Source organism: Vibrio bathopelagicus (assembly GCF_014879975.1).
Lineage (GTDB): Bacteria > Pseudomonadota > Gammaproteobacteria > Enterobacterales > Vibrionaceae > Vibrio > Vibrio bathopelagicus.
Map to the genome: position 1 here is coordinate 1,268,773 of NZ_CP062500.1, position 57,671 is coordinate 1,326,443.

Annotated in this window: 43 protein-coding genes (2 of these 43 only partly in view); 25 read left to right on the forward strand and 18 right to left on the reverse strand. The window is 43.5% G+C overall.

Going from position 1 to position 57,671, the window contains the following annotated elements; all coding sequences use genetic code 11:
- Nucleotides 1–229 carry the start of a phage shock protein operon transcriptional activator gene (gene pspF / locus IHV80_RS05760; protein WP_192890371.1) on the reverse strand. 794 nt of this gene lie to the left of the window's left edge, so 229 of the gene's 1,023 nt are visible here — the first part of the coding sequence; its start codon is at nucleotides 227–229; the stop codon falls past the left edge of the window.
- Between the two features lie 299 nt (nucleotides 230–528).
- Between pspF and pspA the strand changes: the two genes are divergently transcribed.
- The 7 genes from pspA (at nucleotide 529) to IHV80_RS05795 (ending at nucleotide 7,853) form a co-directional block, all read left to right on the forward strand.
- On the forward strand, nucleotides 529–1,200 hold the full coding sequence (gene pspA / locus IHV80_RS05765) for a phage shock protein PspA (protein ID WP_004734604.1): 672 nt from the start codon (nucleotides 529–531) through the stop codon (nucleotides 1,198–1,200).
- A gap of 15 nt (nucleotides 1,201–1,215) precedes the next feature.
- Nucleotides 1,216–1,449, forward strand: coding sequence for an envelope stress response membrane protein PspB (pspB, locus tag IHV80_RS05770; RefSeq protein WP_192890372.1), 234 nt, complete (start codon nucleotides 1,216–1,218; stop codon nucleotides 1,447–1,449).
- Nucleotides 1,442–1,828: an envelope stress response membrane protein PspC gene (gene pspC, locus IHV80_RS05775; RefSeq protein WP_102435354.1), complete on the forward strand. Its 387-nt coding sequence runs from the start codon at nucleotides 1,442–1,444 to the stop codon at nucleotides 1,826–1,828. Before pspB ends, pspC begins: the two co-directional genes overlap by 8 nt.
- Before the next feature lie 156 nt (nucleotides 1,829–1,984).
- Nucleotides 1,985–3,019, forward strand: coding sequence for an efflux RND transporter periplasmic adaptor subunit (locus IHV80_RS05780; protein ID WP_192890373.1), 1,035 nt, complete (start codon nucleotides 1,985–1,987; stop codon nucleotides 3,017–3,019).
- Between the two features lies 1 nt (nucleotide 3,020).
- Entirely contained in the window at nucleotides 3,021–4,106 is a 1,086-nt protein-coding gene (locus tag IHV80_RS05785) for an efflux RND transporter periplasmic adaptor subunit (protein WP_192890374.1), read from the forward strand.
- Complete coding sequence (locus IHV80_RS05790) at nucleotides 4,099–7,209, forward strand: efflux RND transporter permease subunit (RefSeq protein ID WP_192890375.1); 3,111 nt, start codon at nucleotides 4,099–4,101, stop codon at nucleotides 7,207–7,209. The genes IHV80_RS05785 and IHV80_RS05790 overlap by 8 nt, the downstream gene beginning before the upstream one ends.
- Nucleotides 7,210–7,286: 77 nt before the next feature.
- The gene (locus tag IHV80_RS05795; protein WP_192890376.1) at nucleotides 7,287–7,853 is read left to right on the forward strand and encodes a DNA-3-methyladenine glycosylase I; all 567 of its coding nucleotides are present in this window, start codon (nucleotides 7,287–7,289) and stop codon (nucleotides 7,851–7,853) included.
- Nucleotides 7,854–8,028: 175 nt separating this feature from the next.
- Here IHV80_RS05795 and IHV80_RS05800 read toward each other — a convergent pair whose 3' ends face one another.
- Both IHV80_RS05800 and cls read right to left on the reverse strand, forming a co-directional pair.
- Nucleotides 8,029–9,213 (reverse strand): cystathionine beta-lyase, encoded by a 1,185-nt coding sequence (locus tag IHV80_RS05800; RefSeq protein WP_192890377.1) that lies wholly within the window; start codon nucleotides 9,211–9,213, stop codon nucleotides 8,029–8,031.
- 200 nt (nucleotides 9,214–9,413) lie between these two features.
- Nucleotides 9,414–10,868, reverse strand: a complete 1,455-nt coding sequence (cls, locus tag IHV80_RS05805; protein ID WP_192890378.1) for a cardiolipin synthase — start codon at nucleotides 10,866–10,868, stop codon at nucleotides 9,414–9,416.
- 367 nt (nucleotides 10,869–11,235) lie between these two features.
- Here cls and IHV80_RS05810 point away from each other — a divergent pair, with 367 nt between their 5' ends.
- The 4 genes from IHV80_RS05810 to IHV80_RS05825 all read left to right on the forward strand — a co-directional run bounded on the left by IHV80_RS05810 (nucleotide 11,236) and on the right by IHV80_RS05825 (nucleotide 16,311).
- Nucleotides 11,236–12,669: a sodium-dependent transporter gene (locus tag IHV80_RS05810; protein ID WP_012604350.1), complete on the forward strand. Its 1,434-nt coding sequence runs from the start codon at nucleotides 11,236–11,238 to the stop codon at nucleotides 12,667–12,669.
- A 192-nt stretch (nucleotides 12,670–12,861) separates the two neighbouring features.
- Nucleotides 12,862–14,478, forward strand: coding sequence for a methyl-accepting chemotaxis protein (locus IHV80_RS05815; protein ID WP_192890379.1), 1,617 nt, complete (start codon nucleotides 12,862–12,864; stop codon nucleotides 14,476–14,478).
- A gap of 172 nt (nucleotides 14,479–14,650) precedes the next feature.
- Nucleotides 14,651–15,349 (forward strand): TIGR01621 family pseudouridine synthase, encoded by a 699-nt coding sequence (locus IHV80_RS05820; protein ID WP_048664117.1) that lies wholly within the window; start codon nucleotides 14,651–14,653, stop codon nucleotides 15,347–15,349.
- A gap of 8 nt (nucleotides 15,350–15,357) precedes the next feature.
- Nucleotides 15,358–16,311, forward strand: coding sequence for a class I SAM-dependent methyltransferase (locus IHV80_RS05825; RefSeq protein WP_192890380.1), 954 nt, complete (start codon nucleotides 15,358–15,360; stop codon nucleotides 16,309–16,311).
- Nucleotides 16,312–16,416: 105 nt separating this feature from the next.
- On the opposite strand, the gene IHV80_RS05830 is transcribed toward IHV80_RS05825, so the two are convergent.
- The 5 genes from IHV80_RS05830 to IHV80_RS05850 form a co-directional block, all read right to left on the reverse strand.
- Nucleotides 16,417–17,034, reverse strand: coding sequence for a CDP-alcohol phosphatidyltransferase family protein (locus tag IHV80_RS05830; RefSeq protein WP_192890381.1), 618 nt, complete (start codon nucleotides 17,032–17,034; stop codon nucleotides 16,417–16,419).
- Nucleotides 17,024–17,674 (reverse strand): ATP-binding cassette domain-containing protein, encoded by a 651-nt coding sequence (locus tag IHV80_RS05835; RefSeq protein ID WP_192890382.1) that lies wholly within the window; start codon nucleotides 17,672–17,674, stop codon nucleotides 17,024–17,026. Before IHV80_RS05835 ends, IHV80_RS05830 begins: the two co-directional genes overlap by 11 nt.
- Nucleotides 17,640–19,340, reverse strand: coding sequence for an ABC transporter permease (locus IHV80_RS05840; RefSeq protein WP_192890383.1), 1,701 nt, complete (start codon nucleotides 19,338–19,340; stop codon nucleotides 17,640–17,642). The genes IHV80_RS05835 and IHV80_RS05840 overlap by 35 nt, the downstream gene beginning before the upstream one ends.
- A 5-nt stretch (nucleotides 19,341–19,345) precedes the next feature.
- On the reverse strand, nucleotides 19,346–20,512 hold the full coding sequence (locus IHV80_RS05845; RefSeq protein WP_192890384.1) for an ABC transporter substrate-binding protein: 1,167 nt from the start codon (nucleotides 20,510–20,512) through the stop codon (nucleotides 19,346–19,348).
- Nucleotides 20,513–20,815: 303 nt separating this feature from the next.
- Complete coding sequence (locus IHV80_RS05850) at nucleotides 20,816–21,262, reverse strand: META domain-containing protein (RefSeq protein WP_192890385.1); 447 nt, start codon at nucleotides 21,260–21,262, stop codon at nucleotides 20,816–20,818.
- 190 nt (nucleotides 21,263–21,452) lie between these two features.
- Here IHV80_RS05850 and IHV80_RS05855 point away from each other — a divergent pair, with 190 nt between their 5' ends.
- Nucleotides 21,453–21,713 (forward strand): DUF1289 domain-containing protein, encoded by a 261-nt coding sequence (locus tag IHV80_RS05855; protein ID WP_192890386.1) that lies wholly within the window; start codon nucleotides 21,453–21,455, stop codon nucleotides 21,711–21,713.
- Nucleotides 21,714–21,822: 109 nt separating this feature from the next.
- Nucleotides 21,823–21,990: a hypothetical protein gene (locus IHV80_RS05860; protein ID WP_192890387.1), complete on the forward strand. Its 168-nt coding sequence runs from the start codon at nucleotides 21,823–21,825 to the stop codon at nucleotides 21,988–21,990.
- Nucleotides 21,991–22,064: 74 nt separating this feature from the next.
- On the opposite strand, the gene IHV80_RS05865 is transcribed toward IHV80_RS05860, so the two are convergent.
- The 3 genes from IHV80_RS05865 to IHV80_RS05875 form a co-directional block, all read right to left on the reverse strand.
- Nucleotides 22,065–22,367 carry a thiamine-binding protein gene (locus IHV80_RS05865; protein WP_102339582.1) on the reverse strand — a complete coding sequence of 101 codons (303 nt, stop codon included), beginning with the start codon at nucleotides 22,365–22,367 and terminating at the stop codon, nucleotides 22,065–22,067.
- Between the two features lie 124 nt (nucleotides 22,368–22,491).
- A complete protein-coding gene (locus IHV80_RS05870) occupies nucleotides 22,492–22,713 on the reverse strand; it encodes a hypothetical protein (protein ID WP_192890388.1) in 222 nt (73 codons plus the stop codon).
- 234 nt (nucleotides 22,714–22,947) lie between these two features.
- Nucleotides 22,948–24,186, reverse strand: coding sequence for a DEAD/DEAH box helicase (locus IHV80_RS05875; protein ID WP_192890389.1), 1,239 nt, complete (start codon nucleotides 24,184–24,186; stop codon nucleotides 22,948–22,950).
- A gap of 245 nt (nucleotides 24,187–24,431) precedes the next feature.
- Here IHV80_RS05875 and IHV80_RS05880 point away from each other — a divergent pair, with 245 nt between their 5' ends.
- Both IHV80_RS05880 and IHV80_RS05885 read left to right on the forward strand, forming a co-directional pair.
- The gene (locus IHV80_RS05880; protein ID WP_192890390.1) at nucleotides 24,432–25,058 is read left to right on the forward strand and encodes a LysE family translocator; all 627 of its coding nucleotides are present in this window, start codon (nucleotides 24,432–24,434) and stop codon (nucleotides 25,056–25,058) included.
- A gap of 217 nt (nucleotides 25,059–25,275) precedes the next feature.
- A complete protein-coding gene (locus IHV80_RS05885) occupies nucleotides 25,276–25,632 on the forward strand; it encodes a hypothetical protein (RefSeq protein WP_017109877.1) in 357 nt (118 codons plus the stop codon).
- A gap of 155 nt (nucleotides 25,633–25,787) precedes the next feature.
- Here IHV80_RS05885 and IHV80_RS05890 read toward each other — a convergent pair whose 3' ends face one another.
- Both IHV80_RS05890 and IHV80_RS05895 read right to left on the reverse strand, forming a co-directional pair.
- Nucleotides 25,788–26,912 carry a M14 family metallopeptidase gene (locus tag IHV80_RS05890; protein ID WP_192890391.1) on the reverse strand — a complete coding sequence of 375 codons (1,125 nt, stop codon included), beginning with the start codon at nucleotides 26,910–26,912 and terminating at the stop codon, nucleotides 25,788–25,790.
- 150 nt (nucleotides 26,913–27,062) lie between these two features.
- Nucleotides 27,063–27,338, reverse strand: coding sequence for a nitrogenase-stabilizing/protective protein NifW (locus IHV80_RS05895; protein ID WP_192890392.1), 276 nt, complete (start codon nucleotides 27,336–27,338; stop codon nucleotides 27,063–27,065).
- Between the two features lie 176 nt (nucleotides 27,339–27,514).
- On the opposite strand from IHV80_RS05895, the gene IHV80_RS05900 reads away from it, so the two are divergent.
- A complete protein-coding gene (locus tag IHV80_RS05900) occupies nucleotides 27,515–27,682 on the forward strand; it encodes a TIGR02450 family Trp-rich protein (RefSeq protein WP_192890393.1) in 168 nt (55 codons plus the stop codon).
- A gap of 85 nt (nucleotides 27,683–27,767) precedes the next feature.
- Here the strand turns inward: IHV80_RS05900 and IHV80_RS05905 are convergent, their stop codons facing one another.
- Nucleotides 27,768–28,505, reverse strand: coding sequence for an HAD-IIB family hydrolase (locus tag IHV80_RS05905; RefSeq protein ID WP_192890394.1), 738 nt, complete (start codon nucleotides 28,503–28,505; stop codon nucleotides 27,768–27,770).
- 781 nt (nucleotides 28,506–29,286) lie between these two features.
- Here IHV80_RS05905 and proV point away from each other — a divergent pair.
- From proV to proX, 3 genes are read left to right on the forward strand one after another with little or no spacing between them, the layout of a single operon-like run.
- On the forward strand, nucleotides 29,287–30,474 hold the full coding sequence (gene proV, locus IHV80_RS05910; protein ID WP_192890395.1) for a glycine betaine/L-proline ABC transporter ATP-binding protein ProV: 1,188 nt from the start codon (nucleotides 29,287–29,289) through the stop codon (nucleotides 30,472–30,474).
- Between the two features lie 3 nt (nucleotides 30,475–30,477).
- On the forward strand, nucleotides 30,478–31,581 hold the full coding sequence (gene proW, locus IHV80_RS05915) for a glycine betaine/L-proline ABC transporter permease ProW (protein WP_192890396.1): 1,104 nt from the start codon (nucleotides 30,478–30,480) through the stop codon (nucleotides 31,579–31,581).
- Nucleotides 31,574–32,581: a glycine betaine/L-proline ABC transporter substrate-binding protein ProX gene (proX, locus tag IHV80_RS05920; RefSeq protein ID WP_192890397.1), complete on the forward strand. Its 1,008-nt coding sequence runs from the start codon at nucleotides 31,574–31,576 to the stop codon at nucleotides 32,579–32,581. Before proW ends, proX begins: the two co-directional genes overlap by 8 nt.
- A 219-nt stretch (nucleotides 32,582–32,800) precedes the next feature.
- Here proX and IHV80_RS05925 read toward each other — a convergent pair whose 3' ends face one another.
- Nucleotides 32,801–33,175: a YybH family protein gene (locus IHV80_RS05925; protein ID WP_192890398.1), complete on the reverse strand. Its 375-nt coding sequence runs from the start codon at nucleotides 33,173–33,175 to the stop codon at nucleotides 32,801–32,803.
- A 142-nt stretch (nucleotides 33,176–33,317) separates the two neighbouring features.
- Between IHV80_RS05925 and IHV80_RS05930 the strand changes: the two genes are divergently transcribed.
- The gene (locus IHV80_RS05930) at nucleotides 33,318–34,184 is read left to right on the forward strand and encodes a LysR family transcriptional regulator (protein ID WP_192890399.1); all 867 of its coding nucleotides are present in this window, start codon (nucleotides 33,318–33,320) and stop codon (nucleotides 34,182–34,184) included.
- 48 nt (nucleotides 34,185–34,232) lie between these two features.
- Here IHV80_RS05930 and IHV80_RS05935 read toward each other — a convergent pair whose 3' ends face one another.
- A complete protein-coding gene (locus tag IHV80_RS05935) occupies nucleotides 34,233–34,838 on the reverse strand; it encodes an HD-GYP domain-containing protein (protein ID WP_192890400.1) in 606 nt (201 codons plus the stop codon).
- Nucleotides 34,839–35,109: 271 nt separating this feature from the next.
- Here IHV80_RS05935 and IHV80_RS05940 point away from each other — a divergent pair, with 271 nt between their 5' ends.
- Nucleotides 35,110–37,452 carry a hypothetical protein gene (locus tag IHV80_RS05940; protein WP_192890401.1) on the forward strand — a complete coding sequence of 781 codons (2,343 nt, stop codon included), beginning with the start codon at nucleotides 35,110–35,112 and terminating at the stop codon, nucleotides 37,450–37,452.
- Between the two features lie 9 nt (nucleotides 37,453–37,461).
- The gene (locus IHV80_RS05945; RefSeq protein WP_192890402.1) at nucleotides 37,462–40,056 is read left to right on the forward strand and encodes a hypothetical protein; all 2,595 of its coding nucleotides are present in this window, start codon (nucleotides 37,462–37,464) and stop codon (nucleotides 40,054–40,056) included.
- Between the two features lie 367 nt (nucleotides 40,057–40,423).
- On the opposite strand, the gene IHV80_RS05950 is transcribed toward IHV80_RS05945, so the two are convergent.
- On the reverse strand, nucleotides 40,424–42,094 hold the full coding sequence (locus IHV80_RS05950; protein WP_226088511.1) for a helix-turn-helix domain-containing protein: 1,671 nt from the start codon (nucleotides 42,092–42,094) through the stop codon (nucleotides 40,424–40,426).
- Nucleotides 42,095–42,405: 311 nt separating this feature from the next.
- Between IHV80_RS05950 and IHV80_RS05955 the strand changes: the two genes are divergently transcribed.
- The 3 genes from IHV80_RS05955 to IHV80_RS05965 are packed head-to-tail and all read left to right on the forward strand — an operon-like array spanning nucleotide 42,406 to nucleotide 57,413.
- Complete coding sequence (locus IHV80_RS05955) at nucleotides 42,406–52,821, forward strand: DUF11 domain-containing protein (protein WP_192890403.1); 10,416 nt, start codon at nucleotides 42,406–42,408, stop codon at nucleotides 52,819–52,821.
- 27 nt (nucleotides 52,822–52,848) lie between these two features.
- Nucleotides 52,849–56,364: a hypothetical protein gene (locus IHV80_RS05960; RefSeq protein ID WP_192890404.1), complete on the forward strand. Its 3,516-nt coding sequence runs from the start codon at nucleotides 52,849–52,851 to the stop codon at nucleotides 56,362–56,364.
- A 56-nt stretch (nucleotides 56,365–56,420) separates the two neighbouring features.
- Nucleotides 56,421–57,413 (forward strand): OmpA family protein, encoded by a 993-nt coding sequence (locus tag IHV80_RS05965; protein WP_192890405.1) that lies wholly within the window; start codon nucleotides 56,421–56,423, stop codon nucleotides 57,411–57,413.
- A gap of 46 nt (nucleotides 57,414–57,459) precedes the next feature.
- Here the strand turns inward: IHV80_RS05965 and IHV80_RS05970 are convergent.
- Nucleotides 57,460–57,671 (reverse strand): IS3 family transposase gene (locus IHV80_RS05970; protein WP_192888858.1) (it continues 993 nt past the right edge of the window). Within the gene, nucleotides 57,460–57,671 belong to an annotated coding region that runs on past the window's edge; the region does not span the whole gene.

Consider the following 57,671-nt stretch of genomic DNA (forward strand, 5'->3'; position numbering starts at 1 on the left):
GACCAAACAACTCCGAGTCAATCAAACCTTCACTGAGTGTTGAGCAGTTCAGCGAGATCAAAGGTTGATCCCAGCGTCTTGAAAGGTAATGCAACCTTTGCGCGATCAGTTCTTTACCTGTACCACGCTCCCCGATGATCAGAATGGGTCTTTCGATTGGTGCTAATTGAGATACTTTATCTAAAACAGAGAGAAAGCTTGGGGATTCACCAATAAGATTCTGCTGCATAGCGGGTCCTTGTTAGGTTCGAGCGCCGGTGGATGTTATTAAAGTGCTTTGTCTAAATAGCCTAAATTAAGAGAGTAGTGGTGAAAAATACCAATACTTGGCTAAATTCATCATAGCATGTATCGAGTTAATCACCATTTTATTGTAAGTTATTGATAATACCTGGATTAAAAGTTGGCACGCTACTTGGATTACTTATGGTAGGTTTAACAACAAACGTAAATTTTTGAGCAAATGGACTGAGAAGTCGAACATCGCTTTAAAGCACGTTTGCCATCATTGTAATTAAGGAGTTCCTCATGGGTATTTTTTCTCGCTTTGCAGACATTGTAAATTCAAACATCAGTGCATTATTAGATAAGGCTGAAGATCCTGAAAAGATGATTCGCCTGATTATCCAAGAAATGGAAGACACGCTGGTTGAGGTTCGCACTAACTCAGCAAAAGCAATCGCAGATAAGAAAGAACTAGCGCGTAAAGTAGAAGCTATCGAAACTCAGATTCTAGATTGGCAAAATAAAGCAACACTTGCTCTAACTAAGCAACGTGAAGATTTGGCAAGAGCGGCTTTAATCGAAAAGCAAAAGCTAGAAGACATCATTAAGAGCCTTCACACAGAGCAAACTTTGGTTCATGAAACCATCGAAAAGCTGACAAGTGAGATTGGCAAGCTTGAAACTAAAATCGCAGAAACACGTGCAAAGCAGCAAGCATTAATGATTCGTAATAATGCGGCAAGCAATCGTCGTGATGTTCAAAAGCATCTGCATTCAAGCAAAACCCATGAAGCAATGGCGAAGTTTGAGCAATTCTCGCGTAAAGTGGATGAATTAGAAGCTGAAGCGGACGTTTACGCTAAAACAGGTAACGCAAAATCGTTAGACCAAGAGTTTGCAGATCTACAAGCTCAAGATGAAATTGAAAAAGAGCTAGCGAAACTGAAGCAACAAGTTGAAAACCGCGATAAATAATTTTAGGAGTTGTCTATGTCAACATTTCTAATTGCAGGTCCACTGATTGTCTTTTTAATCTTTGTGGCACCGCTATGGTTATTCTTACATTACCGTAGCAAGAAGAAATCCAGTAATGGTCTTTCAGAAACGGATCTTGATCGTCTTCATAAGCTTTCTGAGCAAGCTGAAACCATGCAAGATCGTGTGAAAACACTGGAAAAAATACTGGATGCGGAGTCACCAAGTTGGAGACGAAACTATGAGTAGAGAACTGTATCGCGACCCGATTAACGGTAAGTTATCCGGAGTGTGCGCAGGGCTAGCGAACTATTTTGGCCTGGAAGTTTGGTTGGTTCGTATCTTGGTTATCTCTGCGGCGCTGCTTGGTGGTAGCTTTCTCGTCCTATTAGCGTATTTAGCTTTAACGTTTATGCTTGAAAAACAACCACCTAAGTATGTCGATGAAATGAAAGCCAAGCAAGAGCACACTCTAAAGCAAAAACCTTGGGAAAAAGGGCAAACGGCTGAGTCGTTATTGAACACTTTAGAGGGTGATTTCCAGACGTTAGAGACCAGTGTACGCAACATGGAAGCTTATGTTACTTCTGACACCTTTAAAGTCGATCGTGCATTTAAGAACATGTAGTGTGTTACCCTAAAAATAATAGAGAACGGTTTAGGAAAATTTATCCCAAGCCGTTATTTTTTTTAATAATTTTGTCTAAATAAATATTGTCATAACTGGTAACTTACATGTGATTAATCTATGTTAATAAGATACTTATAGATATGGATGATCACCATGTACAAAGCCTCCCTAGTCCTGTTGGTAACCCTGTCCGGGTTATCTGGGTGTGGTAAGGAGCTGCCTCCTGTTCCAGAGCCCGAATCAAGACCTGCTAAACTTTTCACTGTCTCCGTTGGTAATAATGCCTTTGAACGAAATTTCCCCGCCACCACCGAAGCGGGCGATAAAGCTGTCTTGGCCTTTCGTGTTCCAGGTTTACTACAAACGCTCGATGTTACTGCTGGTCAACAGGTATCAAAAGGCGAAAAACTCGCGATGCTCAACCCTGACGAGTATCAGCTATTAGAGAAACAAGCCAGGGCTAACTTCAAACTTGCCGACGTGCAGTATCAGCGTGCGATTAAACTGCGTAAAGATAGAGTTGTCTCAGAGCAAGATTTTGATCAAGCGAAAGCCAACCACAACTCTGCTCGAGCTGTACTTAATCAAGCAAAAGCCAACTTACGCTATACCACATTAATTGCGCCTTATGATGGCACCATTTCTATTATTCCTGCTGAAAACCACGAGTATATTGCGGCAAAGCAAGGGGTAATGAATATTCAAACCAACCAAATCCTTAAAGTCGTCTTCCTATTACCTGACCAATTAATTACTCGCTTTTCTTCAGGTTTTGAAACAGACGCGACCATGGTATTCGATGCTTTTCCAGAACATTTTTACGAACTGACTTTTCAAGAGGTCGATACCGAAGCGGATCCAAAAACAGGTTCTTACAAAGTCACCATGATAATGGAGAGACCGACTGATATCGGGATCTTACCGGGCATGTCTGGCACGGTGAAGCTGGTGTCAGCACTGGCGGCGGCAACCAAGATTCCAACCTCTGCGATGATGACTGACGGGGATGATGTCTCTGTATGGCGCGTGAATAACGACGGTATTGTTGAACAAGTTGCAATCGTGATCGATGAAAAGCGTCATATTGTTTCAGGTTTAAATGATGGTGACCGCGTGGTGACTTCTGGTGTTAACGGACTTGAATCTGGCGTTAAGGTTCGTGAATGGATAAAGGAAAGGGGGCTGTAGTATGAAGACAATTCAAATGGCTCTCGGCCTATCCTGCTTAGCTTTGTTGACCGCTTGTAAAGACAAGGGTAACACTGAATCTGACAAGCTTCCTCTCGTCAAAGCGATTGAAATCTCGGTTCTCGACTTTAATGACAAACTCTATTTCCCTGCCGTCGCCAATGCTGCTGAAAAAGCCCACCTTAGCTTTCGAGTGGCTGGTGAGATATTTAAGCTGGATGTTAAAGAGGGCGAGCGCGTAAAAGAGGGCGACATTCTTGCTGAGCTTGACCCGACTGATTACCAATTAGATGTCGACAACGCTCAAGCGAGATACACCGTAATTGATAGCCAATACAGACGTTCTAGCCCTTTGGTTAAAAAAGGCTTATTGGCTAAGTCTCAGTTTGATGAAATTGCCGCTCAACGCCAAATTGCTTACGCCGAACTTGAATTGGCCAAATTGCGTTTGTCATTTACTAAACTCCGCGCTCCTGTGGATGGGATCATTTCACGTGTCAGTGTTGATCAGTATGAAAACATTCAAGTTGGCCAACAAATCGTGAATATTCACAGCGTTGAAGATGTCGAAGTTATTATACAACTTCCGGATCAAATCTACGTAAATCAACCCAGTGAGACGATCCTTTCTAACGTCGAAGCTTTAGTGAGGGTGCCAAGCGGCAATGAGTACTCGGCTGGAATAAAAGAGTTTACGACTGAGCCGGATCCAAGCACTGGAACCTTCACTGTAACGTTAGCATTGCCGATGCCGAAAGATGATCTGATTCTTGATGGTATGGCGGTTGAAGTGACTTCGCACGGTAGAGATATCGGCCTCGAGTTAAAAGCTGGCGTGCTTATCCCAATTGAAGCGGTGTTCAATGCCGATGGGGATGACCTGACTCGTACAAATTCTTACGTATGGGTTCTTAATGATGACGATACTGTCTCTAAGCAGCAAGTCGTGTTAGGTAAAGCAAATCAGAAAACATTGCAGATTATCAAAGGATTAGAAATGGGGCAGCATGTCGTTGTTGCGGGCGTATCTCGATTGCGTGATGGGATGACAGTGGAAGTATTGTCTCAGGAGACGAACAATGAGTGAAGTGAATAACAAGCCTCAAAATGACGCTCCACAAAGTGATGAACAGATCACAGGTGTTGCGTCTTACTTTATACGTAACAAAGTTATCAGTTGGATGCTATCGCTGATCTTTCTGATTGGCGGTGTTTCTGCGTTCTTTGGCTTAGGTCGTTTAGAAGACCCAGCTTTCACCATTAAAGACGCAATGGTTGTTACCTCATACCCTGGGGCTACGCCACAACAAGTGGAAGAGGAAGTGACATACCCACTAGAGAAGGCGATACAACAGCTGACTTATGTGGATGAGGTTAACTCTATTTCAAGTCGTGGCCTGTCACAGGTTACGGTCACCATGAAAAACAACTACGGCCCCGACGATCTTCCGCAAATTTGGGATGAACTGCGTCGTAAGGTGAACGATCTCAAGGTGGAATTACCACCTGGGGTGAATGATCCTCAGGTCATTGATGACTTCGGTGACGTTTACGGTATTTTGCTTGCCGTGACAGGGGATGGTTACAGTTATAAAGAGCTTCTCGATTATATTGATTACCTAAGGCGAGAGCTGGAATTGGTCGATGGGGTGAGTAAAGTCTCGGTTTCCGGTCAACAGCAAGAGCAGGTTTTCATTGAGATATCGATGAAACGGATAAGCTCACTTGGGATATCTCCAAGTACCGTCTTCAATCTACTCTCCACCCAAAATCTTGTCTCCAGTGCTGGCGCAGTGCGGATAGGCGATGAATATATACGTATCCATCCTACCGGTGAGTTCCAAAACGTTGAACAACTCGGCGATTTGATTCTGACTGAAGGCGGCGCTCAAGGGCTTATCTACTTAAAAGATGTTGCCGACGTGACGCGTGGTTATGTTGAAGTCCCCACCAATATCATTGGTTACAACGGAAAGCTGGCCCTTAACCTCGGGGTGTCCTTTGCTCAAGGCGTGAACGTGGTGGCGGTAGGTGAAGCCTTTGACCGACGTTTGGCGGAGCTTAAGTATCAACAGCCCGTTGGAATAGATATTTCTGAGGTTTATAACCAACCAAAAGAAGTGGATAAGTCGGTCAGTGGTTTTGTTGTCAGCCTCGGACAAGCGGTTGCCATCGTAATTATCGTACTACTGTTCTTCATGGGGCTTCGCTCCGGCTTGTTGATTGGTTTGATACTGCTGTTGACCGTTTTCGGTACCTTCATTTTCATGCAGTACTTCAAAATCGATCTACAGCGTATCTCACTAGGCGCATTGGTTATTGCCTTGGGGATGCTGGTGGATAACGCCATTGTGGTGGTGGAAGGGATATTGTTCGGCACGCAAAAGGGACGATCCCGAATGCAGGCCGCCACTGATATCGTCACTCAAACAAAATGGCCACTGCTTGGTGCTACCGTCATTGCGGTCACTGCGTTTGCTCCAATCGGTCTATCTGAAGACTCGACCGGCGAATACTGTGGCACCTTGTTTACAGTTCTACTTATCTCGTTAATGCTGAGTTGGTTTACTGCCATCTCGATTACCCCGTTCTTCGCGGATATTTTCTTCAAAGGTCAGAAGGTTGATCCTGAGAGCGAAGGCAAAGACCCATACAACGGGATGGTTTTCGTTATCTACAAAAACTTCCTAGAATTTTGTATGAAACGAGCTTGGCTAACCATGTTTGTTTTGGTTATCGGCTTGGGTGTGAGCGTTTACGGCTTTGGTTTTGTAAAACAAGCTTTCTTCCCATCTTCTACAACACCAATGTTCCAAGTCGATGTATGGATGCCGGAAGGTACGGATATCCGAGCGACCAACACGAAACTTAAAGTGCTGGAAAACTGGTTATCGGAGCAAGAGGAATCCGAGCACATTACAACCACTGCGGGTAAAGGTTTACAGCGTTTTATGTTGACCTATTCACCGGAGAAAAGTTATAGCGCGTACGGCGAAATAACGGTTCGTGTGAAGAGCTATGAAGTGCTTGAAGCGCTTATGCTTCGTTTCCGTGAACATGTTGACACGCAATTCCCTGAGATCGATTACAAACTCAAACAGATTGAATTGGGTCCAGGCGGCGGCGCGAAGATTGAAGCTCGTATTGTCGGTTCCGATCCAACGATTCTTCGTTCTATTGCCTCTCAAGTGATGGATGTGATGCGTGCGGATTCAGGTGCTTATAACGTTCGTCATGACTGGCGTGAAAGAACTAAGGTGTTAGAGCCTCAGTTCAATGAAAGCCAAGCTCGTCGTTACGGTATCACGAAGTCTGACGTTGATGATTTCCTAGCGATGTCATTCTCAGGTAAGTCGATTGGTGTGTACCGTGATGGTACGACGCTGATGCCTATCGTGGCACGATTGCCTGAAGATGAGCGTATTGATATCCGTAACATCGAAGGAATGAAGATTTGGAGCCCTGCATTAAGTGAGTACATTCCACTGCAACAAGTGACGTTAGGTTACGAGCTAGAGTGGGAAGACCCGTTGATCATTCGTAAGAACCGTAAGCGTATGCTAACAGTGATGGCGGACCCGGACTTGTTGGGTGAAGAAACAGCATCAACACTTCAAAAACGTTTACAGCCACAAATTGAAGCGATCGAAATGCCACCGGGTTATTCACTTGAGTGGGGTGGTGAATATGAATCGTCGGCAGATGCACAAGCGTCATTGTTTACGACCATGCCTTTGGGCTACTTGTTCATGTTCTTGATCACTGTGTTCTTGTTTAACTCAGTGAAAGAGCCGCTGATTGTTTGGCTAACGGTACCACTGGCCTTGATAGGGGTGACGACGGGTCTACTGGCCTTGAACACGCCTTTTGGCTTCATGGCGCTGTTAGGCTTCTTGAGTCTATCGGGAATGCTACTCAAGAACGGTATTGTATTGCTCGATCAGATTGGGATTGAGATGAAATCAGGTAAAGATCCGTATGTAGCGGTAGTGGATGCGGCATTGAGTCGTGTACGTCCGGTATGTATGGCGGCGATCACGACCATTCTTGGTATGATCCCACTACTGCCTGATATTTTCTTCAAACCAATGGCGGTAACCATTATGTTTGGTTTGGGCTTTGCAACAGTGCTAACACTAATTGTTGTTCCTGTGCTTTACCGTTTATTTCATAAAATTGAAGTAAGGTAATATCAGTTACCCTAAGAATGAATGCCCCTTAATGGGGCATTATTTTTATATACGATTACGAAGAAGAGACCGTGACAATGGAAGTGAATTCATCGGATAGAACCTGTGCATGGGCGCTTAAACACGAATTGGAAAGGGAGTACCATGACGCAGAGTGGGGTGTGCCTGTTTATGATGACCAAATTCTATTTGAGTTCATCACTTTGGAGGGCGCACAAGCGGGCCTTAGCTGGATTACGATACTTAAGAAGCGAGAAGGATATCGTGCTGCTTTCGATAATTACGATCTTAATAAGCTCTCGTCGATGAACGAAGACGATGTGCCAAATGTTATTGAGAATTTTGATGTGGTTAGGCACAAGGGCAAGATAGCCTCTGTCTATAACAATGCACGAGCAACACTTGAACTTCAAAAGGAGTTCGGTTCACTGTCTAACGCGTTATGGCAGTTTGTTGATAACAAGGTGGTCGAGAACCAATGGACGGAGATGTCTCAAGTTCCCGCTTCTACAGAGCAATCAAAAGAGATGAGCAAGTTTTTGAAAAAAAGAGGCTTTAAGTTTGTAGGAGAAACAATCTGTTATGCGTTTATGCAAGCAACCGGTATGGTGAACGATCACATCGTCGGTTGTCCTTATAAATAAAGCTGCTTCTATTCTTAGTTGAACATGCTGGTTGGTTATTGAGCAAGGAATGATAATTGATAGATGTTGGATTAATGTGATATCCAAAATTAGAAAAGGGCTGTCTAGGCTAAGTCCTAAGCCCAAAGGCAGGAATATCCTGCCTTTTGGGACTGAGTCTGCTTAACTTTTTAAATTAAACAAGCGCGTTGTAACGCTCTAAGCCAGCCTCTAGGTCTGCAATTAAGTCATCGACGTCTTCCAAGCCGATATGAACGCGTATCAGAGTTCCTTCGAAGTTTGGATTTGCTACTGTTCTCAGGCTGTTAAAGCTGCTTGGTTCATTAGCTAGAATCAAACTCTCAAATCCTCCCCATGAATAACCCATACTGAAGTGTGTCATACCATCAAGTAGAGCGGTCGTTGCTTGTGGGTTTGAATTTTTCAGAACGAACGAGAACAGGCCATTACCGCCAGTAAAGTCTCGCTTAAAGAATTCATGACCAGGGCAAGACTCAAGGGCAGGGTGACGAACATGATCGACTTCAGGACGAGTCTCTAACCACTTTGCGACTTTCAAGCTGCTTTCAGCGTGTTGGCGAAGTCGAACATCAAGAGTTCGAATACCGCGAAGACCAAGATAAGCGTCATCTGGAGATACGCACTGTCCCATCAAGTAACTCTGCTCTCGCAGTTGATCCCAGCACTTCTCGTTGGCAACAGCGGTACCTAGCATTACGTCTGAGTGCCCCACGATGTATTTGGTCGCTGCTTGAATCGAGATATCAACGTCGAAATCAAACGGTGAGAAGTTCACACCTGCCGCCCAAGTATTATCAAGCATAACGATGATGTCATGTTCATGAGCAATACGAGCCAGAGTCGGAACATCTTGAACTTCCATCGTTACTGAACCCGGAGACTCGGTAAATAATACCTTGGTATTTGGCTTGATAAGGTCTTGGATGCCTTCGCCAATCGTTGGTTCGTAGTAAGTTGTTTCTACGCCCATCTTTTTCATGATGGTGTCACAGAAATCACGCGTCGGCTCGTAACAGGTATCGACCATTAAGATGTGATCACCGGTTTCAACAAACGATAAGATTGCGTTTGAGATTGCTGCAGTACCACAAGGGTAGAGTGCACAGCCTGCGCCACCTTCAACTTCAACCATTGCATCTTGAAATGCGAAATGAGTCGTGGTGCCGCGGCGTCCGTAGAAAAGTGTCTTGTTAGCGCGATTAACGGTCGCTTTGCGTTTCTCTTCTACCGTATTGAAAACAACAGTTGAAGCGCGTTGCACGGGTGGGTTTACGACGCCATTGGTCCACTTCTTATCACGGCCTGCAGTGATGAGTTTGGTGGTTTTACTTTCGGACATGCTGTGAATTCCTTATCGAACGGTTATGTCCTATTTAAAACATGCGAAGAGGCATCAAAGCAAGAGGAGAGGCTGAGTTTTTACGGTTTTCTTTCGCTTTTTAACTTTTCAGTGAGTTTTTCAATGAAAGGCTAAAAAGCGATAGATATAAAAGTCGTGATAGATTTTAACGTCTTGATGTGTTCGCGGCTTTGTTTACGTTAGAGCAGAGGGTTAAATAAGTAGAAAAGCCTTTCAAAGAAACGGTTTCGCAGGTTCCTTTTTTCCCATTGTTCCAATTCAACAGGATGAGAAGAATCAATATAGGACTGCTGTAATTCAGATAGCTGCTGAGTGAAGTGCACATCATCAACGGCAAGGGTCACTTCAAAGTTAAGCCACAAGCTTCGCATGTCGATATTGACCGTTCCAATCAAGCAAAACTCTTCATCAATCACTACTGATTTGGTATGAAGAAGGCCACCGTAAAATTCATAGATCTTCACGCCAGCTTCAAGTAACTCGGTATAAAACGCGCGAGAAGCCCATTTGACCATCAATGAATCGTTGTTATGTGGAATGATCAGTTCTACTGTCACACCACGCTGCGCGGTCATTTTGAGTGTTTCTAACAAGTCGGCACTGGGTACGAAGTAGGGCGTAGTGATACGAACAGAGTGATTCGCCTGATTAATCGCAATGGTTAAAACTTGTAGGATCAAATATTCCGGCATACCCGGTCCAGATGGAACCACTTGCACTGGGTGGTGAGTTTTTATTTCTTCGACAGCACACTCAGGTAGATCCGGAAGAATGCGTACACCCGTTTCAACTTCCCAATCCCAACCGTGAATCGCAGACAATACGTTAACCGTTGGTCCAGTCACACGAACCATGACGTCAATCCACTGGCCGACACCTGAGTTCTGTTTGAAGTGAGCAGGGTCAACCATATTCATTGAACCTGTGTAGGCAATGGTTTCATCGATGACAATGATTTTACGGTGTTGTCTTAAATCTAAGCGGCGTAAAAAGATTCGCCATGGGCTAACTTCTAGAGCTTGTACGACGTGAACGCCAGCGTCTTTCATCATTGAATGCCAATGGCTTTTGAAAAAGCGAGGGCTACCTGCAGAATCGAGTAAAACTTTAACATCGACTCCTCGTTTCGCCGCTTGTATTAAAGCCGATGCGACTGAATCAGTTAGGCCGCCAGGGTGCCAAATATAGAAAACCATTTTGATACTGGTCTGGGCGTTTTCTATATCTTCGATAATTGCGTGTAGGATCTCATTGGGTGAAGATTGCAATGAAAGTGTATTTCCACTGAGCGCAGGTATGCCCATCCGGTTGTTACAAAGCTCATCGATCTTGTGGATAGGGGAGCCGACTTTTCCGGGAAGGTGGAGCTGACAATCATTTAATTGTCGGAACCAATCACCAAAGGGAGTAAACATGCGATGTGCGCGCTCAGCCCTTTTTTTACCTAGGTTTAGCTCACCGAAAAGGAAGTAACAAGCGACTCCAACAATCGGGATAATGTAGATAACCATCAGCCACGCGAGAGAAACACTCACAGAGCGTCGTTTTAGTACGACACGGAAAGTCACACCGGCTACGAGAACCCAGTACAAAGCGACAGAAGCTAAAGTTAAAAAATGGTAGAGCTTTTCCACATTGAATACTCGAAAAAAGAGACACTTAGATAGTAATGCTATTTTGCCAATATGGGAATTTGCGGAATCAACTATTTACAAAATAGAGTAAAAGCGGTAAATAGGAGAAAGTTGTTAAGTTTTAGTTAACTTAAGACGAAAACGATTGTTTTGTACGAAAAGTCGGCATTTAACCATAAAAATTTACATTGGTAACGAAATATGTACGGTTCGCACTTCCAATTTTATTCTTAAACTGGTTTACTTGCTATATAACGAGCGTCAATCAAATCTTTTAGGTGTGTAAATTTTTTTATACACCTTATCTTTTAAAGACGCCACCCAAAGCAAAACACAACATCACATAACACAAAAGTTTGGAGTACACGTGGCTACTAGTAATACAACCACAACACCCCGCGATACCTGGGGTTCGAAGTTAGGATTCGTAATGGCTGCAGCAGGTTCTGCTGTTGGTCTAGGTAACATTTGGAAATTCCCTTACACAGCAGGCGAAAGTGGCGGCGGTGCATTCGTTGCAATTTACCTGTTTTTTGTAATCTTCATCGGTTTCAGTGTGATGCTGACTGAATTTGCGATTGGCCGTCATACGCAAAAATCAGCAGTAGGTGCATTTAAATCAACTGACCGTCGTTGGACGTTCGCTGGTGTTATCGGCGTAGTGAGTGGTCTGCTTATCATGGGTTTCTACCCTGTAGTAGGTGGCTGGTCTATCGCATACATCGGTAAGATTGCTGGTGGTCTACTAGATGCACCTGAAGCAATCGGTGACAGCTTCGGTGGCTTTATCTCAAACCCAGTTCAACCACTTATGTGGATGGGCCTATACCTACTGCTTAACGTTGTTATCGTTATGAAGGGTATTTCTGGTGGTATCGAGAAAGCGGGTAAGATTCTGATGCCACTTCTTTTCATCATCCTTATTGTGGTATCAATCAAAGGCCTAATGCTTCCGGGCGCGATGGCTGGTCTTGAATTCCTATTTAGCCCTGACTTCTCTAAAGTAGATAGCGGTGTAATCCTAGCGGCACTAGGTCAAGCATTCTTCTCACTAAGTCTTGGTATGGGTTGTATGTTGACATACGGTTCTTACCTTAAGAAGAAAGAGAACTTAGTTCAAACTACGGCTATGGTTACTGCAATGGATACAGGTGTTGCCATCCTAGCTGGTGTTGCAATGTTCCCTGCAATGTTCGCATTCGGCATGGAGCCAGCAGCTGGCCCTGGTCTAGTATTCGTTGTTGTTCCTCAGCTATTCGCTGAAATGGGCGGCGTAGTTGGTCTTCTATTTGCTCTAATGTTCTTCGTTGGTCTAAGTGTTGCAGCACTTACTTCTTCAGTATCTCTACTTGAAGTTGTGGTTTCTTACCTAATCGATGAGAAAGGCATGAAGCGTGTGACTGCAGTACTGTCTGCAAGTGTAGTAATGGCGATTCTATGTATCTTCGCTTCTCTATCACTTGGTGGCTTCGGTCCTACATTGTTCGGTACTGGCGCATTCGATATCTTCGACTTACTAACTGATAAGATCTTCCTAGCAGTTGGCGGTATGTTGGTATGTATCTTCGCTGGTTGGAGACTAAACCGTGCAGACCTAGAGAAAGAAATCACTAACGACGGTGAAGTATCTTTCCCACTATTCGGTCTATGGTACACACTAGTTAAGTACATCATCCCAGTAGCTATCGCTATCGTAGCGTTCATGGGTATCTCTTCTGGCTTCGACAGCGGTAAAGGTGCAATCATGCTACTAGGTATTGGTATTATTGCTGGCTCTGCGCTTATCTCTAAGAAGCTATAATTCTAAGAAGCTACAATCGCAAGCTAAAGTAGATTAGGAAACGGGAGCCACTGGCTCCCGTTTTTTTGTTTTAAATACTTAATTATTGTCGAAAAATAAAAAACCTTACATTCACTCAAGTTATCCGTTTGATAGCCGATATACCTATCGGTTAGGGCTATTTAGTCCGTATTTTATTTAGGTAGGTGTTGTGTGAAATTGTCGGTGAGAAAGAAACTGTATGCCGGTTTTGGTTCTATATTGGCGGTGCTTGTCACGTTGGTCGGTATCGTGTGGATAGAGGTTATTGGTGCTCATCAAAGTGCTGATGAGATAAGAATGGACGATGTTCCTGGTACTGTTACCTACCTTGTTCTGATAGACGAAGCTGGGGATGTTTACCGAGATGCTTTAGGTGCGATCACTCAAGTCGACAATGCGCTTAATGATTATCGCTCGAATAAGAACGAGTTTGCTCAAGCCATCGCACAAGCGAAACGTCTAGAGAACCGAGGATCAGAAGATCACCGTCGTGTTCAGCGAATCGAAGAGCTAATGGGACGCTTCACTCAAGAGTTTGAATCGAAACTTGTACCTAAGATTAGCGATGAGTCTGCGCTGTTATCGAATATCCAGCAGCTTCGTTCTTTGTATGAGGTGACCCTAATCCCAGTTGAAAACTTACTGGATCAAGCATCGGCAAGTGAGCGTGCGGATACAGAGCAATCGCTGCTTGTATTGACCGATTCGTTTACCACGATTGAACGTACCATTATGGTGTTATCTGCGATTGCGATTGTCTTTGGCTGTGTGATTGCCTATATATTGTCTAGCTCTATCACCAACCGTCTGACTCGTGTTGAACAAGTGGCGCGACGTGTGGCAAATGGTGATCTAACGGCTGGGGATATCGTTGATGATTCCGGAGATGAACTGGCTGACTTAGCTCAGTCGATTAACCAGATGCAGAAATCATTGGTGGACCTATTAGGTTCTATCTCTTCTGTGACCAACCAAGTTCAATCGGTTACCGGCGAACTGTCGTCGATTAGTCACGACATCGTTTCTGGTGCATCGGCACAAGCGGATAAAGCGAATCTGATTGCAACAGCAGCGGAAGAGCTAAGCCTTACGATCTCTGAAGTGGCTCAGCAGGGCACCTCTACTTATGAAGAAGCTCGACGTTCTGAGTCTTCAGCAGAAGATGGCCGTAATGTGATTGTAGAGATGGTGGCAAGCATTCAACAGGTTTCTGCTCAAATGAGTGACATGTCGGTACAGATGAATACGCTGGGTTCGCATGGTGAACAAATTGGCAGTGTAATTAAAGTGATCGAAGACATTGCAGAGCAAACCAACCTGTTGGCTTTGAATGCGGCGATTGAAGCGGCGCGAGCTGGTGAGTTTGGCAGAGGCTTTGCTGTGGTAGCTGACGAAGTACGAGCGTTGGCTGAAAGAACCACTAAAGCAACACAAGAAGTGTCTGGCATCATCCAATCGATTCAGTCTGGTACTCAAGAAGCCGTGACTTACACTCAAGACAACTGTCGTTTAGTTGAAATTGGTGTAGAGCAAAGTACAGGGGCGGTATCGGCTCTAGAAGCGATTGTTAGCGGTGCTGGCAATGTACAAAGCATGGTTAATTCAATTGCGACTGCGGCAGAAGAACAGACAGCGGTGACTAAAGAGATTGCTGCAGATATTACGGCGATCAGTGATATCTCAGAGCAATCCTTGCAACTGGCGACTCGTAGCTCTGAAAATACGCTGGGCTTGAATGCCAAGGTTGCTGAGCTAGAAGCTTTGGTTGGTAAGTTCAAACTTGCTTAGTGCTTAGTGCTTAGTTCGTATTCAATAGGGACTAAAAACCTATTACCAAAAGCGGACAATTAAAAAGAAGCCCAATGATTCAATGTTTATTGAGTTAGTTGGGCTTTTTCGTAGCTGGAATCTGGGTTCAGACACGGTATACTCCACGCTCTACAATGGAGCTAGCCTTTACATGTTCGACATTCTTCTGAACCATTCAGATTTTTTACTCATTAATAAGCACCCTGGAGTCAGCGTCCACAAAGACGATGGTGACACTATGCTGCTGCAAGAAGTCGCTAATGCGCTCAATGAGCCGAAGTTATATCTCGTTCACCGCCTCGATAAAATGACCTCAGGTATTCTGCTGTTAGCAAAGAATGCCTCGGCTGCGAGTGAGCTTTCACAGCTGTTCGCAAAGCGTGAAGTAGAGAAGTACTACCTTGCCATTGGTTCGAAGAAGCCAAAGAAAAAGCAGGGATTGATCTCTGGTGATATGGAACGTTCACGACGTTCTAGCTGGAAGTTACTGACAAGTAAAGAAAACCCAGCGATTACCCAGTTTTTATCTGCAACGGCTGAACCCGGCGAGCGTCTACTTTTATGTAAACCCTATACGGGGCGCACTCACCAGATCCGTGTTGCAATGAAGTCGATTGGCTCAGCCATTGTTGGTGACCCTATTTATAATCCATCGAGTGAGGCTGATAGAGGTTATCTGCATGCCTTCGCGATTCGATTTACCTATCAATCACAAGCCTACGAATATGTCTGCGATCCAAGGAACCTCGATTCCTTAGGTGAGAAGTGGCATCAAGAGACCGTGTCTGCTGGTTTAGACAGTTGGCTTGAACCTTGGTCATTAACTTGGCCGAAGCTAAATACTAAGTGAGTGAAATAATGGAAGCATCAGCTTTACCTCTGTTTTTTAGTCATATTGAACAGCAACTTAATGAAGTGCCGAATGAACTACGCCGTATTTTTCACGGTCGTGGTAAGTTCTGGCCAGGCCTAGATCAATTGACATGTGATTGGGTTGATGGGCAGTTATTGGTCAACGTATTTAAAGAGGTGGATGACGAATTCTTATCATCTCTTAAAGCTGGATTGGTTGATTTGACTAATAAAGACATCTGGCAAGCAAAGCAGGGCACGAGTATTGTTCTGCAACACCGTTATGCCGATGGCGCGCCTTCAGAGGTTTTATGGGGCGAACTCAATGACTCACCCGTTGTGGTTGAGCACGGACTTAAGTATCAGTTAGACATTGGCCGTAATCAGAACTTTGGTTTGTTCCTAGATATGCGTAATGGGCGTCAGTGGGTACAAGATAATGCCAAGGGTAAGAATGTTCTTAATCTGTTCGCATACACTTGTGGTTTCTCTGTCGCGGCTATCGCTGGTGGCGCTCGTCAATGCATGAACGTGGATATGTCTCGCGGCTCGTTGAATAAAGGCCGTGATAACCACCGTCTGAATGAACACGACATGCGCTCGGTTAACTTCCTTGGCTACGATATCTTTAAGTCGTGGGGAAAAATTAAGAAAGGCGGCCCCTACGAGCTAGTTATCATCGATCCGCCTTCGTTTCAAAAAGGGAGCTTTGCACTCACTAAAGATTACAAAAAGATCTTACGTCGTTTGCCTGAGCTTCTAACAGAAGGTGGAGAAGTGATTGCTTGTGTCAACTCGCCGGCAGTATCACCAAATTTCCTGATTGAAACGGTGGCAGAAGAAGCGCCAAGCGTTGAGTTCATTGAGCGTTTAGACAACCCACCTGAGTTTGTCGATGTCGACCTAGATTCAAGCTTGAAGGTGCTGAGATTTAAAATCAAAGCCTCTGAAGACGCTTAATTTCAAACTCATTTGAAAACCATCGTCAATTCAAATAAAAATGCCGCTCATGATGAGCGGCGTTTTTATTTATAGGGACCGAAGCCGCAGATCGTCAAAAACTGACTAATCAGTTTGGTTCTTGAGTGTCTGGAACCCGAAATAAATACGCATAAATGTGGTCAGCCAACACGCCGCACCAAAGGTATAAGCAATAACCGCAAAGTGTTGCGGCCAAATACAAAAGGCAATGAAACACGCTATGGTCTCTGTGCCTTCGGTTAACCCAGACATGTAGTAGAGAGATTTATGTTTATAGACTGGATTTTCGATACCTCGCTTACCGGCCATTACAGCAAACGCTAAAAAGCTGCTGCCAGTGCCGATAAAAGAGAAGATCAAAAATGCACCGGCAATGGCGTTGTGCTCTGGGTTGGCAATCACAAAGCCAAAAGGAATTAGCGAATAGAAAAGGAAATCTAGACTGATATCGAGAAAACCGCCAGCATCACTGATGCCTTGGATTCGAGCCAATGCCCCATCAAGGCCGTCACACACTCTGTTGAATACAATAAACCCTAAAGCCCATTCGTATTGCTGAAATGCTAACGCTGGAAATGCTAAACACCCGATCAGAAAGCCAAATAGAGTGGTTTGATTAGCAGTGATACCGAATTGATTCAGTAACTTTGCGGATTGGTTCAATGGCCACTTAATGACCTTGATGGAGTACTTATCCAGCATTATGACTTCTCCATGGCCAAGACAGTACTTGCGCCCCTTGAGGTACATCTGCTTCGTCGTGCGTCACCATTAATGTCGGGATATTCGCTTTCGTCAATTGTTCAAACACCCAGTCACGAAATTGTGCTCTTAACTCTTGGTCTAGTTTACTGAACGGTTCGTCAAGCAAGGCTAGCTTAGGCTTTGCTAACAACATGCGAGTTAAGCTTATTCTTGCGCGTTGGCCACCAGATATTTGATCGGGGAATGACTCAGCTAAGTGAGTTAGCTCTATGTCTTTTAGTGCAGCCATCGCTTGCTGTTGACGAGCGGAACCCTTAACTGAATTAGGCAGAGAGAACGCCAGGTTCTCCCACACCTTGAGGTGAGGGAATAGCAAGTCATCTTGAAAAAGAATACCGACTTCACGTTGATGTGATGGCAAGTCGTCTAGCTGAATGTCGTTCAAAATAACGGTGCCAGAATATGAAAACTCATCATTAAGGTGACCCGCTACGGCGTCCAACAAAGTCGATTTTCCGCAGCCGCTCGGCCCCATCAAAGCCAATACTTGGCCTGATTCTAATGTTACGTTTAGCGCTGAGAACAGCGATACACCATCGTTTTTATGGATGGCGAGGTCGTTGAGGTGCAGACTCATTCGTTAGAAAACCCTTAAAAGTAAGACGGCGATATCTGAGTTGAAGTCGGCTGACCAATATCGCTAAAGAGAAAAAGAACAGAGGCAATAAGGCCTGCCAGATAGCATAAATTGCAGTTACTCTGCGGTCGAAACCACTGGTTAGGGCAACCGCTTCTGTGGTGATAGTACTAATGCGACCGGCACCAAGCATTAATGTCGGTAGATACTGGGCCAAACTCACACTGATCCCTACCGCCCAAGCGAAGGCGATAGCAGGCAGCAATATCGGTAGCTTAATGGAGTACCAACTTTGAAATGGCGATTTTCCTAGGCTCAGTGAGGCCTTTATCAGGTCGTCATTGAAGCTTTTCCAAGGGCCGTCTAAAGACAAATACACAAATGGGAAGGCGAAGAATACGTGTGCCCAAATTACCCAAAACTCATAGGCGTTGCTGCCTATGTATAGGGTGGTCACTTGCATGCCGAACAATACCGAGAGTTGAGGTATCAACATGGGAATCGCGATAATGAAGCCCGGAACTTGCCACTTGTATTTGATTCGGTATTCATGAGCAACTAGCGCGAGTAATAACGCAACGGAAGCGGCAATAAGCCCAATCCATAAGCTTTGCCCGACGGTGCTCATGATGCCATCCCACTCAAACTCCCAAAAACGCATGCTATAGCGACTTGGAAGTAAATCAGGGAAACGCCAACGTTGGGCAACACTCCAAATCCCCATTAGTGGAATGATCAGCAGTGACAATGTCGCAAGAACTGCGAAGATCGTTTTTCCTGGAAGGTTAATGCCTGTTCTGCCTGAATATTGCCAAGTTCTAAAGTACTTCAGAATTGCCCATTCGATTAAACGCGCTAAGGCGATGATCAACGAAGCTAAACCGAATAAAACGATGGCGCCAGCGGCAGCTCGTGGTAATAGATTAAGGTCTGGGTCGTTAAACCATTGCCATACCAAAACGGCAAAGGTCGGCGGGTTGGTTGGGCCAATGATCAGAGCAATATCGACAACCGACACACTGTAAGCAAGCACCGCCAACATTGGGAAACGAAGCTTGGTAAACCATTGTGGGAAAATACATTTCCACCAGATCTGAGCACGACTGTAACCCAGTGAAGCGCTCACCTTAGTGATGCGTTCTACATCGACTTGTTGAAGTATCGATATGCTCATCAGCAATAAGAAAGGGACTTCTTTGAGCGCTAACATGATGATGAGGCCGAACGCGTAAGGGTCTTTAACCAACAAAGCCAATTCAGAACTCGTAGCCGATTCACCAAGTAAGTGATACACGGCTCTGGCTCCAAGGCCTGTCGGGCTAAATAGAAAAGCAAAACCAATGGCGAAAGCAACATGCGGAATAGCAAGCATTGGCGATAGCGTTAACTCAATCTTTCTCCAAAACTTGTTTCCCCAAGATGCTTGAAGAATACAAAAAGTCAGGAAGCAGGCAATGTAGCTGCTGGCGATCGCTGAACCTAGGCTTAAGCCAATAGAGTGCCAAGCCCCTACCCATTGGAAGACTTGGTTAAAACCGTTGAGTGAGGGCTCCTCTAAATCCAGGGGCGGGATGAAACTAAGTGACGAGGCCACTACTCCCGCTACCCCAGGAATCGTCGGGATAATGCACACAGCTATAACAACCAAATATAGAGCGCGTAGCATGAAGTTTAGTTACCGTATCGCTTAAGCCACTCTTTCTCGAGCGCGTTTTGCCAGCTAGGGTGTGGTTCATCAATTGATTTAAATTGTTGGGTGTTTTTAGCGCTACCGGTTAAGTACTTGCTGCTCAACACTGAAGGATCGCCCCAAACATTAAGGTCGCCTTTACGCGATTGTGCTTCAGGGCTCAACAAGAAGTTGATGGTTACCTGAGCGCCAGCACTTGCATTAGCATTCCAAGGAATCGCAAGGAAGTGGATGTTAGATAGAGCCCCGCTTTCTAGTGCATAAGCCTTGGTGGTTTCCGCTAATCGGCCACTCGCTTGTGCTGAATACACAGAGTTTGGATTAAAGGTAATGGCCAAATCGAGCTGTCCATCATCCAAAAGTTGGATACTTTCAGATGTGCCTGCTGGGAATTGTTTGCCACCACGCCATGCCACTTTATGGAACTTGTCTAAGTAAGCCCACAGTGGTGCCGTAACTTCTTGGAAGTTGTCTTCTGAAACCGGCTGAGCCAGTGCTGGGTTGTTGTTTGTTAGCTCAATCAGTAGAGACTTGATGAAGCTAGTGCCGTGAAATTCTGGTGGGCGAGGGTAGCTTAAGCGGTTAGGGAAAGCTTGAGCGTAGCTCAACATCTCTGAGAAAGATTGTGGTGGATTGTGTAGCGTCTCTTGGTCATGGATGAACACAAGTTGTCCAACGCCCCATGGTGCTTCTAGGCCTTCTGTAGGCTCAGAGAAGTCGACATCAATCGGTAAAGATTTATCAACGTACTTCCAGTTTGGAAGTGATTCTGTGAATGGTCCAAACAACAGCGCGTTGTCTTTCATCGAACGGAAGTTCTCGCCATTGATCCAAACGATATCGACACTGCCTTCTGTGTTCTTGCCTGCTGCTTTTTCTGCGAGTAATCGAGTGGTGGTCTCTGCAATATCAGTTACTTTCACATGCTTTAAGGTGACACCGTAGTTACTTTGTAACTTCTTGCCTGCCCACTGTAGGTAACGATTGATCTCTTGGCTTCCGCCCCAAGCGTGAAAGTAGACAGTTTCTCCTTCTGCCTGCTGTTCAATTTGGTTCCAGCTATCGGTTGATGTTGCTTCATCAGCATAAATGGTTGCGCTGTATGCAACGGTTGCCATGATTACTAACGTACTTACTATCTTGTTCATAAACTTTTCCATTTGGTAGTGAACGGGCAAGAGCATTGTATTTTCGAACTCCCTAATAGTTATTCTATCTGTTTCTGAAATAATTTCTAATTCAATAGTAAATTCAATCAATTACTAGGAGCCCATGCCATCCTAGCAACAGACCGTTAAAGCCGTGAATTAATTGCACCTAAATGAGGTATTTCTGATATTTATTGGATGTCGGTACGAAAAGTGGTGTTTTGAATGTATTAGGCTATCGAGCAAGCAATAAAAAAGGAGCCATGAAGGCTCCTTTAATTAATATCTACTTTCAATGACGGATTAGTTTACCCAGTCACGAATTGTGTACGTTAGTGTGTGTACATCGTTTTTAAGTACTAGCGTATCGTTTGTTAGGGTTACGTCGCTCCACTCGCTTAGAGTCGCTGAAACCGATTGTTCGATTTCCATCGCAGAGCCGTGACACATTTTCATTGTCATACCCATTTGCTTGATACGGAATTGACCGTCTTTCAGCTCGCCTTGACCGAAGAAGTTGTTACAACCAGCCATACCGTTTGCCGTCATCTTTTCGCCGATCTCTAGACGAGGAGCTGCTTGATTTTCGCTTTTCTCAATGTCCTTGCCATCAATTTGCGCAAGTTCCCAATTATGGTGCTGTAGATCGGTTGGTGTTACTTGCATCGCGTTGTCACCTGTTGTTGTGCATGCTGCTAACATCATAGGTAAAGCGGCTACTGCTAGTAATTTTTTTGAACTAAACTTCATATTATAAGGCTCCAAAGGAAAGAACGAAGTTACCGAATAAGTGTAACTTGATGGGTTCAAAGTATAGTTTACAAAACACTATATGTGTCAGTATAAGGTCATAGTTTAGTATGGATTTAATCGGTCTGGCGACAAATTAATCGCTTATTTTTGAATTAGTAAGCTTAATTTCGATGTGTAAGGAGACAGGGTGGAGCAGTTAGAGTTTTTCCAAGTTCCAAGCCCTTGCGTTGGGGTTTGCTCAAGCGATGAAAAAGGCTATTGCCATGGCTGCATGCGCAAAAGAGAGGAACGTTTTAATTGGATGTCGATGACATCTGCGGAGCAGTTGCATGTCATAAAATTATGCCGTCATCGCTATAGAAGAAAAATAATGAAGCAAAACAACTTGGTTGGTAAGCCTGAAGAAGAAGAGGGAAACACAAGCCCCCAAAGAGATCTTTTCGGTTAAGCAATAACTATTGAGTTTTTATTTAACTCCGAGGTAACTATTACTTTACATAATGGTTGGGGTGTAATATTAAAGTAGGTACCTTTGTACCAGAAGGAGTGGTGTCGGTATGAATAAAAATGACGTGAAAATCAAAAAAAAACCAGTCAAAGCACTGGATAGAAAACCGATTGGGGCGAAAGATGACCCTGAAGGGAGTGCGCGTGATTGGCATTCGATGTCAGAAGAAGAACGAATGGAAATCCTTTCTCACCTTTCAGACATGCCTTTTCAATAACGTCACTGGTTCATCAGAGTCTTTCTCAATAGCCACATTTTCGCAAGCTAACAGTTTCTTAAACGAACGTCTTTTTAAACAAACATGTGATTCGCTTTCGTTACACCACGATGGTACGTACAAAATGTATCATCGGCCTCGGTGGTTTTACTATGAATCTTAATGTTGGTTATGACTTCGACAGCCCCTGCATCGTAACAAGCTTGCTCAGCCTTTTTAACGATATCGAGTAATTGGTTGAGCTCACCTTTCATTGTGGTTTCCATCGCACCAATTTGAAAAGGAACATCGGCTGCTTTCACTACTTCAATCGCTTTATCAACCACTTCGAAATTGTTGCCTTCTTTAACGCGAGGGATCACTTGGAAGGCAACCATCACTTCTTTTTCTCTTTTTAACTCAGACACTTTCTGCTTACTCAATGAAGGGAAACTGTTGCAGATAATAGGTTAATGCGGAGATAAATTCTACAGCGGTTATGCTGGCTTATTCGCTTATAGTCTACTTGTTACCCCAGTGGTCGCTAACCCAACCGCCTATGTGCTCATCGAAATGACTGCCACTGAACCTGTGGTTGCGTTCAACTGAACAGTCACTCTCGTCTTTGTTATCTATTAGGGTTTGTATGTAGTTTGCCATCGGGTCATTGGAACACTGACGATCGCGGCGAGTTGCCACTTCCTTAATCAGTTGCAATCGATATGTAGAGCTAGCACGTTTCATTTCAATGACCTCCTGTTTTAGACACTAATAGAAAAATCTAGTTGCCAGATATAGGGGCGTCAACGTGATCAGAAAGTATTTTTTTTGAGCAACCAAGAATCAATACGTTGGCATCATAATTCACAAAAGTGTCATTTAACTTGGCGAGATTAAGCGGTCTTTTTTAGGTTTAGGTGGCCGTTTTTCTTTGAATAAAAAAGCCCAGTTAATACTGGGCTAATCGATTTGTTGTGGTTATTTTGAAGAATTTGGCTTGCTCTTAAATTGCTTAACACTCTTCTTTTTTGCCGTTCTGCGATTGGCCATTTTGTCCTTTGGTGGACGTTTTCTTGCTGTCGCTTCAGATGCGGGTTTATCCGTTACCGGAAAACCTTCTAATGACTGCAACAGAAGTGCTTTGTTGGTGAGAGTACGGATGGCGTCTAAATGCTCAGTTTCACCGTGGCTCACTAGGGAAATTGCGAATCCAGTGCTTCCTGCTCTGGCTGTGCGCCCGACACGGTGTACGTAAGTCGCAGAGTGAGATGGCAAGTCAAAGTTAATCACGACGGGCAGTTGGTCTATATGTATGCCTCTAGCCATCACATCAGTCGCGATCAACACTCGTGTTTCGCCATTTTTGAAACTTTCTAATGCTTGCGTTCGTTCTTCTTGGCTTTTGTTGCCGTGTAAGGCACTTACGCTAATCTTTGCCTTATTCAGTCGCTTGGTTAGCGCATCAGCATTGTCTTTGGCGCTGATGAAAACCAACACCTGTGGCCATTGATGCTGGTTCAGTAACGCGATGAGCGCTTGAGGTTTGCTTCCCTTGTTCACTAGGTAGAGCGTTTCTTCAATGGCTGAAACGACACTGTTCTCTTGGTGCGTCGAGACCTTTACTGGATTAGTAAGAAGCGCCTCAGCCTGACTGACTAGCTCTTTTGGCAACGTAGCCGAAAACAGCAGTGTTTGATGTTTTTTAGGAAGAGCAGAAATAATGGTTTGAATATCCGGCCAAAACCCCATGTCGAGTAAACGGTCTGCTTCATCAAGAACCAAGGACTCGCATTGGGTTAGCGCTAGCTTGTTCTCTTGAATAATGGCAAGTAGGCGGCCAGGAGCTGCGATCACGAGTTGTGGCTTCTCTAACAATTGTTGTTGCTGATTATCGAGATCAACTCCACCAGTCAGTGTCACCGTTTTGATATCAAGTGCGGTAGCGATGGGTTCTAGAGCTTTGGCTACTTGAGAGGCAAGCTCACGGGTTGGAACAATGATGACCGCTTGCAGTTCGTGAATTGCAGCATTGATGTTGTTTAACAGAGGTAAGCCAAACGCCAATGTTTTCCCGCTGCCTGTTTGGGCTAAGGCGAGAACGTCTTTGCCCGAAACAATATGGGGAATAGCCGATTGCTGCACCTCTGTAGGAATCTGGAGTTGGGTGGGGATCGCAGCAATAGTTTGAGCGTTTAGGGTTAGGCTATCAAATGACATAAATGAACCAAGTATCAAAAGGGAAGTGGAGTCTAACAGGGCTATAAATGTTAGAGAATGAGTTTTGTCGCGTTACAGGATGAACGGTTGAATTATACACGTTCATTTTATGCGTTATCCATACAAGCGAACTGAGCATAAGCTAATTAAGCGTTTGATATATTGTAATGGGGTGGAATGGACGTACAATACCCGCCCTAAAACGATCAAGAATGATTAGGAAGCGATAAGGAAATGAGAGCGAAATGAGTTGGGAAAGTATCTGGCTGTTTATTGTCATCGTGTTTTTTATTGCCATTATTCCAGGCCCAAATGCTTTGTTGGTATTGAGTACGGCTTTAACCCAAAGAAAGCTGTTTGCGTTTATTAACGTGTTGGGTGTGTCATGCGGTTTCTTTTTTCATGCGTTTGTTTCTGCGAATGGCATGAGCTTACTGTTATCTCAGACCCCGATGGCGTTTGAAGCCCTTAAGTGGCTGGGCGTCTTGTACTTAGTCTGGCTTGGTTATAATCACTTTCGAGCGGCACTGCGAGCTCAAGAGGGCGTGCTTGCTGTGGTGAGTGCATCGGGTAGTAAGCTTTATCATCAGTTTGTGAAAGGGTTATTGACCAACTTACTTAACCCTAAAATTGTCTTGTTCTACCTTTCTATATTCCCTCAGTTTGTTTCTACGAACAACATTGTATCCGACAGCTTAATGCTGGGCGCGATACAGGCAATAGTGGTTGCTACATGGTTTTTAGTTGTTATTTTGATGGCTGATACCTTTAAGAGGTTATTAACTCAAAAGCGCACTTCTCAATGGATGAACATTGTGTGCGGGTTGTTGTTTGTGGGCTTCAGTATTCAATTGGCGTTGTTTCAGCTTTAGGGTTCATTGCTAACAATCGAACTCCTAGCATATACGACACATATCTCACTTTTTACTGAATGCTCAACAATCCTTGTTTCTCTGCATAAATCTCTAAAGCAATAGCTCGTAAAGTCGATATAATAATCAGATATCAATTTGGTGAATATGTTCGTCGACACCCAATTGAAGCTAAAAGCTATTGATTGACTGAATAAACAGAGACAGGGAGTCACAGATGAGTGAAGAGTCATTCACCCAGAAACGCAAATATTACCGCTTGAAGTACCCAAAAAAGGCACGTCCAGTGATGCGAATTAAGGATGAGCTTTTTCATGTTAGTGAAGTGTCTGAAAAAGGTGTGCGCTTGATGATGCGTAACATCATTCCTGTTTATCGAGGTTTTTCGATGGCGGGTAGTTTAAGACTGCATGATAACAACACTATTGATATTAGTGGTGCTGTGTTGCGACAAGAAGGTGATGAAGTGATTGTTCAGTTGTTACAAGGACCAAGCTTCAAAGATATGGTGTCAGAACAAAGACACATTAGGCAAAGATACCCTGTGTTTTTTGCTAGCCTCAGAGTGGCATAGAAGGCTTTTAAAGTTAGATGCCTTAAAGCTTAATTCACTCATTCAAAGCCGACATTAAAAAGCCCAGCACTTTCACAAGTGCTGGGCTTTGCTATGTATGTAAGCAAACTAACTATACGGACAAACTAAGGAGCTTAGTTCGTCTTATGGTTCGTTTATAGCTCGTCTACTGTTGCCCAAACCGCTGCTAGCATGTCGTGACCAAATGCAACGCTGCGCTCCGGAGACCAGCCGTACAGTTCGTCAGCGTGGCTGATGTGATCTTTGAATGGCATCTCTACGGTGTAAGCCAAACATTTGAACTGCTCACCGATCCAGTTTGTGCCGACCGTCATATTCGCTTTACCCGGCTCGTCTTTATCGTAACCAAATTCATCTTGGAACTCAGGTGTGATAGTCAGAAGCGCTTGCTTGAAGTGATTCTCTAGTTTTGCGATGCGCTCGTTGTATGAAGGTGTGCCTTCGCTACCCGCTACAAAGTTGTATGGAATTGCTTCGTCGCCGTGAATATCGAGACACATATCAACGCCCGTTTCTAGCATGCGCTCACGTACAAGGAACACCTCTGGGCTGCGTTCCATAGACGGTGATTGCCACTCGCGGTTCAGGTTCACGCCAATCGCGTTGGTGCGCAGGTGACCACGAATACTGCCATCTGGGTTCATGTTTGGTACAACGCGGAATACAACGCTGTCTAACAGTGAACGGCCTACTGTATTTGTCTCATCGAGCAGACGTTGAAGCAAACCTTCGATTAGCCATTCAGCCATGGTCTCGCCAGGGTGTTGGCGACCAATAACCCAAATGTTTTTCTTCTCTTCACTTGGCTCACCAATAGTTAGCAAAGTGATGTCGTTGTTGTCTAGCGTGTGGCCCAGTGTTTCAAGCTTACATGCAGGATGCGTCTGTGCGCTGTGCAGAAGATCTTGATGACGATCGTATGAGTACGGCGCGAAGTACGCGAAGTACATTGAATCGTGCTCTGGAATGATGTCGAAACTTAGTGTGTCGCCATCGAACTGAGATGGAATACGGAACCACTCTTCACGGTCATAAGATGCAACCACATCGTAATCTTTCCAGCCTTCAGGGTAAGCAGACGTTGCCAATTGACCGATTTCGAAGTGGTGTGCCTGTTGAGCATCACTTTCTAAGCGGAAGTGGAACCACTGAGAGATTTCAGTCTGGTGGTCTGCTGGGATAGTCAGTTGAATGTTATGTGGTGAATCTGCTGAAACGACGTGAATGTTGCCGCTTTCGAAGTTGCTGAAAATTTTCATTGTAGTTTTTATCTCGTAGTTGAGTTGCCGTAAGACTAGCACACTTTTTTTCGAGCAAACCACTAACTAAATCGTAATGAGATGTTATTTCAGCTATCTATTTTTAGCTGCCTACTTTAAGCCGTCAGCTTTTTAACTGTCTGCTTTGAGCTATCGACGCTGGCAAGTCGTGCAGCCACGACAGGCTGATCGTGTGTAGCGATCCAGCTTACTGCGTTGCACCTTACAGTACGCGTTTTTCAGCGCTCTTCGTCCAGAAAACCAATCATCAGGTTTCGAAAGAATCAGATAACCATTAAAGCGCTTCACCAGCTCGACTCTGTTCTGGTCGATGAACTTGCTATCAAACCCAATTTCGAAGTAATCAAGCGCTTGTTCAATCGAAGTGAAACTCGCTACTTTTTGTTGGAATTCTGTTTGGCTCATGGGGAGTTAGTCTCTGAACTGGTGGCAACTATTGTACCGAGTCTACGACTTGCTTTATTGACTTTAGTTATGACTTATCCAGATTTTAGTCGTGGGCTTTTTCAACTTGAAATGATCTATTTAACTCTTTGAGGCTTTTATAGATAAAACATCAATAAGCTGTGAAAGAAAGAATCATGAATCGGATAAACTCAAAGAAGTTACTTCGCAGTAAATGGACCGCGGTTAGCCCAGTCAAGAAGGAGAAACACTTCATGATTACTGAGGTTGAATTCGAAGAAGGGGAGGTGATTCGTTGCGTAATAGAAGCGGTGATAACCAAACGAGAGGAAGCCATCAATTAGCGGGACTTGACCAACAAAGATCATTGGCTTCCTGGTTGGAAATAAAGAAGTGAAGTGAGGGTAAGGTAAGACAACCCTATCAGTCCTAACTGGCTGAAGCTGTGCGTAATTGCCAGTACTTGAGTCCTTCTAACACACCCTCAGCGTGTGTTGCTCTGCTGGTGTAAACATTATCTCTATCGGACAGGTGCGCGACCTCAGGGTAATGGTTAGCCACCAAGATCGAGTTTACGCCCTCTATCGTCAGCATAGAGGTGTCGTTAGCGGAATCACCCGCAACGCACACTTCCTCAACGCTCAAATCATGTTGTTTGAGTAGATGATGAATCGCAGTCGCCTTGTTGACACCCTTCGGTGTGATGTCCAAATACCAGTCGTGAGAGTAGGTGAGGTGTACATCCAATCCGTGCGACTCCAAACTTGATTCGATCAACTCGTGTTGAGACTCAGACAGTTTTCCTTCAAAGGTGATTTTGTAGTCGCCTTGATGATTTTCGAAGCGTTCGCCCATAAAGTCGAGCGGTGCGAGTGCTGACTCTACCTTTGATTTGTTCCACGACGCTTCTAATCGGTTATGCCAAATATGATCGGGATTTTGGGAGTGGTCGTGGTGAATTCTCGTGCCCACGTCGCTAATAATACTGTGTGGTTTAGGGTAGTTATCCGATGCTAAGCCCACTCGAATAGAGGGTAGGGTTCTTCCCGTCGCAATGATAAATCGGATATCGGATTGCTCAGTTAAGTAGTCAAACAACTGGTTAACCCCATGAGATGAACCTCCATCCAGTGTCCCATCAAAGTCACATACCAACATTTTTATCATTCGAATTCCCTGTTCTTTTCTCTAATCATTGCGGAAAGAATATCCATTTCTTCTATAAAGAATGGCTCAGCAATGAGCACTCTACAAGTTGTCTTTTGGCTTAGGTAATCGACATTCAATAGTTTGCAGCAAGCGTCACAGTCGGCGTCATATTGTGGATATTAAAGATAATTCTATCAATCTTAACTGTGTCTAATGAGTTCTATTTTACTGATGGTTTCTACTTTATTTCGGTGATTCTTCGTCCTCTCTATTCGTTTTGATTTGTAACTTTGAATGCCTCTTTTCATCGTTGGTTTTATGCTGCTCCTTCGTGTTGTACAGACAACGGCCGCACGGGTACTTGACCCTCATAACGGAGCTAATCTCCAGTTTTGAAGTGACGCCAGAATTGCTGTCAAATAGTTTGTATTCGAATTATTTGTACACGAACCATTTGTGCGTATTCTTGGTCTATTTAGCCTATTAATTGTTCTGATGTGAAATAAATATTCAATAATCTATCAGTAAGTAATACATAATATTGCAGATGTTGCTTGTGGTTTAAATTCCTTTGTTATCAATATTTTGCTCTAATTGTGTTTGATATTTAACCTTTGTTTTGGTTGGGGGTTTGACGGTTTCGTCCCATGTTTACAGAACGCAGCCCCTTGATTTACACGACTCAATTGCTTAGAGTGCTAATCGTTTTTCGGGTTTAAATAACCATTTTAAAGTTTAAACAACCGTTTTTAAGTTTAAATAACTATTAGTTTAAATAACTAAGAAAGGATTAGATTACATGGATCCCATACTGGAAGTTAAGGGACTGTACAAGGTGTTTGGTGAAGACACCGACCGTGCTTTTACTATGATTAATGAAGGCGCGAACAAAGATAAAGTTTTCGAAGAAACAGGGTTAACGATCGGCGTTAACGATGTTTCTCTTAGTATTCAAGAAGGCGAGATTTTCGTAATAATGGGACTGTCAGGATCTGGCAAATCAACCCTAGTACGCCTTCTTAACCGCTTGATTGAACCTACCCAAGGTAATGTGCTTCTTCGAGGCAAAGACATTGCCCACATCTCAGAAGATGAACTCCGCGAAGTCCGCCGCAACAACATATCTATGGTTTTCCAAAATTTCGCATTGATGCCTCACATGACAGTGATTGAAAACGCCGCGTTTGGTCTTGAACTAGCGGGTGTTGAAGTAGATAAGCGAAAACAGTCAGCATTTGAAGCGTTAGAGCGAGTAGGCCTTGGGCCGTATTCAGAATCTTACCCAGATGAATTGTCTGGTGGTATGAAGCAGCGTGTTGGTTTGGCTCGTGCTCTAGCATGTGACCCCGATATTCTGTTAATGGACGAAGCATTTTCTGCGCTCGATCCGTTGATTCGTACTGAAATGCAAGACGAGCTAATTCGACTTCAAAATGACGATAAGCGAACAATCGTATTCATTTCGCATGATTTGGATGAAGCGATGCGTATCGGTGATCGAATTGCAATTATGCAAAATGGCGAAGTGGTTCAAGTGGGTACTCCTGACGAGATCTTGAATAGCCCAGCGAACGACTACGTTGAAGCCTTTTTCCGCGGCGTGAATGTAGCAAGTGTTCTTACTGTGAAAGACATTGCACGCAAGAAGCCTGCCGCGGTATTTAAGAAATCAGAGCACGACGGCCCAGCGTCCGCTCTACAAATCTTGATGGATAACGACCGTGAATACGGCATCGTTGTTGAGAAGAGCAGTCACTACTCAGGCATTGTGTCTATTGAGTCCCTTCGTAAAGCCCATAAAGAGAACCAATCATTAGTTAGCGCGCAGCTAGATGATGGCTTAACTCTCAATCCAGATTTACCAATTAATGATGTACTTGGCCTTGTGGGTGGCGTGCCTTATTCCGTTCCTGTTGTGGACGATAAAGGCAATTACTTCGGCGTTGTGACGAAATCACGACTGCTACAAACATTGGATAAGGGATAGATCATGTCGTCGGAACAAACAAATAATGACCCATGGTCGCAATCTACTAACTCAGAAACAGCAGCTCAGCCATCAAGTGATCCTTGGGGCCAAGCCGCTGACACCTCACCATCTGCAGATTGGTTAAGTAGCGAAACGGTCGAAGTCACTCCTTTTGATCCGCTTAACCCTTTTACTGAAGCTGTATTGCCAGTAGATACTTGGGTTGAGTCTGGGCTGAATTGGTTGGTTGAACACGGACGCCCCCTGTTTCAGGCGATACGTGTGCCTATCGATTTCATCCTAAGTTCATTTGAAACGGCTTTGGTGTCTACGCCAGCTCCGTTCATGTTGATCATCTTGTTTCTAGTTGCATGGCAGTTTTCAAATCTGAAGCTTGGTGTCGCTACTGCAGTTTCTTTGACTTTCATTGGCTTGATTGGCGCTTGGTCTGAAGCGATGACCACACTTTCATTGGTTATGACGTCGGTCTTCTTCTGCCTGTTGATTGGTTTACCCATGGGGATATGGCTCGCCCGCAGCAATACCGCGGCCAAATTCGTACGCCCAATTCTCGACGCTATGCAAACGACGCCGGCCTTCGTTTATCTCGTACCCATTGTAATGTTGTTTGGTATCGGTAACGTTCCGGGTGTCGTGGTAACCATCATATTCGCACTGCCACCAGTGGTACGTTTAACCATCTTGGGTATTCAGCAGGTGCCGGAAGAATTGATCGAAGCGGGTCACTCATTCGGCGCAAGCAAAAAGCAGATGCTATATCGAATTCAACTGCCATTGGCATTACCAACCATCATGGCGGGCGTAAACCAAACACTAATGTTGTCGCTGTCAATGGTGGTTATCGCATCAATGATCGCGGTAGGTGGTTTAGGTCAAATGGTACTGAGAGGTATCGGCCGTCTAGATATGGGACTGGCCGCTGTTGGTGGCCTAGGCATTGTTATTTTGGCAATCCTACTTGACCGCATTACCCAAGTTCTCGGGGCAAATGCAGGCAATACAAAATTACGCTGGTACCACATGGGACCTGTTTCCCTTGTGCTAAAAGCTTTAAATCGCGGTAAACAATCAGAACTACAACTAAGGAAAAACACCAATGAATAATTCATGGAAGAGCAAACTAGCCGTTAGCATCGTTTCGACACTGGCTGTATCAACGAACGTGTGGGCAGCAAGCTTGCCAGGTGAAGGTGTATCAGTTCAGCCTGTTCAATCTTCAGTTGCTGAGGAAACGTTCCAAACACTGATTGTTAACCGTGCTTTAGAAGAGCTTGGCTACGATGTGAAATCAACGCAAGAAGTGGACTACAACGTAGCTTACACCTCAATTGCAAAAGGTGATGCAACGTTCCTAACCGTAGGTTGGTTCCCACTTCATGCTGAAAAGTACACAATGGCGGGTGGCGATGACAAATTCTACCGCGAAGGTCAGTATGTTAGTGGTGCTGCTCAAGGTTACCTTATTGATAAGAAAACGGCAGAAAAGTACAACATCACTAATATTGGTCAGTTAACCGATCCAAAAATCGCGAAGCTGTTTGATGCAGACGGTGATGGCAAAGCAGACCTAACAGGCTGTAACCCAGGTTGGGGCTGTGAAATGGTTATCGAACACCAACTTTCAGCATTTAAACTGGACGATACGGTAACTCACAACCAAGGTAACTATGCGGCTATCATTGCCGACACAATTTCACGTTACCAGAAGGGTGAATCAATCCTTTACTACACGTGGACACCATACTGGGTGAGTGGCGTATTGGTTCCTAATGAAGACGTAGTATGGCTAGAAGTTCCATTCTCTTCACTACCGGGTGAGCGTGCGAATGTTGATACTACTTTGTCTAATGGTAAGAACTACGGCTTCCAAATGAACTCAATGCGTATTATCGCGAATAAAGAGTTTGCTAAGAACAACCCATCAGCGGCTAAGCTTTTCGAAATTATCAAACTTAACATCAATGATGTAAGTGCTCAGAACATGATGATGAGCAAAGGTAAAAACAGCTCTGCTGATATTGAAGCGCACGTAAACGGTTGGATTAAAGCGAACCAAAATACGTTTGATGCTTGGATTGCTGAAGCAAAGCAAGCTTCACTATAACGGTTACTCATACTTGCTCTAGCTCGCCTAACACTTTGACTGGATACTATTAACGAGTTTAGTGATTGTGTAGATTTACTGAGTCGCTTTCGAATGAAGTGAAAAGACAGCAAGAATGATGATTAAAAAAGCCAGCAGTCCATTTGGATTGCTGGCTTTTTGTTTTCTGCTTCTATTCTTGAGCTTCTAGCTTCTAGCTTCTAGCTTTTAGTTATAGCTCTAGCGTTCGCCTTGAACTTCGAAGTCGTCACTTACTAGACGAGCGCTGCCATCGGCTTCCAGTGCCCAGTGTTCGCGATGCACAACACCAAACGCTTTGTTCATTGTCCAACTAGCGGTAAGGATGTAGCCGCCTTCTGGGTGCTCTTCCCACTTCACATCAGTGTAATCAACGTCTTTAAAGCCTTGGTCGATGATGTTTTGCCAAAAAGCTTGAATTGCTTCACGACCTTCAAAGGTACCAAATGGACGAGCTTCCATCACACATGGCTCAGAGTACTGATCCGCACAACCTTTTGCATCTTGGCTGTTGAATGCTTTTTGCCACGCGTTAATGCCTTGCTTACATGCTTCTAATACTTGGTTGTTTAACATTGCTTTTCTCCATAGCAGTCTTCTTTCAAACACTGTGTCTTTGATTTGGGTGTCTCGATAAGTTGGATTTAGTTTAGTCTTGGAAATTGATTTGAAAAACAGAGATAATAGAATTCAATGTTAAGTAAAAGCGAACAATGAAATGAATCGATTGAGACAGATGTCAGTATTTGCCCATATTGTTGAAGAAGGCTCTGTTTCTAGAGCTGCGGACAAACTTGATCTTTCTAAATCTGTGGTTAGCCAACACCTCAAAGCATTAGAAAAAGAGTTGGACGTTTGTTTGCTAAAAAGAACGACTCGTCGACAAAGCCTGACTGAAATGGGGGAGCGGTTCTATATAAAATGTAAAGATCTTAACCTGATTGCCGAAAGTGCGTGGGATTTAGCTCAGGATTTTCAATTGGATCCACAAGGGCGAATTAGAATAACAGCACCTCATGCACTCATGGATAGTTTGGTTGCCCCTGTGGTCGCCGAGCTAATGCAGAAATATCCTCGCTTAAAACCTGAATTAATCAGTGATGACCGACACCTCGATTTCATGGAGCATGACATTGACCTAGCGGTAAGAGTTGGGCGCTCAAAAGACAGTAATTTGAAACAGAAACGGTTGGGATCTTTTAGAGATGTATTGTGTGGAACGCGCGATATGAAGCTGAAAGATATACAAGACCAAGCGTATATTGGTAACTCATGGCAGGGAAAGCGAATTAGCCATGAATTTAGTAATCCGGCTGGAGAGTCTTTCGTTTTTGCTAAAGAGGTTAACTGTTCAACTAACTCATTTCACTCTTGCCTTTCTATGATCAGATCTGGCGCTGGTGTTGGTGTTATTCCCGATTTCTATTTAACGCAGCTAATACCAGATGTGATCAATCTGATCCCTGACATGGATCTTCCAATGAACACTATTTATGCGCTAAATCCATTTCTAACCAATACACCGATAGCTGTCACTCACTGCATTGCAGCGTTACAAGCAAAGTTAAACCTAGTGGATAGCTAAAGGTAACCTAATTATTATTCGCTTTGCCTTTGTGGGCTTCGACCTGCTTCAACAAGTCGTTATGAATGCAATAAACTTATCTAATAATCGAGGATCAAATTGCCCTTGCTGCCTTTCTTTAAACAAAGTCCGTAGCGCTTTCTCGGCTGATATCCCCCCACGGTAAGACCGCTTTGAAGTCATGGCATCCCAAGTATCTACTATTGCAATGATTTGTGCTTCAAACGGGATCTCGTCGCCTTTTAGCCGAAGAGGATAGCCATTCCCATCCCATCTCTCGTGATGTAGAGAGCCCACTATTGAGGCGTATTTAAGGTGCGTTTTTTGTTGGCTCATAAAGTAAGAGCATTGAACATGTTGCCTCATCACTTGACGCTCTAATGGCGTGAGCTTACCTGATTTGTGCAGTATGTCGGTGGGTGTCTTTAACTTGCCTAGGTCGTGAACTAACGCAGCATCGAAAATGAGCTCTAATGATTTTGGGATTAATCCTAGGTGTTTTGCAAAACGATAGGACAATAAACTCACTCTAATAGTGTGCTCATAAGTTTCTCTAGAGTATTTAATCATCGGTTGTAAAAGGGCTAATGCTTCGAAGGAAAACGTATGCTTAAAAGCCAATGTATAGACATTTTCATTTTCGGTGTTGTACATGTTCTGCGACTCATAGTGGTGAAAGAGTTCACAGTATGATTAGGCCTTACAAGGGAGTGAACTAAATGAGATTGAATGTTCATTAAAGAGTCTATATCTCATTTCATACTTCATTTAGAAAGATTTATAATTTTGAAATTCGATAAATTGAAAATTAATTTTCAATTTATTCAACCATTTAACTTTTAATAAGTAATCACAGCTATTTAATGGAGTGTAAGTAAGACAGAGTTCACAATACCACTCTACTTCATTGACCAGAGTGCTTTTAATGGACCTATTCAACAGTGATTTGTTGAAACGGAATTCAACACTAAATGTGTTTACTGCCGTCAGTTTGTCGGTATTGCTTGCGGGCTGTGGTAGTGAATCTAACTCCGGCGGAGAGCAAGGTCTTGTGGTATCGCCTACAGAATCAGCCTCTATTGCAGCCCAAAATATTCAGGATAAAACGCTGATAGAGCGAGATCTCGATATAGATCTTACTGAGTATGTGCATACATCGAATAATAACGATTTTTTAGTGACTCAAGTACGCTCTATTGCGGGTGATGCTTGTAGAGTCCAAGCTATCACACAGGTTGGCTTTAGTGTGTCCTCTTCTGATGTTAATGATTGCCTTTTTGAGTATGACGTAGAGATTGAAAGTGGTATTGCAAGTGCCACCTCTTATGCTCGTGTTGCTATCGGAGAGAATTACGCATCAACGACTTTACCCCGTATTACAGCATCAACTATCGAATCACAGGTCGTTGTTGTAAACCTTCAGTATGAATTGGGTGCTTCATTACCAACTGAAGATTTTCAGCTACAAGATAGTCTCGTCATCATTGGGTCGGGTACAGCTCGAGTTTCAGGATTACACCAAATAGAGTTCACACCGACAGCTAAAGGTCAGACTGAAGTGTATTACAGCTATCAAAATGGTGAGTCCATTCAACAAGGCTCACTTTCGATAGCAACGTCAGAAAGTACCTATAATACAGCTCCGGAGGTCTCCGATTTTGCGTATGACCATTTAGCGCTTTTAGGTGAAAGTGTTGTGGTTGATGTTAAGCCATATGTCTCAGATGTGGACGGCGACGAGGTTCAACTTATTGGCGTACAGGACTTTAATTCCACAACATCTCTTTTTGATGCATCGAGTTTAACCAATACCCAATTTGAATTTTCTTCAATGGCACCCGGACCTCACGATGTGGCATACACAGTAAGCGACCACATGGGGGGCTACACGACGGGAGTGGCTCGAATAGAAGTGGAACCAGATTTCTCTTTAATTCAAGATTGGGAAGATATCGTCACTCATGATCCTGTGATCAGCTCAGACATCCGCTTTTTCGCACCAATGACAAAAGTCTATGCCGACTACGTCAATGCCTCTTATACCGGAACGTTTGTAGAAGACGGAACACAAGGTTTGAAAGACGCTGAAATTGTTACTCAAACACTAAGTCAAGCTCGCCAGTACTGTAAAACACGAGGTGGCCGTTTGCCTCTACAGCGTGAACTTGAAACGCTAGTTGCCAACGAAATCAGTGCCTTCACCAACCACAATTGGCCAACAAGTAAGAAGTATTGGACTGCTGATAAAGCGACGGAAAGTAATGGAATAACGGTCAACTTAAATGATGGAGTTGTTGGGGATGGTGACAGTAGTGGTGTGAGGTACACGACTTGTGTTGACTTGAGTAACCCGCTGGTAAAGGATTTTTCAACAATATTCATCGAGAAGGGACGAGTATCAAATCGGTATGAATACCAGATTCTTGTGTACGATCCTGACGGGGATGTTGCGCCGTTCGCCGACATTCGACTTGAGTCGATGAATGAACGAGGTGTGTTTTTCAATCGAGAATCAACGACAACGGCCACTGTAGACGAAATCGGCTTACTAGAAGAGGCCTATTTTGACATCTCGTTTAGTGAGGAAGTCATTACGGCTTATGTAAGTTCACAAGATAACTTATATCCTTTCGTGCCTACTGATCATGCTGTGGTAATTGACGTGACGGATCCTTCGCAATGGAGCAGTGATGAATACTGGAACCGTCCCGTGTATTTGGCCGATATCAACGGTCTAATGATGATGCCGAATGTAAATCAGAGCAAATTATTTCATATATACAAACAGCCGTTTATTGGCGATAACTTTGTTATACGCTTTCGAGTTCAAAGTGATAGCAATGCTACAAAGGGTGAGTTTGCAGTCATGATTCATCAGTTAGGAGCTGATCAATCAACATGGGAAGACGATGGAACCATGAAGACAGGAAAGACAAGGCCGTACCCTGAAGATGAACCAACGGCCTTTGGATTGAACGTGAATTTGTATGGTTCGATGCCCGTGTCATTGTTCGAAGGAGGTCAAGTATCAAGTTCTCAGTATATGAACCTACGAGCATCCGATCGTTTCTATTGGTTCGATAAACGTGGTGAAAGAGTTTACGTCTATACGTCGACCACGGATCAGAGACCAGCGCAAGAGTCTGGTTACTTTGATATAACAAGTAATGTCGCTCTATCAGATCCATATTGGCTTTCTATAGGTGGGAAAAACGCAGATCCATCTAAGAACTACAGAATCACTGAATTAGATATGGCAGCGTATTAGGGCACGATAATGAAAACGAAACTAACACTTATATCATTGGTAGGTTGTCTTCTTGCAGCTTGTAATGGTGGTTCTCGTGATGAGAACTCGTCCTCTGGCTCTGTTGATGTGCTTTCGCCTAAAGCTATTAATATTGAAGTATTGCCAGTGCAATCTAAATCAATGGTAAATGAATCAACACGTATTGAAGTGAGCGCAGAAAGTGACATAGGCACTGACTTACATTTAGCTTCTGTGATTTCCGATAATTATGCGAGTAGCTGCCAAGTTATTTCTGTGGATGGTTTAGCTTTCACAACCTTGTCTGATCAAATTGGTGAATGCCAATATCAATATACCGTAGAGCCTTCTGATAGTGATGCTTACGTAGGACAAAAATCTTCAATGGCACGTGTATCTGTTTCAGAAACAGCTAGCGACAACACGTTATCAAACCTTTCAGAAACGACCCATGTAGAAAAAGTTGTCACTATAGATTTAAACGCAGAACTTGAACATCAATTAGATACATCGGTATTCCGCGTGTCTGAGGAAGTAACGATATTAGGTTCTGGCTCAGCAGAGAGTGACATTGTAAACAACACAGTTACTTTTATACCTGCTGAAGTTGGTGTAACACGGATTATGTATTCTATGAGTGATGGTACTTCAACCAAACTTGGAAATATCGATGTTGCTGTATCAGATGTGGGTAATACACCACCCGTAGCAAATAACTTTGTTCGTGAAGGTAAACTCGACAAAGGTATGATGACCGAAGTTGATCTTTCTGATTACGTTTCGGACGCAGAAGACAGCGTTTATTTGGACTCTGTACGAGCCTATAACGCAGATACGCACATTACATCATCTTCAGAGCTCACTTTTACGTTTCAGTCGTTGGAAGCTGGCCCACATGAGGTTGCTTATACAGTGACAGATGGTCGTGGTGGTTACGCTGTTGGGCAAGTTTATATTGAGGTTGAGCCGGATTTTAGCCTTGTTCAAGATTGGGATGATATTGTCGTTTATGATCCCTCTATTGGTACTGACCTTACATATACTGCCCCTGTGAGTAAGGCAATGGCTGATTATACCAACACTGAATACATTAATTATCAAATCCAAGATGGCGTTGATGGACCAGAAAGTGCCTCAGTCGTTGTGATGAATCTAAAGCAAGCGAATAATTATTGTTCATCTAGGGGAGGACGTTTGCCAATCAGTCGTGAATGGGAGTTGTTACTGGATAGTCATGGGAACCTTTTTCATTCACAAAATTGGCCAGCAGGGATGGAGTATTGGAGTGCCGACATGTTGTCAGCTAACACAGGTAGAAGCTTTCACGCTACGACTGGTTCTATAGGCGAGTTAGACAAAGAGTCTCAATCAGCTTTTGTAACTTGTGTGCTTTTAAATAGCGAAATGATCAACGACTTCAATACAGAGCTTGCACTTAACTACATAATTGATAATAAGCCTGATGTTGTTGGTGTAGTGGCTGATCCTGATGGTGATATTGCCCCTTATCAAGATGTCATGCTGCTTTCAGAAAATCAATATGGTGTTTTCTCAAACGGAGCAAGTGAGATTGAGCTAATTGCGAGCGTTTCTGGCGAGGTACAGGATAGATATGTCGACAATTCGTTCATCAATGAGGTTATCTCTGCATATACCAGCTCAAATTCGGTTGATAGTATTGTTTACAAAAGCGCTACGGTAAGTGACATTCGTATAGCCGATAAAACTGCCTTAGAATCTGCAATCAAAATTCCTGGTCATATCGTAGAGCTAAATGTGGTGAGCGTTAATCTAGAAGGAGAAGTATCTTCCGTTGACAATGACTTCGTGGAGTATAGTTCAAGTGATAATAGCATCGCTAAAATAGTGGAAGATACTGTACATATTTTAGCTGAGGGAGAAGTTACCATTATAGCCTCATATAAGGGACTGACAGACAGTTATACTCAAACGAGTGTAATACCTTTAACTGACATCTCTGGTGGCTGGGTTATGCAGGTTGGTGAAAAGCAAAATATTGATATTATATATTCAGTGGATGAAGGTAGTACATGGGAGGTTATGGGAGAGGGGCCTGTTGTCTCGACATCCAATTCATCTGTTATATCTATTGAGTATGACAGCGAGCAAGCTGTTGCAACGGGGCGTAAGGTCGGAACGTCAGTGTTATCGGCAGAGTTTAATTTCAATGGATTTTTATATAGTGCATTGGTCGAAGGAAGCGTTATTGCCGATGATTGGTGCTATAAAACTGCGGTTGCAGAGTCATCTGGTAACACAGTATGTATCGGGTATATTGAAGACGTTATCGATGGATCTATTGGGGAATTGGTAAATACCTATGGTCATCAATCCGGAAACCCCTATGTTTATGAGAGTAATTCGAGTTTATTCTGCCATGCTTTCGGCTCAAAACTAGATACTGGTGTAGTCGAAGATCTCTATACTATTAGCGGAACATTTGGTGTGATTGAAAACGTAAGCGCTTGGGTAACTTCATCAGGCCTATATGAGAGTGTCATGTATAATATTTATTTGACCTTAAAACCGAATACGGGCAGAGGACATGGGGTCCCTATTTGCGTACTATCAGGTGTTGATTAAATTATCATTGTTAATGAACTTGTTAGTTACAACGAGCGATTGAAAGGTTGCTGATGGTGTGATTGCATATATTACACACCTTGAAATACATGAGCGCTGATGCTAACACTATTGTATATGTGGGAGATAAATAGTAGCACTTAACCGCGGTTTTACATGGTTAAGTGCAGATGGAAATCAACTATGCTTATTAATAAATGATGTAACATGTTTGTTACTAAGTAGCTCGATCTTATCAATAGTGAGTATGCAATAACGGTATGATTGATTTTTAAACTCAATATTGGACCGTTCTTCTGTTGGTTCAGAAAACTTATATATCTCAAATCCTATCTTTTCATTATATCTAATGCGTAAGGGTTCTTTATTAACATAGAGAACCTTTTATTTTATTATTCTTAGCTAGGAGTTGCATATCTGACAACATGTTTACTATCGAGTGTTCTTGTTTTTCAGAGTGAGCGCTGACGACGAAATAATTTAAATTTTGATTTGAATCAAGGGAGCAGGCTTGCTTAATATGGAGGTCTTTTTTCTTGTACTCATCAAATAGCTCTTCATTAAAGAAGAATCCAAGGCTATGGCTAACAATATCGCCATGATTATTAACTAGCTTTCGGCCGAATGCTTTTTTCTCTGCGCAATACAAATACAAATCAATTGTATCTAGCGCCGAAGGGTCTACCTTGGTAAATTGGGAAATGAGCTTTATTCTGTCGATTATGTCACGATCATTTGGTTCTGACATTAGTGGCATAACCTGAAAGTCGTTATATTCTTTGGACTTATTTACGTTAGCTATTGAAGCGATTCTACTTTGAAATGAATAAAATCGTTCATTTAAAAACTCATCAAGCAAAGTGTTGTCTTCAAGATCATCAATTTCAAACGACTTTAAAGTCTCGTATAGGTCAACGCCAAGGCAATCTAATATTTTTAGGGCTTTATAGTTACTTGGTTTTACCTTGTTGTTTTCCCAACGGTTTACTGTTACCACATCAACAGAGTTAAACTCATCATCTAAATGGTTGATATGTGCTGCAAAGTCTTTTTGCGTCAGCTTAAGATTTTTTCTTACTTCCTTTAATAAAGCTGGAAATGCTCTCATAGTAGAAAACTCACCTTTGATGAATGATATGACGTGTCTGTTTGTGAGGAAATCAATTTTATCAATGGTCAATATACAGTAATGATACGACTTACTTTTGAATGTAATGTTTGCCGTTTCTTGTGAAGGATCTGAAAATTTGAACACTTCAAACCCGATATATTTCAGTGCTTTAACCTCATTTGGGTCTTCAATTAGAACGGTGAACTGTTTTATATTGTTGTGTTTTGATAGTAGTCTTATATCCGAAATAATGTTAGCGACCGCGTGGCGTTTTTCTTCTGAATGTGAACTCACAAGTACGTAGTTTAGGTCTTTATTTGATTTTAAAGAACAAGCGAGTTTGAGGTCTATTTTCTTAGTCTTATATATATCAAAGTTGTCATTTTCAAAGAAAAATCCGAGGTTATGGCTGACGATATCGCCTTGCTCATTAATAACTTTTCTACCATGGGCTTTCTGTTCTTTGTAATGCAAAAATAGGTCGATAGCATTTAGTGGAGCAGTATCAACTTTGGTTAAATATGAAATGAGTTTTATTCTGTGGATTATACCAATATCACTGGGTGTCGACATTAATGGTATTGTTCTAAACCCACTCAAGCCTTCTTGAGTATTGAGGTTTGAAAGAGACGCAATTCGGCTTTGATATGAGAAAAAAGTTTCATAAAGAAAATCATCAATTAAATTCTCTTTCTCTTCCAACTCAAATGACCTTAATGTTCCGGACAGGTCAACACCAAGGCGATCTAATATTTTTAGAGCCTTATAGTTACTAGGTTTTACTTTGTTATTTTCCCAACGATTTACAGTGACTACGTCAATAGCATTAAACTCATCATCTAAGTGATTCAGATATGTTGCAAATTCTGTTTGTGTAAAATTGAACTCATTTCTTACGCTTCGTAGCAACTGTGGAAATGCACTCATCGTGAAAAATCTTACCTGTGAATAAATATCTCAATGTATCTTTGATTCTAATTTAGAACATTAGAACTCTATTTAACATGTACCCTAAATTGTTTTTAAAGGATGTTAATTGTTCTGGATATTAGATCTGTATGTTGCGCATGATGCCCAAGACTATTTGGTCTTTTGGTGATGTTTAATATAAGGGCTCCAATCTGGGGGCTTGTCAATCTACGGTGAAGTACACGTTAATGTTTAGGTTTAACCTTGTCTTTTTCTTATCAGTTTTCTTGTTTCCATTAACCTCCTATGCAAGCACAAGTGGCTTAAGCATGGAGCTATCAGCAAATAAGGATTTTTATGATAACAACCAACAAGTTACTTACACCCTTACCCTAAGGAATAATTCCACTAAGGCCATTGATGGTCTTAATGTCGAAGATCAGTTGCTAGATATCCTAACGGAAGGAGATGACGGAAATGATGTTAATGCATTTACAGTCGTCTCGATTCAAGGGACTTCGACGTTTCTATCTTCAGCCGGAGATTACGACCGTTTTGGAAACTTAAATGCTTCAAACGTTCGACTCGCAGTTGGTGGCTCCGTGACTTATACCATGTTTGCTACCGTCTCTCCTGGAGCTGCAGGTACGATTGACAACTTCGCGAGCGCAAGCTTGGGTGTAGAGCCCAGTGTTAACTCGAATACAGAGTCTTTGACTCGCTCTGTATATCAGCATGACGTGGCGGTCTCTGTTGATAAAGACAATTACCTACTCAATGATGAATTGACCTATACCATTAAGGTGGAAAATGAAGGTGATTCAGTCATCCGCCACCTCAATGTTGAAAGCGCAGTTTTAACAATAGAGTCATTGAATATTCACGGTGATTATCAGCTTGCTTTCACTTCGAGTATTAACTCAGCGCAGGTACAAGGAGCGGAAAGTGATGCCGGGGATTTCTCTTCTTCAGGGGACTTAGTTGTTACAAATGCTTCAATTGCAGTAGGTGGTTCTGTTACATACTCGGTGAAAGCGACGGTTTCAGATAACTTAGTCGGAGACATTGTTAATGACAGTGTTATTACCCAAACACGCGACTCGGTTATTTCTGGAAACGAAACGCTTACTCCTCCGACCGACCCCAATATTACGCTTACCCACACCTTGAACAAAACAGATGAATACTTAGTTCAGGATGAGTTTACTTATACGGTGACGGTAAAAAACGCATCGGATTCAGGTATCGCTTACAACTATTCAGTTCAGCAACTTTTGACCGATATTGAGTCCGATTTGGGTAACAATATCCGCAATGAACAAAATGCGGATGACACGGCAGGTAACCCTTACGAATCTTGGACTAACGAAGTTATTTCTATTGGTAATAAAAGTGTTTCTGAACTTGCGGCTTCTGGTTTGGAATCCAATAGACCCTTGAATGATTGGGTGTCTATCTACCCTGGTCAAGAGATACTCTATTCTATCTCCGTCGATGTAAGCCCTGTTTCGATTGGTCGTATTCCGCAGATTATTGCGCGTGTTATGGATAGCGAAGGTATTGCAGATTCAAGTGATATTTTGGCAAATCCTCTGGATACTGAAGAAGTTCTATCATCTTTATCAAGTCAAATAACCCGTAGCAAGAAGACGACAGACACGACATATGTACCCGGAGTATCGGGTGATAACGAGGTGGTTTATGACATCGTTGTCTCTAATTCCGATACACAATATTTCGCAAACGATATTGAAATAGTAGATAAATTTGCTTGTATCGTGACCGATCAGGTTGATGGTAGTAGTGGCCCTGCTTTTTCCGAATGGAAACTGGAAATCGCAAACAGTAGTGGGGAGGGGTCAAACTATGGGTCGTTTGAGTATAACAAGTGGACCACTGACGATATTAACTTGAAGGTTGACCTCGCTCCTGAAGGTCTTGTTCGATACAAGTTGACGGCAAAGGTAGCAGACACCAGTGTCGGTCAGATAGTCGATGATGGTACAAGTTCCAGTTCAAGCTCAGGATCGTGTTTAGGCGATAATCTGCATGAATCTGGCTCTGGTGTACAGATGCCGAACTCTAATTTGAAAGTCCAGAAAGAAGTCGATTCACGTTATTACTCGGCTGGTGGTACGTTAAATTACACCATTACCGTTGAAAATAACGGTGATGGTTACGCGATCGATGTGCCGGTTAAAGATGATCTTGCTGCTATTAGAACGAAGTCAATCACAGACGCTGTTACGCCAGCTTATTTGAGCTGGGTCGTCACGGCTAAATCTTATGCTGCAGATGGGGCTGTTTCGAATATTAGCGACCCCGGCTTTACGGATACGATCAATGGCAACCAATCTAATAAGACTATCCTTGATGTTGAAGCGAAAATTGCCCCCCATGAAAAAATCATCTATAGCATTGAAGCCATTGTAAATCCAATAGCGGACGATGAAATCCGTAACGAAGTGACCGTCGATGGCCGACTGTTCTCAGATAGAGGTTCATACCCAAGGGACTATTACTTAACCCTTGATAAGCGAGTTGATGGTAAGGACGAGCAAAACTGGTATACGGACACGACAGATACAGTTACTTATACGATCAGCATAACGAACCCTGTAGGCAATGGCTTTGCATCGAATATAAATGTCAAAGATGAAATCAGTAGTATTCAAGCAGAACTACTTCATCAGCCGGGTGAAATGAAGCAAGTTTTCTCGTCATGGACAATCAGTGCGGAAAGGGAAGCGGACTCACCATGGGTCAAAGCGGTTACTGATGCTGGTTCTTTTTCTGATGACAATGATCTTGATGCTGTGGCTCAGCTCCCTCCTGGGGCGACAATAACTTACACAATCGTAGGCACTTTAGACCGCAGTGTCGATTCTGAGATTCTTTGGGGTACATTTCGTAATACAGCAACAATAACAGGCCCTCATACTAACCTGTCGGATACCGTAACCACACACCCACAAGAACCTAATTTGGTCGTTGCTAAAACCGCTGAAAATACCGACTTTATTGTCGGTGAAACCGCAACCTTTGATATCTATGTTTATAACCGTGGCATCGGATACGCGAACAACGCAACAGTAGAAGATGACATTGCTGAACTCAATTTCTTTAGCAGCTGGACGATTACCCCTTCAGCTAATACAGACAAACCTGGCTCTCGTTATGGTGAGGTGACCGATAATGAAAATATCAATACTGATGTCGATATAACTCCCGGAGGTTGGGTTCACTATGAGATCTCGGGGATTGTTAAGGCCGACTATCCTCACGACCAAGTATCCAACCGCGTAGATGTTTATGATCCTATCACAGACAGAGATCATAGCTCTTCCGCGCAAATTGATAATGCAGATAGTAATTACTCCATCAACGTGTCACTGACGAAAACGACTGATGTTGTACGCTATACCCCAGGAAAAGATCTTATCTACACCATTGTGATTGGCAACAATGGCGATGTCGACGAGTCTGATTTGGTCTTCATCGATCGGCTGACTGAGATCACAACGACCTTGGCAAACGATAAAGACGACCATTCGGATGATTTTCTCAACCAAAATCCATTCGAATATTGGTCTGTTGATACGGGAACGGGTTACGGCTCAGAAACAACCGATGATGTAGAGATCCCAGTTTCTATTCCGGCAAAGGACTTTATTACGGTTCGCATCAAAGCTCGCGTCAAAGACAATGCGGTTTCAAACGGCGTTGCGCCTAATGAGCAAGATGTTATTCGTAATGAAGCCTTTCTTATCCATACTGACGATGTTGGGTGCACAACTGCTTGTGAATACTTGAAATCGGCAGTGGCAGAAAACCACCAAGTTCATAATGACGGCAGTGTAAAACGCACCACGAACATTAATCGCTATTCTCCGGGTGAGGAGTTGATTTATACCATTGCTTATAATTCAAGAGATGAACGCGGTTATCGTAATAACGTCGATGTTAATGAACTAATTAATGACATTTCTGTTGAACTGCAAGATGGCAGCTCAGGAAATCCATTCTATGATGATGCAACGAGCAGCAATCAATTTACGGTGGCTGTTGCAAAGAGTGATCCTGCAAACGCTGGTACCACGGATGGAACGCAAGACGGGACAGTTCAAGATAATCAAGACATTCAAACAACCATCGATATTGATCAAGGTGAAAATGTAACTTACACCGTCAAAGGAATCGTTCGTCCTGATGCGGTTGGTGATATTTCATACCGAGATACGATAGTTCTTCCTAATGATTACCATCTTAAGTTCGATAAGATTACAGATGAAACGATTTATGAGCCCGGACAAACCATTACTTATCGCTTAGTTATTGAAAATGATGGTGAAGGTAATGCTCACGACATTCCGATTGTTGACGATTTAGAAGATATCAAAGTTGACTTAGTGGATGGTACAAGAGGGGATGCATATTCCACGTGGACCATTACATCAACTGCGAGCGGTGACAACGCTGACTATGTCGATGCCGGAAATGGCGCTGGTAATGTTTACACTTCTACTGACAGTAACCTTAACGTTTCGGCTGATATCCCTATGGGAGCAACGGTCGAATACCAAGTTGTTGCTACGATCAATGATAAAGCGAATGGCGATATTGTTAATGTGCTGACTGTGGATAGCGACAGTATTGCACATGAAATTAAGCAGTCGGCTCGTCAAATTGATTACGAAAAAAACATCCTAGCTTATTACGATGTCGACGGTAATGAACTGCCTGGCGCTACCCAATATATGCCTGGCGGTTATGTTGAGTATGAAATTGTTATTGAAAATATCGCAGCTGCTCACGTAGATGATATTAGCTTACGTGACGATATCGATGAAATTAATACTCAATACTACGATGGCACGCGAGGCCCTGCGTTCGACAGTTGGACGATAAAGACGGACTCAGATAACTCAGGGATATCCGATCCTGATGTTGATAATTCGATTCAAGATAATCACGCCATTAATACGCATTTTGATATAGCGGCAGATAACTTCGGCGGTGTTCTAAGTGACCCGTTTATTCGCTACGTGATTCTTGCCAAGATCAGCCCGAAGGCGGTTGGCTCTTTTACCAACAAAGCTTATATCGATGAAGATGATGGTAATGAATTGATTGCTGTTTCTCCGCCTTCATCGATGGCAGAGCCAGAAGTAACTTTTACTAAGAAAGCATTTACCGATGCCGCCTTCACAACCCCTAAAACAGACTACTCGCAAGCGACTGGTGAGAGTGAGGTGTATTACCGTGTGCAACTTGAAAATACGGGCAATGGTATTGAATATGACTCACGTTTAGAAGATATCGTCTCGGCGATTAAAACACGTATTGCTGAAGATGAAACCTCTAACGGAGGAGACCCTACAGGCCAACCATTTGTATCAGGTTGGGAGGTCAGCTTAGATAAAAATGTCGCAGCTGGTTCTATCACTGATGCTATTGGTTTTGTACCGGGCACCAATGTCGATATCGACAATGATATTGTCATCGCACCTCAAGAAAGTATGACGTTTACCATCCATGCTGTGATTCGTGATGACGCGTTAGGCGACGTTCAAAACAAGGCGAGTTATGACGGTAAGGTTCGCAGCGCTACATTAGTCCCTTTAGACAATAGTATTAGCGTAGAGAAACGCGTCGTATCCATCAATGGTACGCCATTTAGTGATGGAAGCAGTTATTACCTCCCTGGTGATGAAGTTGAGTATGAGTTTGTCGTTACTAACTTGGTTAATGGTTGGGCAGATGATATTCAAATTAAAGATACAGTGACTGATGTTGAGGTTGAAGTCATTGGTGATGAGAGGAAGCCCGCTTTTGTTTCTGGTGATATTTCTGATGAAACCAGTAATGGGATTGATGCGGATGTCGACACCTTCATTCCAAGCTACAACACAAGCGGTAACCTCAATATCGAAGTCGATATTGCCGCTGGCGAAGTTTTGATCTTCAACCTTAAAGGAACGGTACGTGATGACGCATTAGGTGTCATTGATGAAAACCGGGTGACTGCCGGAGGTCAATCTGCAACATCGGAAACGGTTCCGCCAAAAGAAGCAGAGCTTAGCTACTTCAAAACTTTAGAGTATACCGATGGCGATTCAACAACCTGTTCTGTTCCATCGAGTGATGGAAGCGATTGTACTTATGCACCTAGAGGTGATGTTGAATATCAAGTGACCTTGGATAATGTCGGTGACAGTATTGCTAACGATGTCAGTGTCATTGATGCGATTCATGCTATCAAAACAGAAGATGGGGACAACGCTTACTCTGACTGGTCAACCGCTATTGCAGTGGAGCCTGCGGGTAGTTATGACATTCAAGGTAACTATAACGGCAATGTACCGCTGGATGCGACGGTCGACCTTCGTCCTGGCGAGCGCATTGTGTTTGATGTTAAAGGAACGGTTTCAACGTCTGCGACGGGCACCATTACTAACACCGCACAGGTTAATGGTGACAATACCAATGATATTGTTCTTGATGCAGGCCGTTCGTACATTCTTATCGACAAGTGGACAGATACTCCTCAGTACAAACCTGGAGGTACAGTAAATTATTACATCGATATCACTAACGATGATGTCGATACAGGCCTTTTCTCCATCCGAGATATTATTAGCGACTTTGAAGTTGAAACCGTCGATGGCTCGATGCAAACTGCATTAACGGAATGGAGCGTGGACTATGAAGTACTTTTCAATTCAGCGCCATCAGACCCGAATGCGAACGACTTTTCAGAGCTGGATAAACTCGTAGGTCAAACGAGCCCAGACATCAATCTACCGGCTGAATCTATTAAAATGGCAGGGCGCAACGATTCAGGAGCCGGCGGTGATAAGTACACCGTAGTTCGTATCGTCATTGAAGGTAAAGTTCGTGATGATGCTGTTAGTCGTTTTACTAATACGGCTTATCTGAAGCATGGATTAGATGATTCAAAAATTGCACGTTTGAGAGAGGGTTATATTACCCCTTTCCCTGGGCAACTTGCTGTGACTAAGGAAACAACGCCTCTTGCTGAACCAGATGCTAAATATCAGCCTGGCCAGCCTATTTTATACAAGATCACGTTAGCGAATACGGGACAGGGCTACCTGGTGGACCAAGTTCTAACTGATCGCATCGATACCATTATGACGGATGTGGCAAATAGCACCGATCAAGAGCAGGCACTTACTGGTAACTGGGTTATTAGCGACGAAAGCCTTGACGGAAGTGGCGATCCAACACTGAATGCGCGTAAAAATGTGTCGAATACGGCTCAGGGATACAGTGCGACTTATAGTATCCACCCCGGTGATAGCTATTCGTTTGTGGTCAGCAATACCGTTAATGATAAAGCTAAAGGCGAAATAACCAATATCGTGAATGTTGATGGTGATGACGGTGAGTACACAGCGGAGGCGACCTACCTTCCTGAAGACGCTCAAATTGAAATCACAAAAGACGTCGATAAAGTTGAGTACCTTCCTGGAGATACGCTTGAGTATACCGTTGCTGTTAAAAACAACGGCTTAGGTTGGGCTGAAAATGTAGTGATTGAAGATGCGCTGAAGTCAGTTAAGACCACCATTGCTGGTGGCGCTACAGAGCAGGCGTTTGATCCGGCTTCTATTCAAATATCGGCAATGTCGACAACCGGCGAGACACCTGTTCCTACCCCCACCACAGGTGAGGACCTTAATGAAACATTAGATATCGCACCAGAAGACAGCATTGTTTTCACTATCCAAGTCACTACGAATGCGTTGGCGACGGGCGATATCATCAATGTGGCGTCGGTGACGTTTGATGGTACGACGATTGATGATAGCGCACTGAGTACGCCAGTATTGGCAACGGTTTCTATTGAGAAAACGGTCGATACACCTTCGTATGAAGTGACCAAATTGATCAACTACGAAATTACCGTTAGCAATAGCTCTGATGCGTTTGCTTCTGGGGTTCATCTTGACGATATCTTGAGTGATATTGAAGTAGATACGACAGGTGATAATAAAGAATCGGCATTTTTGTTGTGGGAAGTCAGCTACGAAGCTTCTGATGATCGTACGGTCGTAAACCCTGATACGTTTGACCTGAGTGATGATATTGATGTTGATATGGACATTGCTCCACAAAGCACTGTGACCTTCCATATTAAATCCTTGATACGCACAACAGCGATCGGTGAGATCAGCAACACGGCGAACATCACTTATAACGGGACACCGCAAGAATCTACAGTGGTGATAACGCCAAAAGAGTCAGAATTCGTTGCAACTAAAACCAATGTTCAGACAGAGTATGAACCCGGTCAAGAGCTTGAGTTTTTAATCACTATTGAGAATACCTCTAATAACTACATCAGTGATCTGAGTGTGGTCGACGATATGGGCACCATTGAAGTGGTGTATTACGACGGTTCGACAGGTCCTGCGTTTGTTGCTGGTACCACATCGTTGGTTGTTGAATCTGAATCATTAGGAAGTTCGGCTGAGCAAATTAGTCCGACGGAATACAAGGTCGATATTGCGCCGAAAGGCACTGTGGTATTTCGGTCTAAAGGAACCGTTGTGGATACCGCTACGGGCAGTATTGTAAATACTGCTTATGTTGATGGTGGTGATGTTGTGAGTCCTCCGGTGCACAGTGTTGCGGCTGTCGTGCAAGCTGAACTTTATACGGATGCCGAATACTACATCCCAGGTGAGAAGGTGGAGTATCACCTCGTTGTTCAAAACATCGGCCGAGGGATTGCAAAAGATGTCGCCATTTACACTCAGTTTTCAGAATCAATGGGTGACTATATCGATGGCACTCGTGCGCAAGCGTTTGATGATTGGACGGTAGAAGCGGTCTCGGACGGCGCAGAGACTCAGCCAGGGACGTACACTGATGATAAGGATTTGTTTACTTTAGTCGATATCGCACCAAGCGGAAAAATCGATTACACGTTCACATTAACCGTGAACGAAGACATGCTCACAAACATTGATGTTCTTGGTTACTATCTTGATTTGACTGGAAATCCGGCACTCGCAGCTCGCGCAAGAGGAGCAATGCCTTCCCCTTCTTCCGTAGAAATTAATGCTGAGCAAGTGGCAGCACTCGATCTACCTCCTGTTGAAGCTGAGTTAATCGTAGAAAAACGCTCTGACAAACCTGAGTATACAGAGGACGATGACCGCGTTACTTACTATTTAGCAGTAACGAATAATGGTCAAGGAAATGCTGCAAACGTTCGTTTAACTGACGAAATTAGCGAGTTGCAAAACAGCGCGGGTAATAAAGTCTTTACTGATTGGACGATCGAAGGTGTGGAAGTTGACGGCACGGGTGCTGTTATCCAACGTCATACACTCCCGCCTAATAAAGACCTCGATACTATGGTTAACCTCAAATCTCAAAAACGAAATGGTTACGCGTTTGAGGTGGTAGGGACTTTAGGTAAAGGGTTAGATGATGATATCACTAATACCTTTACAGCAACGGAATCTGATGGGACACAAACCAGTGACAGCGTGACCACTCACATCAAGAAGATTCCTGACAATAGCGGGGAGCTGTTGCTGACAAAATCCGCCTTGCAAGATACTGCTCAGGTTGGCGATGCCGTTGAATACGAGATTATTGTTGAAAATAACAATGAATCTTACTTTAAGAACGTGACCGTGGAAGACCGCTATCCGGGGGGCTTGAAGTACATTGCAGATACATCAGAAGTGGTGTTGAGCGGTATTGATGGCGAGTTCGGGACGGAAGATGACGTCATTCTCTCTCAAGAGCCTTCGGACACTGGGAGGTTGATATTTACCTCATTGAATTTTGACCCCGGAGAGAAACTTCGTATCCGTTATCTGTTACGGGTATCTGTTGGAGCCACGTTTGGTGATTACATCAATACAGCGGTGTCAAAAGTCGATGGTGTTGCTGTCTCGAATGAAGACACGGCAAAGGTCACGGTTGAGCCTGACAAGGTATTTGATACCTCATCGATCATCGGAAAAGTTTTTGAAGACCATAACAAAGACGGCTTCCAAGCGGATGCTACTGCGTTTGATGTCGAGCTTACAGCAAACTTAGTCGATCAAGATTATATCGCTAATTCAACTCATATTATTCGTGATGGTAAAGATGTCGCTGTAGAAGATGAAGAGTTGATTGGCTTTGCAACTTCTGCTGTTGAAAAAGGCTTAGAACTTGGTGATCTTTGGGGCCACTCAGTCAACCGAACGATATCTGAAACCAGCTCGGTCGTTATCCAGTTCAAAACCCGCACACAACAGAGCTTTGATTTTTATGTCACGACAGATGCGGGTTCTCGCATTGAGTTTGACGCGGAAGGTCAAATTCAGTTCAACCATGAATCGGATAGAAAGAAAGGCTTAAGTGCTGAAAATCTTAACGTAACCAGAAACCTATATCGCGATGGCGAGGATTTCCTGTGGGAAATCGTTATCGAGAATAAAGGGGTTTATGAAGATGGTATTCCGGGCGTTAAGTTGATGACGGTTGAGGGAATTGTCATTTACACAGATCAGTACGGTCGTTACCACGTGCCCGACCAATGGGTACTCAATAAGAAAGGTAAGAATTTCTTAGTGAAGTTGGACACTGATTCGCTATCAACCTCAATGGAAGTGGTGAGCGAAAACCCGAAAGTGTTACGAATTACCCCGAACAAGCTCACCAAGTTCAACTTTAGCGTCCATCGCAAAGATCAAGAAAGTGAACAGCCGTAAGCCATTGGAATCGTATCTGGAAATAATATGAAAGTATTTAGTAAGTCTCATTTAGCGACGTGTGTGCTAGCCACGATCCCTGTGATGGCGATGGCGAAAGACACTGATAAGCTTGAAAAGCTCGGTTCTGAGACGACAGGCATTGAAATAGCCAAGCCTAACCAAGACCAAGACAGCTCGCGTATTTACTTAGAACAAGGTGCGATTTGGGCAAGCCGTGATATCGCCCGGTTCGATCCTGTTCTTGATGTGAGTGTAAGTGATGAATTGGAAGTCGAGCAGGGCGCTTTGCGGGATAGTGTCGGTTTTACAATCACGACCAATTACAGCTATTACATCAAAAAGTATCAGTTGGAAGTGTACAGAGTGGGGGACTTTGGTTTATCCGAACCCATTGTTGTTCTTAATGGCGATCAATTGGCGAACGATTCTGATATCAATTGGGATGGTCAAACCGATGTTGACTACCAGTTTGAGGTCGGTGAACAACTGATGTTCCGCCTAAAAGCGTGGGATAAAGATGGCAACATGGATGTGACAACTGTCGGTGTTACCGACCTCGTGCGTCCCGATTCTGAAGTCGATATTGATCGAAATGATAACGATGATGAAGAAAGCAAAGCGCGCAGTTACGGACGAGCAAAGCTAATGCGTCATAACATTCCGACAGATGCTGGTTTAGCGAAGTTTATAGGAACCGGCCTGAAAGGCGTTGATAAAGTCATCATCGGAGAAGATGAATTTGATGTTGAAGATGGCAACTTATACGCAGAACAGTATTTACCAACAGACTCCTACATTTTTCCGACCAAAGTTGTGTTTGATAACGGTGATGAGCGCCGCTATAAACTTTATGTACGTATTCCTGATACGTATTATGCACACACAGGTTTGGCTGATCTTTATGTTGGTAAAAACAATGTTTCCGGCAACAGCGCTGCGTTGGGCGTCGATGATCAATATCAGGACGATATTTATAATCAAGGCCGTCTGGCGTATTTTGGTCAGGGTAAATTTGGCGATAAACTTCGCGTAACGACTCACTTTGATACTCGAGAGAGTGAGATAAAAGACATGTTCAAGCATCCATTCGCTTCAGATGACTCGGATGTATTCGATATCCTCGAAGACGACGATGAACTGTATTACGGAAACTATGGGGATAGCTCGAACATCGAAAAAGTCGTCAACACCAAAGGAAAGGTGTACTTCAATGTTGAATACGACAAATCTCAATACCTATGGGGTAACTACAATACAGGTTTGACTGGCACTGAGAATAACGACTATAACCGTAGCCTCTATGGTTTTAAAGCCGATTATCGTACGCGAGACACGACACAGTACGGCGAAGACCGTTTGAATGTGGTTGGTTTTACCGCTGAAGCGGATTCCTTGTATGCGCATGATGAGTTCTTAGGTACTGGAGGCTCTCTGTATTTCCTGCGCCATGGTGAAGCGGTGCCGGGAAGCGATAAAGTTTACGTAAAAGTAAAAGATGAATCGGGCTTAGTACAAAATGAAATTCCCCTTGAGCCGGGTGTGGACTATGACTTTGACCCATACCAAGGTCGAATCATTCTGACCAAACCTCTTGATAACATTCTGTCGGATAGCTTTGGTGGCGTGATTGAGAACAGCGATGACTATGAAAACTATCTGGTTGTGGATTACGAGTATGTACCACAAGGTTCAGATTCATTGGACGCGATGTCTTACGGTGGTCGTGCGAAAGGTTGGATCAATGATTACATTGGAGTTGGAGTCACTTATGCAACCCAAGAAAAAGACAATCAAGACTACGAGTCTTATGGCACAGATTTAACGCTGCGTGCGACAGAAGGCACCTATATTAAAGCTGAGTTTGCACACAGTGAAGGTACTCAAACTGAATCTAACTTCGTTTCTACCGATGGTGGTTTAACCTTTACACCAATTGGTGATGCGTTAGAAGAACGTGAAGGTGACAGCATTCAAGTGACGGCTGTAACTAGCCTTTATGATCTTGCACCAACGATTTTTGGTGCAGTGGGTAATGATCTTAAACTTTGGTATCGAGATAAAGATGCAGGGTATAGCTACGCAAGCAGCAGTGATGATTTAGAACAAGAAGCCTATGGTGCCGAGCTTCGTTTGCAAGCAACGGATCGCCTAGCTGTGCTGTCTCGTTTCTCTTCAAATGAAGAGCATGATATGGATGGTAACTTAGAAGCCGATACTGAAACCATCGAGATCGAGACTCAAGTGAAAATCACTGAACGCATCAAGATCTCCGCTGCGGGTCAGCAAACGGAAGAACTTAACCAAGACGACAAGCACAGTAATGCGACCTTGGCAGGCCTACGTTTGGACTATATGTGGGACAGTGACAACAGCGTATATGTAAAAGGGCAAACAACGGTTGACCAGTCTGAAGATTACGATGAGAACGACAGTGCATCTGTAGGTGCTGAGTTCCGTGTGTTGGACGACCTTAAGCTAGGTGGTGAATACACCAACGGTGACCGTGGAGAGGTGGCAGAGGCGACCGTGACTTACGATGTATCCGATGATCATTCCACTTATGTTACTTATGTTGACGATAACTACGAAGGCCAAAACAATGTGATTGTTGGCCAACGTGCAGACTTAACGAGCAGCGTCGATTTCTATCAAGAAAACCAATTTGTCGATGAAAACGACGGACATGGCCGCATTGATTCATACGGCTTTGGCTATGACGCAACTGAAGATGTGGAAATGGGTATCGGTTATCAACTTGGTGAAATTGAAGATGACCAAAACATCACCACGGAGCGCCAATCCATCAGTTTTAATGCTGCAATCGACCTTGATGATATCAATTTGAGCCATAAGCTCGAATACCGCATTGATAAAAGTGAAGATGATCCAGACATCGCTCAACGAGAGCTTCAACAAATCGTAACGACCAACCGTTATACGCATCATTTAACAGAAGAGTACACTCTGTTTGGCAAGTACAACTACTCCATCACCGAGAGTGAAACTACGGGTGAGACCATGGCGCAATTCACGGAAGCTACTGGTGGCCTTGCGTACCGCCCTATCTACAACGATCGACTTAACTTGTTGAGCCGATACACCTATATTGCGGATTTTGATCAACTGGATCGTGATGTTGATTATCAAGATGAAACGAGTCAGATCATCGAAATTGAAGCGATTTATTCTATTGATCAACATTGGGATATCGGCACCAAATACGCGCATAAAGACAAAGAAGAAGCATTTGAGCGAGCTTCTGGTGTCAACGAACTTATAAAAAGTGATATCGACCTATATGGATTGAGTGCTTCTTATCGCGTGATGAAAGAGTGGGATGTGACGGGTGAATATCACTGGAAGACTGACACACTCAATGATGAACTAGAACATGGTGCTTTGATCTCAGTGAATAAGCTAATTGGCGAGAATCTAAAAATGGGCATAGGTTACAACTTCTCTGCTTTTGATAGCGATTTAACCAATGACGATGATTATGATGCATCCGGTGTGTTTATAAACTTGGTCGGTAAGATCTAAGCCAGCCCCAAAGAGGGGTGAAAGTAGAGAGTTGAAAGTTGAGATTTGAGATTAAGATGAAAACAACAATTAGCCGAGTCATTTGTGTAATGAGCGCTTTGCTGCTTGCCGGCTGTGCAACTGATACATACGTGAGTCAGGAAAACCGAGACAAATTTGCAGGCATAGATGTGTCTAAGTTTTTAATTAGCGAATGTTTAGCGCCAGAGCGAGAGGTACATATTGCCATCGCTGAGCACTTTGCCTTTGATAAATACAAATTACGCGACCTCGATAAGATCAATTTAGATACGTTTGTAAAAGAGATCAGAGGCCTTAAAGGGCGAATTACGATTGTCGGCCACACCGATTACAAAGGTTCATTGGAATACAATCAACGCCTTTCGCAACGACGTGCCAAATCAGTCGCTGATTATTTACAACTCCATTTAGACCCAACGCAGTATGATTGGGAAGTGAAACACCTTGGTGAGACTCAGCCTGTGTTGCTGGGTAAAACCGATAAAGACCGAGCGGAAAACCGACGTGCGTTTATTGTGTTTGAAGAGGCACAGAAGTACGAAGAAATGCCTTTCTGTGAACCGCCAAAGCCAGAACGTAAGGTTTACATGGCAATGACGCCGCACTTTGACTTTGATAAGTCGGTGCTTAAGCTGGAAGACTTAACGCAGCTCGATGACTTCACGTCTAAGCTGAACGGTTTGCAAGGTAGCATCATGGTCGCAGGACATACCGACCAAGCCGGTTCGGTTTCTTATAATGAAAAATTGGCTGAGCTTCGTGCTGAAACCGTTGTCGAATACCTCAAAACTAAACTCGACCCTAAGCAGTTCATTTGGGAAGTGAAGTCTTTTGGTAAGCTACAACCTGCGATTAACGAACGTTCTGAAAAAGCAGATGCTTTAAACCGACGTGCGTTTATTGTGTTTAAAGAGTCGGATATTACTGCCGAGCAACAAGCGTTGTCTGGTAGTCAGCAACAAGCTCTTTCCGGTAGCCAGGAAGAAACTATAAGCACTGAGAACGAAGTAGGAATCGTAAACGAATAACCATTGAGCGTGTGACCCGTCCTGATATGGGTTGACACTTGATTGACTAAAACGCTCGATGTACTTCATCGGGCGTTTTGTATTTTAGAGCTGTGTGAGGCCTATATTCATTATAGATTTTTACTGATTCAGCGACCATTTTCTTTGCTTCATCTAAATCATTAGGCTTATTCAACAGATACTCCATCTTCAGTATTCCGTTGATCCTCTCTGCCAACGCATTCTGATAACAGTCATAGCCATCAGTCATTGAGCAAG

Bases quoted from the DNA above. Each gene is read 5' to 3' on its own strand.
- IHV80_RS05945 (WP_192890402.1), top strand. From the start codon at position 37,462: ATGAAAACGAAACTAACACTTATATCATTGGTAGGTTGTCTTCTTGCA.
- IHV80_RS05780 (WP_192890373.1), top strand. From the start codon at position 1,985: ATGTACAAAGCCTCCCTAGTCCTGTTGGTAACCCTGTCCGGGTTATCT.
- IHV80_RS05845 (WP_192890384.1), bottom strand. From the start codon at position 20,512: ATGAACAAGATAGTAAGTACGTTAGTAATCATGGCAACCGTTGCATAC.
- proX (WP_192890397.1), top strand. From the start codon at position 31,574: ATGAATAATTCATGGAAGAGCAAACTAGCCGTTAGCATCGTTTCGACA.
- IHV80_RS05870 (WP_192890388.1), bottom strand. From the start codon at position 22,713: ATGAAACGTGCTAGCTCTACATATCGATTGCAACTGATTAAGGAAGTG.
- IHV80_RS05800 (WP_192890377.1), bottom strand. From the start codon at position 9,213: ATGTCCGAAAGTAAAACCACCAAACTCATCACTGCAGGCCGTGATAAG.
- IHV80_RS05960 (WP_192890404.1), top strand. From the start codon at position 52,849: ATGAAAGTATTTAGTAAGTCTCATTTAGCGACGTGTGTGCTAGCCACG.
- pspA (WP_004734604.1), top strand. From the start codon at position 529: ATGGGTATTTTTTCTCGCTTTGCAGACATTGTAAATTCAAACATCAGT.
- IHV80_RS05895 (WP_192890392.1), bottom strand. From the start codon at position 27,338: ATGAGCCAAACAGAATTCCAACAAAAAGTAGCGAGTTTCACTTCGATT.
- IHV80_RS05890 (WP_192890391.1), bottom strand. From the start codon at position 26,912: ATGAAAATTTTCAGCAACTTCGAAAGCGGCAACATTCACGTCGTTTCA.
- proW (WP_192890396.1), top strand. From the start codon at position 30,478: ATGTCGTCGGAACAAACAAATAATGACCCATGGTCGCAATCTACTAAC.
- IHV80_RS05965 (WP_192890405.1), top strand. From the start codon at position 56,421: ATGAAAACAACAATTAGCCGAGTCATTTGTGTAATGAGCGCTTTGCTG.
- IHV80_RS05880 (WP_192890390.1), top strand. From the start codon at position 24,432: ATGAGTTGGGAAAGTATCTGGCTGTTTATTGTCATCGTGTTTTTTATT.
- IHV80_RS05905 (WP_192890394.1), bottom strand. From the start codon at position 28,505: ATGATAAAAATGTTGGTATGTGACTTTGATGGGACACTGGATGGAGGT.
- IHV80_RS05930 (WP_192890399.1), top strand. From the start codon at position 33,318: ATGAATCGATTGAGACAGATGTCAGTATTTGCCCATATTGTTGAAGAA.
- IHV80_RS05790 (WP_192890375.1), top strand. From the start codon at position 4,099: ATGAGTGAAGTGAATAACAAGCCTCAAAATGACGCTCCACAAAGTGAT.
- IHV80_RS05875 (WP_192890389.1), bottom strand. From the start codon at position 24,186: ATGTCATTTGATAGCCTAACCCTAAACGCTCAAACTATTGCTGCGATC.
- IHV80_RS05940 (WP_192890401.1), top strand. From the start codon at position 35,110: ATGGACCTATTCAACAGTGATTTGTTGAAACGGAATTCAACACTAAAT.
- IHV80_RS05860 (WP_192890387.1), top strand. From the start codon at position 21,823: ATGAATAAAAATGACGTGAAAATCAAAAAAAAACCAGTCAAAGCACTG.
- IHV80_RS05885 (WP_017109877.1), top strand. From the start codon at position 25,276: ATGAGTGAAGAGTCATTCACCCAGAAACGCAAATATTACCGCTTGAAG.
- IHV80_RS05900 (WP_192890393.1), top strand. From the start codon at position 27,515: ATGAATCGGATAAACTCAAAGAAGTTACTTCGCAGTAAATGGACCGCG.
- IHV80_RS05955 (WP_192890403.1), top strand. From the start codon at position 42,406: ATGGAGCTATCAGCAAATAAGGATTTTTATGATAACAACCAACAAGTT.
- IHV80_RS05820 (WP_048664117.1), top strand. From the start codon at position 14,651: ATGTTCGACATTCTTCTGAACCATTCAGATTTTTTACTCATTAATAAG.
- IHV80_RS05825 (WP_192890380.1), top strand. From the start codon at position 15,358: ATGGAAGCATCAGCTTTACCTCTGTTTTTTAGTCATATTGAACAGCAA.
- pspC (WP_102435354.1), top strand. From the start codon at position 1,442: ATGAGTAGAGAACTGTATCGCGACCCGATTAACGGTAAGTTATCCGGA.
- proV (WP_192890395.1), top strand. From the start codon at position 29,287: ATGGATCCCATACTGGAAGTTAAGGGACTGTACAAGGTGTTTGGTGAA.
- IHV80_RS05950 (WP_226088511.1), bottom strand. From the start codon at position 42,094: ATGAGTGCATTTCCACAGTTGCTACGAAGCGTAAGAAATGAGTTCAAT.
- IHV80_RS05925 (WP_192890398.1), bottom strand. From the start codon at position 33,175: ATGTTAAACAACCAAGTATTAGAAGCATGTAAGCAAGGCATTAACGCG.
- IHV80_RS05850 (WP_192890385.1), bottom strand. From the start codon at position 21,262: ATGAAGTTTAGTTCAAAAAAATTACTAGCAGTAGCCGCTTTACCTATG.
- IHV80_RS05935 (WP_192890400.1), bottom strand. From the start codon at position 34,838: ATGTACAACACCGAAAATGAAAATGTCTATACATTGGCTTTTAAGCAT.
- IHV80_RS05785 (WP_192890374.1), top strand. From the start codon at position 3,021: ATGAAGACAATTCAAATGGCTCTCGGCCTATCCTGCTTAGCTTTGTTG.
- IHV80_RS05840 (WP_192890383.1), bottom strand. From the start codon at position 19,340: ATGCTACGCGCTCTATATTTGGTTGTTATAGCTGTGTGCATTATCCCG.
- pspB (WP_192890372.1), top strand. From the start codon at position 1,216: ATGTCAACATTTCTAATTGCAGGTCCACTGATTGTCTTTTTAATCTTT.
- IHV80_RS05835 (WP_192890382.1), bottom strand. From the start codon at position 17,674: ATGAGTCTGCACCTCAACGACCTCGCCATCCATAAAAACGATGGTGTA.
- IHV80_RS05795 (WP_192890376.1), top strand. From the start codon at position 7,287: ATGGAAGTGAATTCATCGGATAGAACCTGTGCATGGGCGCTTAAACAC.
- IHV80_RS05865 (WP_102339582.1), bottom strand. From the start codon at position 22,367: ATGGTTGCCTTCCAAGTGATCCCTCGCGTTAAAGAAGGCAACAATTTC.
- IHV80_RS05830 (WP_192890381.1), bottom strand. From the start codon at position 17,034: ATGCTGGATAAGTACTCCATCAAGGTCATTAAGTGGCCATTGAACCAA.